At 73.2% G+C, this 57,024-nt stretch carries 59 protein-coding genes (1 of these 59 only partly in view); 13 read left to right on the forward strand and 46 right to left on the reverse strand.

Going from position 1 to position 57,024, the window contains the following annotated elements; genetic code table 11:
• The first annotated feature begins 44 nt into the window (after positions 1-44).
• The 6 genes from ettA (at position 45) to Q8R60_18665 (ending at position 6,313) form a co-directional block, all read left to right on the forward strand.
• Positions 45-1,727, forward strand: coding sequence for an energy-dependent translational throttle protein EttA (gene ettA, locus Q8R60_18640; GenBank protein ID MDP3714487.1), 1,683 nt, complete (start codon positions 45-47; stop codon positions 1,725-1,727).
• A gap of 4 nt (positions 1,728-1,731) precedes the next feature.
• Positions 1,732-2,064, forward strand: a complete 333-nt coding sequence (locus tag Q8R60_18645; GenBank protein ID MDP3714488.1) for a VanZ family protein — start codon at positions 1,732-1,734, stop codon at positions 2,062-2,064.
• Positions 2,065-2,299: 235 nt separating this feature from the next.
• Positions 2,300-2,743 (forward strand): flagellar assembly protein FliW, encoded by a 444-nt coding sequence (locus Q8R60_18650; GenBank protein MDP3714489.1) that lies wholly within the window; start codon positions 2,300-2,302, stop codon positions 2,741-2,743.
• 24 nt (positions 2,744-2,767) lie between these two features.
• Positions 2,768-3,040, forward strand: a complete 273-nt coding sequence (csrA, locus tag Q8R60_18655; GenBank protein ID MDP3714490.1) for a carbon storage regulator CsrA — start codon at positions 2,768-2,770, stop codon at positions 3,038-3,040.
• Positions 3,041-3,120: 80 nt separating this feature from the next.
• Entirely contained in the window at positions 3,121-3,987 is an 867-nt protein-coding gene (locus tag Q8R60_18660) for a sigma-70 family RNA polymerase sigma factor (protein MDP3714491.1), read from the forward strand.
• Between the two features lie 82 nt (positions 3,988-4,069).
• Positions 4,070-6,313, forward strand: coding sequence for an EAL domain-containing protein (locus Q8R60_18665; protein ID MDP3714492.1), 2,244 nt, complete (start codon positions 4,070-4,072; stop codon positions 6,311-6,313).
• A gap of 3 nt (positions 6,314-6,316) precedes the next feature.
• Here the strand turns inward: Q8R60_18665 and Q8R60_18670 are convergent, their stop codons facing one another.
• The 34 genes from Q8R60_18670 to Q8R60_18835 all read right to left on the reverse strand — a co-directional run bounded on the left by Q8R60_18670 (position 6,317) and on the right by Q8R60_18835 (position 35,345).
• A complete protein-coding gene (locus Q8R60_18670) occupies positions 6,317-6,529 on the reverse strand; it encodes a hypothetical protein (GenBank protein ID MDP3714493.1) in 213 nt (70 codons plus the stop codon).
• Positions 6,526-7,398 carry a hypothetical protein gene (locus tag Q8R60_18675; protein ID MDP3714494.1) on the reverse strand — a complete coding sequence of 291 codons (873 nt, stop codon included), beginning with the start codon at positions 7,396-7,398 and terminating at the stop codon, positions 6,526-6,528. Before Q8R60_18675 ends, Q8R60_18670 begins: the two co-directional genes overlap by 4 nt.
• Positions 7,385-9,439, reverse strand: coding sequence for a flagellar biosynthesis protein FlhA (locus tag Q8R60_18680; GenBank protein ID MDP3714495.1), 2,055 nt, complete (start codon positions 9,437-9,439; stop codon positions 7,385-7,387). The genes Q8R60_18675 and Q8R60_18680 overlap by 14 nt, the downstream gene beginning before the upstream one ends.
• Positions 9,436-10,518 (reverse strand): EscU/YscU/HrcU family type III secretion system export apparatus switch protein, encoded by a 1,083-nt coding sequence (locus tag Q8R60_18685; protein ID MDP3714496.1) that lies wholly within the window; start codon positions 10,516-10,518, stop codon positions 9,436-9,438. The genes Q8R60_18680 and Q8R60_18685 overlap by 4 nt, the downstream gene beginning before the upstream one ends.
• Positions 10,515-11,294: a flagellar biosynthetic protein FliR gene (locus Q8R60_18690; protein MDP3714497.1), complete on the reverse strand. Its 780-nt coding sequence runs from the start codon at positions 11,292-11,294 to the stop codon at positions 10,515-10,517. The genes Q8R60_18685 and Q8R60_18690 overlap by 4 nt, the downstream gene beginning before the upstream one ends.
• Entirely contained in the window at positions 11,294-11,563 is a 270-nt protein-coding gene (locus Q8R60_18695; GenBank protein MDP3714498.1) for a flagellar biosynthetic protein FliQ, read from the reverse strand. The genes Q8R60_18690 and Q8R60_18695 overlap by 1 nt, the downstream gene beginning before the upstream one ends.
• Positions 11,560-12,447 (reverse strand): flagellar type III secretion system pore protein FliP, encoded by an 888-nt coding sequence (fliP, locus tag Q8R60_18700; GenBank protein ID MDP3714499.1) that lies wholly within the window; start codon positions 12,445-12,447, stop codon positions 11,560-11,562. The genes Q8R60_18695 and fliP overlap by 4 nt, the downstream gene beginning before the upstream one ends.
• Positions 12,387-13,025, reverse strand: coding sequence for a flagellar biosynthetic protein FliO (locus Q8R60_18705; GenBank protein ID MDP3714500.1), 639 nt, complete (start codon positions 13,023-13,025; stop codon positions 12,387-12,389). Before Q8R60_18705 ends, fliP begins: the two co-directional genes overlap by 61 nt.
• Before the next feature lie 3 nt (positions 13,026-13,028).
• The gene (gene fliN / locus Q8R60_18710; GenBank protein MDP3714501.1) at positions 13,029-13,529 is read right to left on the reverse strand and encodes a flagellar motor switch protein FliN; all 501 of its coding nucleotides are present in this window, start codon (positions 13,527-13,529) and stop codon (positions 13,029-13,031) included.
• Between the two features lies 1 nt (position 13,530).
• A complete protein-coding gene (locus tag Q8R60_18715; protein MDP3714502.1) occupies positions 13,531-14,379 on the reverse strand; it encodes a FliM/FliN family flagellar motor switch protein in 849 nt (282 codons plus the stop codon).
• A gap of 127 nt (positions 14,380-14,506) precedes the next feature.
• Positions 14,507-15,403: an OmpA family protein gene (locus Q8R60_18720; GenBank protein ID MDP3714503.1), complete on the reverse strand. Its 897-nt coding sequence runs from the start codon at positions 15,401-15,403 to the stop codon at positions 14,507-14,509.
• Between the two features lies 1 nt (position 15,404).
• Positions 15,405-16,190 (reverse strand): MotA/TolQ/ExbB proton channel family protein, encoded by a 786-nt coding sequence (locus tag Q8R60_18725; protein ID MDP3714504.1) that lies wholly within the window; start codon positions 16,188-16,190, stop codon positions 15,405-15,407.
• 2 nt (positions 16,191-16,192) lie between these two features.
• Positions 16,193-16,495, reverse strand: a complete 303-nt coding sequence (locus Q8R60_18730; protein ID MDP3714505.1) for a flagellar FlbD family protein — start codon at positions 16,493-16,495, stop codon at positions 16,193-16,195.
• A 105-nt stretch (positions 16,496-16,600) separates the two neighbouring features.
• Positions 16,601-17,458, reverse strand: coding sequence for a flagellar hook-basal body complex protein (locus Q8R60_18735; GenBank protein ID MDP3714506.1), 858 nt, complete (start codon positions 17,456-17,458; stop codon positions 16,601-16,603).
• Between the two features lie 100 nt (positions 17,459-17,558).
• Positions 17,559-17,969, reverse strand: coding sequence for a flagellar hook capping FlgD N-terminal domain-containing protein (locus Q8R60_18740; protein ID MDP3714507.1), 411 nt, complete (start codon positions 17,967-17,969; stop codon positions 17,559-17,561).
• Between the two features lie 10 nt (positions 17,970-17,979).
• Positions 17,980-19,539, reverse strand: a complete 1,560-nt coding sequence (locus tag Q8R60_18745; protein ID MDP3714508.1) for a hypothetical protein — start codon at positions 19,537-19,539, stop codon at positions 17,980-17,982.
• Complete coding sequence (locus tag Q8R60_18750; protein ID MDP3714509.1) at positions 19,536-20,612, reverse strand: NlpC/P60 family protein; 1,077 nt, start codon at positions 20,610-20,612, stop codon at positions 19,536-19,538. The genes Q8R60_18745 and Q8R60_18750 overlap by 4 nt, the downstream gene beginning before the upstream one ends.
• Positions 20,609-21,013, reverse strand: a complete 405-nt coding sequence (locus Q8R60_18755; protein MDP3714510.1) for a flagellar FliJ family protein — start codon at positions 21,011-21,013, stop codon at positions 20,609-20,611. Before Q8R60_18755 ends, Q8R60_18750 begins: the two co-directional genes overlap by 4 nt.
• Positions 21,010-22,296 (reverse strand): FliI/YscN family ATPase, encoded by a 1,287-nt coding sequence (locus Q8R60_18760; GenBank protein ID MDP3714511.1) that lies wholly within the window; start codon positions 22,294-22,296, stop codon positions 21,010-21,012. The genes Q8R60_18755 and Q8R60_18760 overlap by 4 nt, the downstream gene beginning before the upstream one ends.
• The gene (locus Q8R60_18765) at positions 22,293-22,880 is read right to left on the reverse strand and encodes a FliH/SctL family protein (protein MDP3714512.1); all 588 of its coding nucleotides are present in this window, start codon (positions 22,878-22,880) and stop codon (positions 22,293-22,295) included. The genes Q8R60_18760 and Q8R60_18765 overlap by 4 nt, the downstream gene beginning before the upstream one ends.
• Positions 22,877-23,875, reverse strand: a complete 999-nt coding sequence (locus Q8R60_18770; GenBank protein ID MDP3714513.1) for a FliG C-terminal domain-containing protein — start codon at positions 23,873-23,875, stop codon at positions 22,877-22,879. The genes Q8R60_18765 and Q8R60_18770 overlap by 4 nt, the downstream gene beginning before the upstream one ends.
• Entirely contained in the window at positions 23,872-25,419 is a 1,548-nt protein-coding gene (fliF, locus tag Q8R60_18775) for a flagellar basal-body MS-ring/collar protein FliF (GenBank protein MDP3714514.1), read from the reverse strand. The genes Q8R60_18770 and fliF overlap by 4 nt, the downstream gene beginning before the upstream one ends.
• Entirely contained in the window at positions 25,419-25,700 is a 282-nt protein-coding gene (gene fliE / locus Q8R60_18780) for a flagellar hook-basal body complex protein FliE (GenBank protein ID MDP3714515.1), read from the reverse strand. The genes fliF and fliE overlap by 1 nt, the downstream gene beginning before the upstream one ends.
• Entirely contained in the window at positions 25,697-26,095 is a 399-nt protein-coding gene (flgC, locus tag Q8R60_18785) for a flagellar basal body rod protein FlgC (protein MDP3714516.1), read from the reverse strand. Before flgC ends, fliE begins: the two co-directional genes overlap by 4 nt.
• A complete protein-coding gene (locus Q8R60_18790) occupies positions 26,092-26,430 on the reverse strand; it encodes a hypothetical protein (protein ID MDP3714517.1) in 339 nt (112 codons plus the stop codon). The genes flgC and Q8R60_18790 overlap by 4 nt, the downstream gene beginning before the upstream one ends.
• Before the next feature lie 171 nt (positions 26,431-26,601).
• The gene (locus tag Q8R60_18795; protein MDP3714518.1) at positions 26,602-26,883 is read right to left on the reverse strand and encodes a hypothetical protein; all 282 of its coding nucleotides are present in this window, start codon (positions 26,881-26,883) and stop codon (positions 26,602-26,604) included.
• The gene (fliS, locus tag Q8R60_18800) at positions 26,841-27,230 is read right to left on the reverse strand and encodes a flagellar export chaperone FliS (protein MDP3714519.1); all 390 of its coding nucleotides are present in this window, start codon (positions 27,228-27,230) and stop codon (positions 26,841-26,843) included. Before fliS ends, Q8R60_18795 begins: the two co-directional genes overlap by 43 nt.
• Positions 27,231-27,310: 80 nt before the next feature.
• Complete coding sequence (fliD, locus tag Q8R60_18805; GenBank protein ID MDP3714520.1) at positions 27,311-29,128, reverse strand: flagellar filament capping protein FliD; 1,818 nt, start codon at positions 29,126-29,128, stop codon at positions 27,311-27,313.
• 112 nt (positions 29,129-29,240) lie between these two features.
• Complete coding sequence (locus Q8R60_18810; protein MDP3714521.1) at positions 29,241-30,050, reverse strand: flagellin; 810 nt, start codon at positions 30,048-30,050, stop codon at positions 29,241-29,243.
• Positions 30,051-30,201: 151 nt separating this feature from the next.
• Complete coding sequence (locus Q8R60_18815) at positions 30,202-30,999, reverse strand: flagellin (GenBank protein MDP3714522.1); 798 nt, start codon at positions 30,997-30,999, stop codon at positions 30,202-30,204.
• A gap of 60 nt (positions 31,000-31,059) precedes the next feature.
• Positions 31,060-32,607 carry a glycosyltransferase gene (locus tag Q8R60_18820; GenBank protein ID MDP3714523.1) on the reverse strand — a complete coding sequence of 516 codons (1,548 nt, stop codon included), beginning with the start codon at positions 32,605-32,607 and terminating at the stop codon, positions 31,060-31,062.
• Complete coding sequence (gene flgL / locus Q8R60_18825; protein ID MDP3714524.1) at positions 32,604-33,491, reverse strand: flagellar hook-associated protein FlgL; 888 nt, start codon at positions 33,489-33,491, stop codon at positions 32,604-32,606. The genes Q8R60_18820 and flgL overlap by 4 nt, the downstream gene beginning before the upstream one ends.
• Positions 33,492-33,494: 3 nt before the next feature.
• The gene (gene flgK / locus Q8R60_18830) at positions 33,495-34,841 is read right to left on the reverse strand and encodes a flagellar hook-associated protein FlgK (GenBank protein MDP3714525.1); all 1,347 of its coding nucleotides are present in this window, start codon (positions 34,839-34,841) and stop codon (positions 33,495-33,497) included.
• Complete coding sequence (locus Q8R60_18835; GenBank protein MDP3714526.1) at positions 34,842-35,345, reverse strand: hypothetical protein; 504 nt, start codon at positions 35,343-35,345, stop codon at positions 34,842-34,844.
• Between the two features lie 293 nt (positions 35,346-35,638).
• Here Q8R60_18835 and Q8R60_18840 point away from each other — a divergent pair, with 293 nt between their 5' ends.
• The 3 genes from Q8R60_18840 to Q8R60_18850 are packed head-to-tail and all read left to right on the forward strand — an operon-like array spanning position 35,639 to position 36,959.
• On the forward strand, positions 35,639-36,103 hold the full coding sequence (locus tag Q8R60_18840) for a chemotaxis protein CheX (protein ID MDP3714527.1): 465 nt from the start codon (positions 35,639-35,641) through the stop codon (positions 36,101-36,103).
• A gap of 2 nt (positions 36,104-36,105) precedes the next feature.
• Complete coding sequence (locus Q8R60_18845; GenBank protein MDP3714528.1) at positions 36,106-36,471, forward strand: response regulator; 366 nt, start codon at positions 36,106-36,108, stop codon at positions 36,469-36,471.
• Positions 36,468-36,959, forward strand: coding sequence for a hypothetical protein (locus Q8R60_18850; GenBank protein ID MDP3714529.1), 492 nt, complete (start codon positions 36,468-36,470; stop codon positions 36,957-36,959). The genes Q8R60_18845 and Q8R60_18850 overlap by 4 nt, the downstream gene beginning before the upstream one ends.
• Positions 36,960-36,964: 5 nt before the next feature.
• Here Q8R60_18850 and Q8R60_18855 read toward each other — a convergent pair whose 3' ends face one another.
• The 5 genes from Q8R60_18855 to Q8R60_18875 are packed head-to-tail and all read right to left on the reverse strand — an operon-like array spanning position 36,965 to position 42,219.
• Positions 36,965-37,354 carry a globin gene (locus Q8R60_18855; protein ID MDP3714530.1) on the reverse strand — a complete coding sequence of 130 codons (390 nt, stop codon included), beginning with the start codon at positions 37,352-37,354 and terminating at the stop codon, positions 36,965-36,967.
• Positions 37,351-38,859, reverse strand: a complete 1,509-nt coding sequence (locus tag Q8R60_18860; GenBank protein ID MDP3714531.1) for an SDR family oxidoreductase — start codon at positions 38,857-38,859, stop codon at positions 37,351-37,353. Before Q8R60_18860 ends, Q8R60_18855 begins: the two co-directional genes overlap by 4 nt.
• Before the next feature lie 4 nt (positions 38,860-38,863).
• Positions 38,864-39,775, reverse strand: a complete 912-nt coding sequence (locus Q8R60_18865; GenBank protein MDP3714532.1) for a mechanosensitive ion channel family protein — start codon at positions 39,773-39,775, stop codon at positions 38,864-38,866.
• Between the two features lies 1 nt (position 39,776).
• Entirely contained in the window at positions 39,777-41,792 is a 2,016-nt protein-coding gene (locus Q8R60_18870; GenBank protein MDP3714533.1) for a prolyl oligopeptidase family serine peptidase, read from the reverse strand.
• A 4-nt stretch (positions 41,793-41,796) separates the two neighbouring features.
• On the reverse strand, positions 41,797-42,219 hold the full coding sequence (locus Q8R60_18875; GenBank protein MDP3714534.1) for a hypothetical protein: 423 nt from the start codon (positions 42,217-42,219) through the stop codon (positions 41,797-41,799).
• A gap of 78 nt (positions 42,220-42,297) precedes the next feature.
• Here Q8R60_18875 and Q8R60_18880 point away from each other — a divergent pair, with 78 nt between their 5' ends.
• From Q8R60_18880 to Q8R60_18895, 4 genes are read left to right on the forward strand one after another with little or no spacing between them, the layout of a single operon-like run.
• A complete protein-coding gene (locus Q8R60_18880) occupies positions 42,298-42,816 on the forward strand; it encodes an HNH endonuclease (protein MDP3714535.1) in 519 nt (172 codons plus the stop codon).
• A gap of 17 nt (positions 42,817-42,833) precedes the next feature.
• Positions 42,834-44,834, forward strand: coding sequence for a 4-alpha-glucanotransferase (malQ, locus tag Q8R60_18885; GenBank protein MDP3714536.1), 2,001 nt, complete (start codon positions 42,834-42,836; stop codon positions 44,832-44,834).
• A gap of 27 nt (positions 44,835-44,861) precedes the next feature.
• On the forward strand, positions 44,862-45,200 hold the full coding sequence (locus Q8R60_18890; protein MDP3714537.1) for a hypothetical protein: 339 nt from the start codon (positions 44,862-44,864) through the stop codon (positions 45,198-45,200).
• Positions 45,187-45,669: a DUF5130 family protein gene (locus tag Q8R60_18895; GenBank protein ID MDP3714538.1), complete on the forward strand. Its 483-nt coding sequence runs from the start codon at positions 45,187-45,189 to the stop codon at positions 45,667-45,669. Before Q8R60_18890 ends, Q8R60_18895 begins: the two co-directional genes overlap by 14 nt.
• A 77-nt stretch (positions 45,670-45,746) precedes the next feature.
• On the opposite strand, the gene Q8R60_18900 is transcribed toward Q8R60_18895, so the two are convergent.
• The 7 genes from Q8R60_18900 to Q8R60_18930 form a co-directional block, all read right to left on the reverse strand.
• Complete coding sequence (locus Q8R60_18900; protein ID MDP3714539.1) at positions 45,747-46,766, reverse strand: type IV toxin-antitoxin system AbiEi family antitoxin domain-containing protein; 1,020 nt, start codon at positions 46,764-46,766, stop codon at positions 45,747-45,749.
• A 146-nt stretch (positions 46,767-46,912) separates the two neighbouring features.
• Positions 46,913-49,465 (reverse strand): aminopeptidase N, encoded by a 2,553-nt coding sequence (pepN, locus tag Q8R60_18905; GenBank protein MDP3714540.1) that lies wholly within the window; start codon positions 49,463-49,465, stop codon positions 46,913-46,915.
• Positions 49,466-49,750: 285 nt separating this feature from the next.
• Positions 49,751-50,803 carry a chemotaxis response regulator protein-glutamate methylesterase gene (locus Q8R60_18910; GenBank protein MDP3714541.1) on the reverse strand — a complete coding sequence of 351 codons (1,053 nt, stop codon included), beginning with the start codon at positions 50,801-50,803 and terminating at the stop codon, positions 49,751-49,753.
• Positions 50,800-51,981, reverse strand: coding sequence for a hypothetical protein (locus tag Q8R60_18915; protein ID MDP3714542.1), 1,182 nt, complete (start codon positions 51,979-51,981; stop codon positions 50,800-50,802). Before Q8R60_18915 ends, Q8R60_18910 begins: the two co-directional genes overlap by 4 nt.
• Before the next feature lie 3 nt (positions 51,982-51,984).
• Entirely contained in the window at positions 51,985-54,975 is a 2,991-nt protein-coding gene (locus tag Q8R60_18920; GenBank protein ID MDP3714543.1) for a methyl-accepting chemotaxis protein, read from the reverse strand.
• Between the two features lie 80 nt (positions 54,976-55,055).
• Complete coding sequence (locus tag Q8R60_18925; protein MDP3714544.1) at positions 55,056-55,505, reverse strand: chemotaxis protein CheW; 450 nt, start codon at positions 55,503-55,505, stop codon at positions 55,056-55,058.
• A 1-nt stretch (position 55,506) separates the two neighbouring features.
• Positions 55,507-57,024, reverse strand: partial view of a chemotaxis protein CheA gene (locus tag Q8R60_18930; protein ID MDP3714545.1) — the 3' portion only. 825 nt of this gene lie beyond the right edge of the window; only the last 1,518 of its 2,343 coding nucleotides appear in the window; the start codon falls outside the window, past its right edge; it ends in the stop codon at positions 55,507-55,509.

Consider the following 57,024-nt stretch of genomic DNA (forward strand, 5'->3'; position numbering starts at 1 on the left):
GCGCGGCCGACCCGGCCGCGCGACGCGCTACTAGGCTCGACGGCATGGCGCAGTTCATCTACTCGATGCAGAAGGTCCGCAAGGCCGTCGGCGACAAGGTCATCCTCGACGACGTCACGTTGTCGTTCTACCCCGGCGCGAAGATCGGCGTGGTCGGCCCCAACGGCGCCGGCAAGTCGACCGTGCTGAAGATGATGGCCGGGATGGACCAGCCGTCCAACGGCGAGGCCCGGCTCACCCCCGGCTACTCCGTCGGCATGCTGCTGCAGGAGCCGCCGCTCGACGAGTCCAAGACCGTCAAGGAGAACGTCGAGGACGGCGTCCGCGAGGTGATGGACGTCCTCGCGAAGTACAACGAGCTCAACGAGAAGATGGGCGAGCCCGACGCCGACTTCGACGCGATCATGGCCGAGCAGGCCCCGCTGATGGACGTCATCGAGGCCAAGAACGGCTGGGAGATCGACTCCCTCATCGACCAGGCCATGGACGCGCTGCGCTGCCCCCCGCCGGACGAGAAGGTCACCCACCTCTCCGGGGGTGAGCGCCGCCGGGTCGCGCTGTGCAAGCTGCTGCTCGAGGCGCCCGACCTGCTGCTGCTCGACGAGCCCACCAACCACCTCGACGCCGAGTCCGTCGAGTGGCTCGAGAAGCACCTGGCCAACTACGCAGGTGCCGTCCTGGCCGTGACCCACGACCGCTACTTCCTCGACAACGTGGCCGAGTGGATCCTCGAGCTCGACCGCGGCCGCGCCTACCCCTACGAGGGCAACTACTCGACCTACCTCGAGAAGAAGCAGGAGCGCCTCGCCGTCCAGGGCAAGAAGGACGCCAAGCTGCAGCGCCGGCTCAAGGACGAGCTCGAGTGGGTCCGCCAGAACGCCAAGGGCCGCCAGACCAAGAGCAAGAGCCGCCTCGCCCGCTACGAGGAGATGGCCGCGGAGGCGGAGAAGACCCGCAAGCTGGACTTCGAGGAGATCCAGATCCCGGCCGGTCCGCGCCTCGGCAGCGTCGTCATCGAGGCCAAGGACCTGCAGAAGGGCTTCGACGACCGGGTCCTCATCGACGGCCTGTCCTTCACCATGCCGCGCGGCGGCATCGTCGGGATCATCGGGCCCAACGGCGTCGGCAAGACCACGCTGTTCAAGACGATCGTCGGCCTCGAGCAGCCCGACTCCGGCGAGGTCCGCGTCGGGGAGACCGTGAAGATCTCCTACGTCGACCAGAACCGCATGGGCCTCGACCCCGTGAAGACGGTCTGGGAGACCGTCTCGGAGGGCCTCGACTACATCCAGGTCGGCCAGCAGGAGATGCCCAGCCGCGCCTACATCGGGGCCTTCGGCTTCAAGGGCCCGGACCAGCAGAAGCCCACCGGGGTGCTGTCGGGCGGTGAGCGCAACCGCCTCAACCTGGCGCTCACGCTGAAGCAGGGCGGCAACGTGCTGCTGCTCGACGAGCCGACGAACGACCTCGACGTGGAGACCCTCGGGTCGCTGGAGAACGCCCTGCTGGAGTTCCCCGGCTGTGCCGTCGTGATCTCCCACGACCGGTGGTTCCTCGACCGGGTCGCGACCCACATCCTCGCCTGGGAGGGCGACGAGGCCGACCCCGCGAAGTGGTACTGGTTCGAGGGCAACTTCGAGTCCTACGAGAAGAACAAGATCGAGCGGCTCGGCCAGGACGCGGCGCGACCGCACCGGGTCACGCACCGCAAGCTCCGCCGCGACTAGCGGGGTGGACCGCCGCACCGCCGCGCTCGCCGCCGCGGTCCTGCTCTCGCTCTACGTGCTCTTCGCCCCCGACCCCGGGGGAGCGCCGCGCTTCACCGGCGCGGACAAGGTCGTCCACGTCGTGCTGTTCGCCCTGCTCGCAGCGACCGCCCGCTGGCGGTGCGGCGGGCGCCTGCCGGTGTGGCTCGCGGTCGCGGCGTACGCCGTGGTCTCCGAGCTGGTGCAGGGGCTGCTGCTGGTAGGGCGGTCCGGCGACCCCCTCGACGTCGTCGCCGACCTGCTCGGAGCGGGACTCGGCTGGTGGTCCGTTCGGGTGCCTCGAGGTCCAGAGCACTAGTCATCTCGGGCCTTGCGCGTCGGAGCGCTCGCCTGCCCTGCGGCCGGGCGATCCGGGGCGTGACCGCCAAGTCGGGCACATCGGCAGCGGTGGGCGCCGACTGGTCACCCAGACGGGTGAGCCTTTCCGTCGTGCACGAGATGGCACCGACGTGCCATGTGGAACGACGGCTGGTCCGACGAGATGTGAGGTGTCGCACCGCCGCCAGGCGCGGCTCTCGAGACCGGAGGACAGGTTGACTCACGCGACCCAGGCCGCCCCCGCGGGCGCAGCCGCCGTCGACGTCCCCGAGCTCGTCTTCGCGAGCGGGCTCCCGGGGTTCCCCGGCGAGCGGCGCTTCGCCCTCGTGCGGTGGGGGGCCTTCGAGGGCCCCTACTCGCTGATGGTCGACCTCGATGACCCGCAGGTGCGCTTCCTCGTGATGCCGCCCTACGTCTTCTTCCCCGACTACGTCGTGGACCTCGACGACGCCATCGCCGCGAAGGTCCACCTCGAGCGGCCGGAGGACTGCCTGCTGCTCGTCATCGTCACCCTCGGCGCACGACCGGAGGACGCCACGGCGAACCTGCTCGGTCCGATCGTCGTCAACCTGCAGACCCGCGAGGGCGTGCAGGCGGTCCTGGCCGAGTCCGGCCACAGCACCCGCGCCCCGCTCGCCGCCAGCACCAGTGCTGCCTGATCCCCCTCCACGGAAGGAACCGTCGTGCTCGTCCTCACCCGCCGCAAGAACCAGAGCATCGTCATCGGCGACGACATCGTCGTGACCGTGCTGGAGGTCAAGGGCGACCAGATCCGCCTCGGGATCACCGCCCCCCGCGACGTCCAGGTCTACCGCGAGGAGCTGCTCGCGGCCCTCACCGATGCCAACCGCTCTGCGGTGCTCACCGAGGGCGCGGCCCCCATGGCCCCGCCCGCGCCACCGGCCGCCGGCTCCCCGTCGGGCCTGTCCTTCGGACGGCGCCGCCGCGCCGCCTGACCCGCTCCACCACCCCCTCCTCCCCCCGCCGCGCCCCGCCCCCGCGTGTCTCTGCCATGCCCTGTTCGTGGAGGTCCACCGTGCTCAGTGCCGAAGCCCGTGCTCTCGTCGAGTCCCACCTGCCGCTCGTCCGCCACGTCCTCGCCGGTGTCGCCGCCCACTACCCGCGCCACGCGGACCGCGAGGAGCTGGCGCAGGCCGCCACGCTCGGGCTGGTCGAGGCGGCGCACCGCTTCGACGGCTCGCGGGGCGTCCCCTTCGATCGCTGGGCGTCGCTGCGGATCCGCGGCGCGATCGTCGACGCGGTCCGCGCCCTGGACTTCGCGCCACGCACGCTGCGCAGCGCGGCCCGTGACGTCGAGGTCGCGCGCACCGACCTCGAGGCCAAGCTCGGCCGCACCCCGACGCTCTCCGAGACCGCCGAGCACGTGGGCGTCTCCGTCGCTGAGCTCTCCCACCTGCAGGGCCGGGTGCACCGGTCGCTCGTGCTGTCGCTCGACGCGCCCTGCGGGGAGGAGGACGGGGACCCACTGACTCTCGCCTCCGGTCTCGTGGACGACACGATGCTGGAGCCGGTGGCGGTCCTCGAGGAGCGCGAGCGGGCCACCTACGTCCGTGACGCCCTCGCCTGCCTGCCCGACCGGCTGCGTGACGTCGTCGTCGGCTACTTCCTCGAGGGCGAGACCTCTGCCGACCTCGCCGCCCGGTTGGGCGTCACCGAGTCCCGGGTCTCCCAGATGCGCACGGAGGCCCTCGGGCTCATGCGCTCCGGCATCGAGGCGCAGTACGCGGAGCAGACGGTCGAGCCGCCGCTCCAGGACGGTCGGGCCGCCTACCGGGCCGCGGCCTACGCGGCCTCGCTCGCCTCGCGCTCGTCGTACGCGGCTCGGCTGTCACGCGTGCCGGCGCCGCGCCAGGCGGCCGACTCACTGGAGCAGGCCGTCTGACGGCGAGGCGGTCTGGCTCGAAAGGACGGTCTTTACGGGTTCGCGCCCTGCGGATCCGCCCGTCGAGGTAGGAAGCCGTGTGGTGTCGAGGTCCGAGCACGAGGACGCGGTCGCGGTGCTGCTCGACCTCCAGCGCCGCACCCGCGGTGGGGTCGAGCTGCAGCAGGTCTTCGACGCGGTCGTCCAAGCCGTCACGGAGAGCCTGGGGTTCGGCGCCGCAGTCCTGAGCGTGCGGGAGGTCGACGGCTTCCGCGTGGTCGCGGCCTCCGGACCTCCGGACGTCGAGGCCACCCTGCTCGGCACGCTCAGGACCGAGGAGGAGTGGGACGCGGTCCTCGCCCAGACCCGCCCGCGCGGACTTCTGCGGATGGTCCATGAGGAGGAGCGCACCGTCCTCGATGAGCTCGCCGACGTGTGGGTGCCGGTCTTCGAGCCGCTGGACCACCCGGACGCCTGGCGCCCCCTCGACGCGTTGTTCGCGCTGCTCCGCGACAGCCGCGGACGGCTGCTCGGGGTCCTCTCGGTCGACCTGCCCGCAGACGGGCTGCGCCCTACGTCGGCCCGCTGTGACCTCATCGAGCTCTTCGCCGTGCACACCGCCGCGGCGGTCGAGCACGCTCGGCTGACCCACCGGCTGACCAGTCGCGAGGCGGCCTTCCGCAGCGTCGTGCGCGACACCCCCGTCGGCATGGCGCTGTTCGACGACGATGCCCGCTTCTGCGAGGTCAACGCGGCCTTCTGCGACTTCGTCGGGCTGCGGCCGGCCCAGCTGCTCGGCCGCCGCATCGCGCCGCTCATCCACCCCGCCGATGCCGCCCGCAACGCGGTGCTGTCGGCGCGCGTGCGCGCGGGTGAGCGGGCCGACCGTGTGGAGCTGCGCCACGTCCGGTCCGACGGGGCGACCGTCTGGGGCCGGGTCAGCCTCGCCAGGCTCACCGAGCCGGACGGCACCCACCGGGTCCTCGCCCATGTGGAGGACGTCACCGAGCGGCGGGCCGCCGAGGAGGCGCTGCGCTTCCGTGCCGAGCACGACGAGCTCACCGGTCTCCCGGGTCGCGCGGTCCTGCTGCGCGGGCTCGTCGCCGCACTGGAGGGCGCGGGCACGGTGGCGGTGCTGTTCGCCGACGTGGACCACTTCAAGCTGGTCAACGACTCGCTGGGTCATGCCGCGGGGGACCAGCTGCTCGTGCACGTCGCACGGCAGCTGGTCGAGACCGCCGGGGATCAGCACCTCGTCGGTCGTCTCAGCGGAGACGAGTTCGTGCTCGTGCTCCAGGGGCTGTCGGGGATCTGTGACGCCATCGGCATCGCCGACCGGCTCCGCTCGGCCGTCAAGGCCCCTGTCGTCGTCCACGGGCGCACCCTGACCCCGTCGGTCTCGATCGGCATCGCCGTGGGCCTGCCCGGCAGCGAGGCATCGACCCTGCTCGCCCATGCCGACGCCGCTCTCTACCGCGCCAAGGAGCGCGGTCGCGGGGGATGGGCGGTGTACGACGACCAGCTGCGCGCCGAGGCGAGCGCCCAGCTGGCGCTGCGCTCCGAGCTGTCGGGAGCCCTTGCCCGGCAGGAGTTCCGGCTGCACTACCAGCCCATCGTGGCGCTGGGCACCGGCGAGGTGCTCGGCCACGAGGCGCTGCTGCGCTGGGAGCACCCGCACCGGGGCGTGCTGTCGCCGGCTGCCTTCCTCGCGGCGCTCGAGGACAGCGATGCCGAGGACGGTGTCGCGCACTGGGTCCTGGAGCGGGCCTGCGCCGACGCGGCCGGGTGGCACGCGGTCGGTGGGGTGCATCCCTTCGTCTCGCTGAACGTCCCGGCGAGCCAGCTCAGCCGACCTGACTTCGGGCACCTCATCACCAGTGCACTGCGCCGTCACGGTCTCGACCCCCAGCGGCTGTGGATCGAGATCACCGAGGACCGACTCGTCGCCGACGACCACCAGGTCCGCGGCCTGCAGCTGCTGAGGGCGGAGGGCGTGCACGTCGGGATCGACGACTTCGGCACGGGCTACGCCGGGCTGGCCTACCTGCAGCGGCTGCCCGCCGACGTCGTGAAGATCGACAAGGTCTTCGTCCAGAGCATCACCGACGACCTGGTCACGGCCACGATCGTGCGCAGCGTCGTGGAGCTGTCCAGGGTGCTCGGTCTCACCGTCGTGGGCGAGGGCATCGAGACCGCCGAGCAGGCACGGGCTCTGGCCGATCTCGGTGTGCACCTCGGTCAGGGCTTCCTGTTCGGTCGCGCCCGCTCGCTCTCGGCCGCTCCCGACGCGGTGCCGCAACCGCGCTCGGAGGTCGCGGCCGGCGCGCTCGACCTGCGGCCGGCCTAGTAGCTAGGGGTCGGTGCGGCGCTGGCCGACGAGCAGCGCCGCCAGCGGCAGCACCAGCCGCTCGACGGCCACCAGGGCGAGCACGGCAGCCCCGAGCCGCAGCGCGGCGTCACCGACACCCAGCGTCCCGCGGACCAGGCCCAGCGACACCACGACGACGGCCAGCAGGCCGAGCGCGGCGAGCCAGGGCGAGCGCAGTCGCAGCGGCCCGATCACGACAGCACCGCCGCGCGGATGGCCAGTGCCAGCTCCAGCGCGGTGGCCGCGACCGTGCGGCCGCCGTGGGTCAGGCTGCCGGGTGTGGTGCCGCGCACGCCTGCGTCAAGCAGGGCGAGGGCACCTGCGGTCCCGTGGCCGTCCATCACCGCGGGATGCTCGGCATCGGCGCTCGCGGGCTCCGGCACCGTCGCGGAGACAGCCGTGGTGACGGCCACGAGCCAGCCCAGGTCGTCGGTGGGGTCGACGGCTGGCAGGGCGTCCACGACGGCGGCGGGGACACCGACCGTCAGCAGGCGGCGGCGGGACCAGCCGCCCGTGACCGGCGGTGGCTCCGCGCCGGTCTGGTGCCCGAGGGCGGGTGCGCTGTGCTCGGCGACGGCGGGTGCGCGGTGCTCGGCGACAGCGGGTTCGGGGTGCGGCGCGCGCTCGGCGAGATCGGGCTCCCGCCGGGGTGCGGCAACAGGGGTCGAGCGGCGCAGGGCGGGTGCGGGGGCTGGGGTCGGAACGGGGGCCGGGACGGTGGCTGGAGCTGGGGGGAGCGGTGCGCCCCCGGCCTCCTCGCTCTCCGCCCGCTCGAGCAGCCCCTCGAGGGCTGCGGTCACCGCTTCGGCCGAAGGGCGCCCGCCCCCGGCAGGCACGGCGAGCACCTCGTAGCGGTCCTTGCCCATGAGGCCGCGGACCCCGGAGCGGACCTTGCGGGCCCGGCGTACCTGCAAGTCGGGTCCGAGCGCTGCCACCGCGGTGGCCATGGCCTCCTCGAGTGACTCGCCGGTGAAGACCTCGACGACCTCCCCGAGCTCGCCCTCGACCACGGGCGTGACCGGGTCGCCGGTCACCGGTCCATCGGTCACATCAGGCTGCGGCACGCTGGGCAAGGTGGATCACCCCCACGGGGTCGACGGTGAGCGAGCGGGACAGCTCGCTGTAGGCGAGCACGGGAAGGTCAGGACGTCCAGCGGCGACCATCCGGCGTACGGCGGGGCGCAGCTGCGCGGCGCACACCACAGCCGGTCGGTGCCCCGACGCCTCCGCGGTGCTGACGGCGTCACCGATGCCCTGGACGAGCTGCTCCATGCGGATCGGGTCGAGGGCGAGCCAGCTGCCGCTGTCGCCTCCCCGGGCCGACTCGAGCAGTGACTGCTCGAGCAGCGGGTCGAGGGTCAGCGCGGCGAGCCTGCCGCCGACCGACGCCCCTGCGGAGATCGTCGGACCGAGCACGCCACGAGCCGCCTCCACGAGGGCCTCGGGGCTGCGGGTCTCGCGGGAGCGGGCCGTGACGGCCTCGAGGATGCGGGTCAGGTCGCGGACCGGGACACCCTCGGCGAGCAGCTCGCGCAGGACCCGCTGCACCTCGGCCAGCGACAGCGACTCGGTGCCGACCTCGGCCGCGACGACCGGCGAGATCGTCTTCACCGCGTCGACGAGGACCTGCACGTCCTGCCGGGTCAGCAGGTCGGCGGCGCAGCTGCGGACCACCTCCGACAGGTGCGTGACGATGACCGAGGCGCGGTCGATGACCGTGGCCCCCTCGGCGGCCAGCACCTGGGCCAGCTCGTCCTGCACCCACGTCGCGGGCAGGCCGAACACCGGGTCGACGGTGGCGCGTCCCGGCAGGCCCCGGGCGTCGTCGCCCAGCACCATGGAGTGCCCGGGCGGCGCCTCGCCGCGGGCGGTCTCGACGCCGTGCACCTTGACGACGTAGGTGGAGGCGGGCAGCCCCATGGCGTCGCGGGTGCGGACCGGCGGCACGACCAGGCCGAGGTCGGTCGCGATCCGCTTGCGCAGGGCCCGCACCCGGTCCATCAGGCTGCCGCCGCGGCTCGGGTCGAGCAGGTCGAGCAGGTCGGGGGCCAGCTCGAGCTCGAGCGGCTCGACCCGGACCTGCTCGAGCACCACCTCGGTCTGCTCGCTCTCCGCCGCCGGCTCGGCGACCGCAGGGTCCTCGGTGGGAGAGGGGTTGCGTGCGGCGAGCAGGAGGAGCAGCCCGGCCAGGGCGAGGAAGGGCAGCTTGGGCATCTGGGGCATCAGGCCGAGGGCTGCGACCGCGACCGCACCGACGCGCAGCGCCAGCGACGACCGCAGCAGCTGCGTGACGAGGTCGGAGCCGAGGCCCCCATCGTGGTCGCTCTGCACCCGGGTGACGACGATGCCGCTGGCCACCGAGATGAGCAGTGCGGGCACCTGCGAGACGAGTCCGTCGCCGACCGAGAGCAGGGCGTAGGTGCCGATCGCCTCGGACAGCGTCATCCCGTGCTGCAGCACCCCGATCGCGAAGCCGCCGAGCAGGTTGACCGTCACGATGACGATCGCCGCGATCGCGTCGCCCTTCACGAACTTCGAGGCACCGTCCATCGAGCCGTAGAAGTCGGCCTCGCGGGAGACGTCGAGGCGCCGTTGCCGGGCCTGCGCGTCGTCGATGAGCCCGGAGTTGAGGTCGGCGTCGATGGCCATCTGCTTGCCGGGCATCGCGTCGAGGGTGAAGCGGGCGGCCACCTCGGCGACGCGACCGGCGCCGTTGGTGATGACGACGAACTGGATGATGACGAGGATCAGGAAGATCACGAGACCGACCACGAGGCTGCCGCCGACGACGACGGAGCCGAAGGCGTGCACGACCTTGCCCGCCTCGCCCTCGGTGAGGATGAGCCTCGTCGTCGAGATGTTGAGCGCGAGCCGCATCAGCGTCGTGACGAGCAGCAGGGCGGGGAAGACGCTGAAGTCCAGCGCGCGCTCGGCGGTGATGGCGGTGAGCAGGATGACGACGGCGACCGCGAGGTTGGTGGCCAGCAGCATGTCGAGCAGCAGCGGCGGCAGCGGCACCACCATCATGATGACGACGCTCACCACGATCAGGGGTACGCCGACGGCCGCTCCCCGACCGCCTCGTGCCTTCGTCGGGCTGGTCATGCGGCCACCTCCGTGCGGGTCGGGTGCCAGGTCGGTCGGGTGCCGCGGCGGCGCGCGGCGTAGACGACGGCGAGGACCTCCGCCACCGCCCGGAACAGCTCGATGGGGATGGTGTCGCCGACCTCCGTGGCCCGGTAGAGCGCGCGGGCCAGCGGCTTGTCGGCCAGCACGGGGACGCCGTGCTCGACGGCGATCGCCTTGATGCGGTCGGCGACCACGCCGGCACCCCGGGCGACGACGACGGGGGCCGCCGAGCCAGGGACGTACTGCAGCGCCACCACGAGGTGGGTCGGGTTGGCCAGCACGACGTCGGCGCGGGGGACGGCCTGCACCATCCGGCTGCGCGCCATCGCCAGCTGGCGGGAGCGCATCGCGCCCTTGGCCTGCGGGTTGCCCTCCTGCTGCTTGTGCTCGTCCTGGATGTCCTGGTGGCTCATGCGGGACTGCTTGTTGAAGCTGTGGCGCTGCCAGGCCGCGTCGGCGAGGCCGACGACGACGGCGAGCAGCGCCATCCGCCAGAGCATCCCGGTCGTCGCGTCGCCGACGATGCTGCGCAGCGACTCCAGGCCGCCGCCCGAGGCGATCAGCTTCGCGTAGCCGTCCTGCCAGGCGCCGTAGGTGACCAGTGCGAGCAGCGCGAGCTTGACGGTGTTGCGCAGCAGCTCGACCAGGGAGTGCTGCGACACCATCCGCTTGGCGGTCTTGGCCGGCGACATGCGGTCCCAGCTCGGCTTGAGCGCGTGCGGGTTGGGTGCTGAGCGGGTGACGAGCGAACCCGAGGCGAGGGCGGCCGCGCCGACCAGTGCGACCGGCAGCGCGATCGCCTTGACGCTGTCGACCAGCAGACCCGCGGTGAGCTCGCGCGCCTGGGCGAGGCTCTCCACGTCGGCGCGACCCAGCAGCAGCGCCATGTGCTCCTCGACGACGCCGGTGAGCGACCCGACGAGCATCGGCATCACGAGCACGAGGGCGACGAGCGAGACACCGGAGGGCAGGTCGACCGAGCGGGCCGCGGAGCCCTTCTTGCGCAGGTCCTGCTTCTTCTTGGGGGTGGCCTTCTCGGTCTTCTCACCGCTCACACCAGCACCTCGGAGGGCAGCCGCAGCGCGGGCTCGATGAGCGCCGCCGCGTGACCGGGCAGGAGGGCGAGGGTGGCGCCGCCCGCGGTGAGGGCGATGAGGGTCTTGACGGGCAGGGCGACCGACAGCGTGTTGGCCTGTGGCACGAAGCGCGCAGCGAGCGCCAGGGCGACGTCGGTGAGGAAGAGCACGCCGAGCAGGGGGGCGGCCACCATCAGCGCGGCCCCCACGACCGTGGTCGCGGCGTGCCCCACCACCCCGGCGCTCGCCTCCGACAGCGCCGGCAGCTCGTCGAGGGGCATCACCCGGAACGACGCGACGAAGCCGCCGATGATGACGCGGTAGCCCTCGGTGGCGAACAGCACGGCACCGAAGCAGAGCGAGAACAGCCGGGAGAACGCCGCCGCGGGCTGGCCGGTCAGGGGGTCGACGAGCGAGGAGAACGAGAAGCCACCGGCGAGGTCGATCAGGGTGCCGGCGACCTCGAAGGCGCTGAAGAGCAGCCCGGTGAGGAAGCCGAGCAGCAGGCCGATCCCGGCCTGGGCGAGGACCAGGGTGGCGAAGCCGGGGAGGTCGGTCGGGATCGTGCCGACGGGGACGAGCGGGGTGAGGAACAGCGCCAGCGCGACACCGACTGCCAGCCGACCCGGTGAGGCGACGCCGCGCGCCGAGATGACAGGGGCGGTGACGACCCAGGCGGTGGTCCTGGTCAGGACGAGCAGGAACGCCGACAGCGTGGCCGTGCCCGGCAGCAGGGCGCTGAGCTCCTCGGGCACTAGCCCACCAGCTCCGGGATCCGTGACCACAGCTCGGCGGTGAAGTCGACCGTGATGCGCAGCATCCAGCCGCCGGTCACGGCAAGCACCGCGCCACCGATGGCGAGCTTGGGCACCATCGACAGCGTCTGGTCCTGCACCTGGAAGACCGCCTGCAGGAGGCTCACCACGACGCCGATGACGAGGGCCACGATGAGCAGCGGGCCGGAGAGCTTGGCGGCCAGCAGCAGCGCCTGGCCGGCGATGTTGACGATGTCGGACTCGGTCATCCGAAGCTCCTGACCAGCGACGAGGTGATGAGGTACCAGCCGTCGACCGCCACGAACAGCAGCAGCTTGAAGGGCAGCGAGATGAGCGACGGCGGCAGCATCGCCATGCCCATCGCCGACAGCGCGGCGCTGATGACGAGGTCGAGCACGATGAACGGCACGAAGATGACGAAGCCGATGAGGAACGCCGCCCGCAGCTCGCCGATGACGTACGCCGGGATGAGCGTCGTCGTGGCGACGTCCTCGGGGGTCGCGGGCCGCTCCGCGCGGGACAGCTCGACGAACATCTCGAGGTCCTTCTCGCGGACCTGCTCCAGCATGAACTCGCGGAACGGCTCCATGCCGCGCTCGAACGCCACCGACTGCGAGATCGTCCCGTCGAGGTAGGGCTGCAGCGCGTTGTCGTTGGCCTCCGACAGCACCGGCCCCATCACGAAAAAGGTGAGGAACAGCGCCAGCCCGATGAGCACCTGGTTGGGCGGGACGCCCTGGGTGCCGAGGGCGGAGCGGGTGAAGCCCAGCACGATGACGATGCGGGTGAACGCCGTGATCATGATCAGCAGGCCGGGTAGCAGGGACAGCGAGCCGAGCAGCAGGACGAGGGTGACCGGGTTGGTCGTCCCGCCGTCGCCCACATCGCGCAGGTCCGGCACACCGGGGGTGCCCGTCGTACCCGGCCTGGGGGTCGCCGTGGCACCGGGGACGGCGGGGGCGACGGGCGCCACGGGCGCCACGGTCGCGACCGGGCGGACCGGCTCGATGGACACGGCCGACGCGGCGGTCGCACCCGTGACGAGCAGCCCGGCGACGAGCGCGACCAGGGTCAGCGCACGGCGGACGCCCTCTCCGCAGCGCGGAAGGCGGGCGCGCACGCGCGTGACCACGGGTGCTCCTCGTCGAGCAGGGCGTCCGTGCGCGCGGTGCGGGGCCGCGGGAGGTCGGGCGTCGCGGTTCCGTCCGCGACGGGGACGGCGGGGGCCGTCCGGGGGGGCACTGCCAGGGGTACGACGGGGGTGGGTCGGCCGGTCGCATGGGCGAGCGCGGCCGTGACGGCCGCCTTCGACAGCTCGGTGGCGTCGAGGACCCGGCCACCGCGCGAGGCCCAGAGGTTCTTGAGGAAGGCCGGCAGCGTCGGTGGTGCCGGTGGCGTGGCTGGGGAGGCGGGGGTCGCACCGGTGGCGGGCGCTGTGGCTGCGACGGGGAGCGTCACCGGCTCGACCCGCTCGCCGGTCTGGTCCTGCAGCAGGGTGACCGTGTGCTCGGTGACTCCGAGGACGTACTCGCGTCCGTCCAGTCGCACGACGGTGAGAGCGGCGCCCTTGGCCAGCCGGGCCGAGGCCACGACCTGCATCGCGCCGGCCCGCTTCGCCCCCACGCCCCCGGTGCGCTTGAGCACGACCAGGACGACGGCGAGCAGCCCGAAGACGAGCAGCACACGCGCGAGCGCACCGACGACGTCCACCGGCTAGCGCTCCACGACGGCGGTGACGCGGACACCGAACTGGCCGTCGATGACGACCACCTCGCCGCGGGCGACGAGGCAGCCGTTGACGAGGACGTCGACGGGAGCGTCGGCCGCGCGGTCGAGCTCGAGCACGGCACCCGGTCCGAGTGAGAGCAGGTCGCGCAGCGGCAGCTTCACGCGGCCCAGCTCGACGGCGAGCTCGACCTGCACCTCGGCCAGCAGGCGGAGGTCACGGGCGTCACCGGTGGAGGGCAGGCCTTCCCCGAGGTCGGGGAGGTCGGGTCGCTCGAGGTCGGGCAGGTCCGTCGCGGTCGGCCCCATGACCGGGCCGCTGCGCGGTGCCGGGATGCCCGCGACCACGGCGGTGGTCGCCGTGACGGGGTCGCTCGCGGTCGTGACGTCGGTGACGGGCTCGTCGAGCGTGGCCGTCACGGTCGCAGCCTGCGGCAGCGACTCGGGGACGCCGGCGAAGGCGTCGGCGAAGTCGTCGGGCAGCGACATGTCAGCGTCCTCCGGAGGTGTGGGTGGTGGCGGTGAGGACCGAGCCGACCTGGACGGCCCGGCGGCGGCCACGCCGGCCGAGGGCCGCGGTGAGGACGGTGAGGTCACCGGCGCTGCAGGCGAGCACGCCGACCAGTGCCCCCTCGGCGCCGGGCTCGAGCCGAAGGACGTCGCCGGGCACGAGGTCCTCGACCTGGTCGGCGGAGACGCGCGTGGTCGGCAGGCGCAGGCTGACGTCGACGGGGACGTCGGCGAGGGCGGCGTGCGCTACGGGGGTCGGTGCGGCGGGGTGCGGTGCCGCGTCGCTCGGCAGCAGCGACTTTGCCGGCAGGCAGACCGTGACGACCAGCGCGGCACCGGTCGGGAGCACGACGTCGAGGGGCAGGGCAAGCACCTCGCCGGTGCCGGGCGGCAGCTCCTCGTCGGAGACCGCACCGGCTTCGAAGGTCGTCACGCCACGGTCGGCGAGGGCCTCGGCCAGCGGGCGGAGGGCGGGCACGAGGTGCTGCAGCAGCAGCGCCTGCTCCAGCGCCGTCGTGGCTCGGGACTCCGGCTCGCCGGGACCACCCATGAGCAGGTCGGCGAGGGCCACGGCCGCCTCGACCGGGACGAGCAGCAGACCCGGGTCGGGCAGGCCGCAGAGCAGGGGCGCCCAGACCGCGCCGGGGCTCGCGACCTCCACGAGAGCCGCCCGACGGGGTGCCGTGCAGGTGATGACGACCGAGCGGCCGGTGGCGAGCCCGAGGACCAGGCCCACCCGCGGCGCGGCGTCCGCGATCGCCGCGACGAGGCGGTGCGCGCCCGACGGCATCGGGAGCGGGTCCCGGAAGTCGAACAGTGAGGCGGCCACGCTGATCCATCGTCGTCCCAGGGCCGATCCCCAGGGCCCGATAGGACCATCTGCACGACCACCCGCACGGGCCATGCGCTCGTGGTCCCTGCGTGCGCTCCCGCGCGGGCCGCTGTCGGCATACGGCTCAGTGGCCTCCGTCCCCCTCCTCGCCGGGTTCAGGGGTCGGGGCAGGGGTGGGTGACGCGGATGAGGTCGCGGACGTCGGGGACGTTGCCGCCTTCACGGCCTTCGGTGTCGTGGTCGGGGCCGCGACGACGATCTCCACGCGTCGGTTCGCCGACCAGGCCGCCTCGGTCGCGCCCTTGCGGCGCGGCCGCGTGTCGGCGTAGCCCGCGGCGGACAGTCGGTTGCTGGGGACCTTCTGGGCGTCGTGCAGGAAGCGCAGGACGATGGTGGCGCGGGCGGTCGAGAGCTCCCAGTTGGAGGGGAACTGCGCGCTGCTGATGGGCCGGCTGTCGGTGTGGCCCTCGACGACGAGGTTGTTGCCGATCCCTCGGAAGACCTTGCCCAGCTGCCCGAGCAGCTGGTCGCCCTTCGGGTTGAGCTGCGCCTCGCCGCTCTCGAAGAGCACCCCGCTGGTGACGTACAGGACGAGTCCGCGCGGATCAGCGGCGACGTCGACCTTGTCGGCGAGACCCACGGCCGTGACCCGCTCGTTGATCTGCTTGCGGAGCTCGTCGAACTTCTCCCGGTCGATGACGGGAGGTGGCTCCTCGGGGCCACCAGGGTTCGGCACCCAGGCCGACGCCTCCGGGATCGGGTCGCCGTCCTCGGGAGCGAGCGGCTCGTCGGAGACGTCGCCCTCGGTCGGCACGCCCTCGCCGGGGAGCTGGGGCAGCACCGTCCCGGTGCCCTGCGCGAAGGCCTCCTTGAAGGTCTGGAACTTCTTCAGGTCCAGGCTCGAGATCGCGAACATCATCAGGAACGTGACCATGAGCAGCGTCATCATGTCGGCCAGGGCGATGAGCCAGGCCTCGCTCGGGTGCTCCTCGTGGTCCTCGTGCCGATGGGGGCGCCTCACCTCAGGCCGCCTTCTTCTCTTCCATTCCGGCCCGGACCTTCGGGGCGAGGTGGCTCTTCAGCTTCTCGCCGACCGCACGCGGGCTGACGCCGGCCTGGATGGCGAGGATGCCCTCGACGAGCATGTAGCGGTGCGCGACCTCGATGCTCGAGGCCCGCTTCATCTTGTTGGCGATCGGCATGAAGAAGCAGTTGGCGATGCCGATGCCCCACAGCGTCGCGATGAAGGCGGCGGCGATGGCGTGCCCCATCTTCCCCGGGTCCTCCATGTGGCTCAGTGCCAGCGTGAGACCGAGGACGCAGCCGACGATGCCGATCGCGGGTGCGTAGGTGCCGCAGTCCATGTGGAACTTCGCGGCGACCTTGTGGCGCTCCTTCATCGCGGCGATGTCGGCCTCGAGGACAGCGGCGACCTCGTCGGAGTCGGTTCCGTCGATGACCAGCTCCAGCCCCCGCTTCATGAAGGGGTCTTCCACCTGCTTGGCCTTCTCCTCGAGTGCGAGCAGGCCGTCGCGACGGGCGATGTCGGCGAACTCCATCATCTCGGTGACCGCGGCCGCGGAGTCGACCTTCTTGCCCGGCAGCAGCATCTTCAGGGTGGCCTTGGTGCCGGGCCCGATGTCGCTCATCCGGTTGCTCGCGATGCCGACGCCGACGGTGCCGCCGATGATGATGATGATGGCCGCAGGGTTGCTGAAGGCGACCATCGGGCTGCCGCCCTCGAGGATGAAGGCGGCACCGATCGCGATGACGGCGAACAGGATGCCGGCAGGGGTCGCGACCTCCATCGCTACCGCCCCCCGACGGAGTCGATGCCCTCGGGGCGCAGCACCAGCAGCTGCGCGACGCCGTCCGACGTCGCGCTGGGGCTGTGGTCGGGGTCGTGGTGCTCCGCGACGAGCTGCTCGGCGACGGCGAGCACCGAGGCGCGGTAGGTCGTCACGGCGTTCACGACGTCCTCGGCCCGCTCCGCGACCACGTAGGTCTTGCCGTCGACGAGGGTGACGACTGTGTCGTGGTGCGACTCGACCGTCGCCACGAGATCGGCGTTGAGGTACATCTCGCTGCCGTTGAGGCGCGTCAGCCTGATCATGGCGCGGCCCTCCTCCTGAGGGGAGAGCGGACCCGGGGGCCCGCGCGCCGGCGTCCTGCCCGCGCCCCTGCCCATCGGCGGCGGGGGGGCGGTGTTGAGGAGGGGCTACCGCTTGAGGTTCACCAGCTCCTGTAGCAGCTCGTCGCTGGCGCTGATGATCCGGCTGTTCGCCTGGAAGCCGCGCTGGGCGATCATGAGGTTGGTGAACTCCTGTGCCAGGTCGACGTTGCTCATCTCGAGGGCACCCGTGGCGAGCGAGCCGCGGTCACCGCTGCCGGCGGCCCCGACCTGCGCCGGCCCGGCGGCGGGGCCGAGCAGTAGATGACCGTCGCCGTTCTTGGTGAGACCGGCCGGGTTGCTGAACGACGCCAGGGCGATCTGGCCCACCGAGCGGGGCGTGCCGTCGGAGTAGACCGCCGTGAGGACGCCGTCGGAACCGATCGCGAACGACCGCAGGTCGTAGGTGCCGGTCGCGTCGGTGAAGGAGTCCGGCACCGACAGCCCGACTGGCGCGGCTGTCGTGTCGCCGAGCGTGCCGTCGGGGTTGGCCAGCCAGCCCTGCAGCACCGCACCCGAGGGGTCGACGACGCGACCGGTGTCGTCGAGACCGAAGGAGCCCGCGCGGCTGTACGCGGTCTGCCCCTCCACCGAGACGACGAAGTAGCCGGGCCCCTGGATGGCCAGGTCGGTGGGGCGACCGGTGTTCTGGATGGCGCCCTGGGTGACGACGGTGTCCACCGCGTTGACCTTCACGCCGAGTCCGACCTGCGAGGGGTTGGTCGAGCCGGTGGCGGCGGTGCCCGCCGCGCCGTCGCGCATCATCTGCGACAGCGTGTCCTGGAAGACGACGCGGCTCGACTTGTAGCCGCTCGTGTTGACGTTGGCGATGTTGTCGCCGATGACGTCCATCATCATCTGGTGGGAGCGCATGCCGGAGACTCCGGCGAACATCGAGCGCATCATGGGACGGTCCTCCTGGTGGGGGTGGGAGGCCGTCCTGGCCGGGAGCGCTCCCCGTCCTGGGGAGGCGGTGCTGCAGGGACTTTCGTGGTCGTGCGCGGGTCTAGGCCTGGGTGACCCGGGTGACGGAGTCGGGGTCGACCTCGGTGCCGTCGGCGAGCACGAGGTGGCTGCCGGTGGTGTCGTGGACGACGCTGCGGACGACGCCGGTCACGCTGCCGGCGGTGTCGTCGAGACCGGTGACGGTGCGCCCGACGAGGCCCTCGGCGGCGATCCGGTGCTGCCACGCGGACTGCTCCTGCTGGGCGGTGACGAGCTGCTCGAGCTTCTCGACCTGGGCGAAGACGGCCATCTGGCTCATGTACTGCTGGCCGTCGGCAGGAGCCATGGGGTTCTGGTACTTCAGCTGCGCAACGAGCAGCTTCATGAACGCGTCCTTGTCGAGCGCGTCGGACGCGCTGCCGGTCTCGCGGGGGCCGGTGGTGGCACCGACGGCGCTGATGGGTGTGGTCACGTGAGGACTCCTAGAGCCAGGTCCCGGGACGGGACGGCGCGTCGTCCGTGACTCGCACGGCCCCATCGGCAGTGGTGATCCGGCCGGGAGTCGCCCGATCGGGTGCCGGTCGCGTCTCGTCCCGCTGCTCGCCGCCGTTGCTGTGGCCGTTGCTGTGTCCCTGGCCGGGTTGCGCGTCGCCGTGCGTCACGTCGAAGGCAGCGAGCTCCAGGCCCTGGCCGGAGAGCAGAGCGCGTACGTCGTGAGCGGCGGCCGTGAGCGCGCCGACCGCAGCGGCGTCGGCGGTCCGCAGGCTGACGTCGACGTGACCGCCGGCCCGGCCAGGTCGCACGGTGAGCCGCACCAGCACGGCAGCGCCGTCGACCCCGTCGAGACGCACGACGAGGCTGGCCCGACCACCGCCCTGCAGCTGCAGGCCGCGGGCGAGCTCGGCCATCGCCGGGCGCACCGACCCGAGGTCGGGCGACGGTAGGGCTGGCTGGGCGGGCGTGGCCGCGACGGTGGGGCCGGCCAGCGGCGGGGGGACGGCCGGCGTTGACGGCGTGGCCGGGGTAGCCGGGGCGGCGGACTCCGCGGGCGTCGCGGGGGTCGCGGGGGTCGCTGGGGTCGCTGGGGTCGCGGGGGTCGCGGGGGTGCTGTCCGCGGACCCGGTGGGCCGGAACGGGTCGGTGGACAGCGCCGGGTCGGACCGGCTCGCCCCGAGTGCTGGCTCGACCGCGCTGTCCACCGTGCCTCGGGCTGGCGATCCCCCGGGGCTGGTCGTAGCCGGTGTTGCGTTGGCCGGCGCCGTGGTCGCCGGTGCTGCGTCGGCGGGCGCGGGTGCGTGGGTGACCGTCGTGGCGAGCGCGACTGTGGGGGCAGTAGTGGGGAGGGCGACGGCGATCGGGGCGGCAGGAGCCGGGAGGGTCGGGGCTGGCGTACCCGCGGCGGGGACGGGTGCCTGCTGGGGGTCGGCCGCGTCTGCAGCCGGGTTCGCGGCAGGGATCGCGGGAGGGATCGCGGCCGGGATCGCCGGGGACGGTGCGGCCGCGGCCGCCGCATCAGTGCTCGGGATCGGGGCGCTGCTCGTGGGGACCGTGGCAGCAGTGGGGGCGACAGTGGGAGCGACGGTGGGAGCGACGGTGTTGCCGGACGGGTCCTCGACGGGGGTCGGCGTGAGTGCGACGACCGGCGTCGGTGCTGTCCCCAGAGCGATGTCGTCGAGCGCGATGTCGTCGAGCGCGGTGTCGCCCATGGCGGCGCCCTCCGGCGCGGGGTCGTCCGGTGTGTCCGCGGCGGTGACAAGGTCGGTGCCCACGGGGGAGGTCGGATCCTCACCGGTCGGGACGCGCTGGCCGGGTGGAACGGCGTCCTCGGTCGGTGGGGTGTGGCGGGCGTGCCCGGTGCGGCGACCGTGCTGGAGGCCCTGCGTGGAGGGGCCGGCGGGTGCGGGGTCGGCGCCGGGAGGTGCGAACGGCGCGGTCGCCTCGTCGAGCAGGTGCCCGAACCCGTTCGGTGACGGGCTGGGACGGCCCGCCCGCCCGGCGGCGCCGGTCGTGCCCGGGGCGGGGGGTGTGGCGGTGACGGTCATGCGGCGCCTCCGAGGGAGCGGTAGCGGTCGAGCACGGTCGTGACGTAGCGGCGGGTCTCGTCGTACGGCGGGATCCCACCGTGCTTGCGGACCGCGGTCGGGCCGGCGTTGTAGGCCGCGAGCGCGAGCTCGACCGAGCCGCCGAACGCGGACAGCTGCTGGGCGAGGTAGCGGCCGCCGCCACGCAGCGCCTGCGCGGGGTCGAGGGGGTCGACGCCGAGTCCCTGGGCGGTGCGGGGCATGAGCTGCATGAGGCCCTGCGCACCCGCGGAGGAGCGGGCCGAGGGGTTGAAGCCGGACTCCGACCAGGCGACAGCCGACAGCAGCCGCGGGTCGACGCCGGTCTCGGTGGCGGCGGTCGCGATGTCGTCGGCGAAGCGGCGGCCGCTCGCGGGCAGCCCTGCGGCCCACGAGGCGCCTGCGGTCGGGGAGCCGGCGCGGGAGGCTGCCGGCACGGCTGCGTCGTCGGGCAGGACCCGGCGGATCGTCGTCGCCTTGGACAGGTCGACGGGCGCGACCTTGACGACGTCCCCGGTCTTCGGCGCGACGATCCAGGTGCCGGCCCCGGCATAGATGCCGATGTGGTCGACCTTGCCGCGCTCGAAGAAGACCAGGTCGCCCGGCCGGGCCTCGGCAGCGCTGACCTCGCGCCCGGCGCGGGCCTGGTCGTTGGACACCCGGGGGAGGTCGACACCGAGCTGGGCGTAGGTCCACTGCACGAGCCCGGAGCAGTCGAAGCCGCCGGGGGACTCGCCACCCCAGACGTAGGGCGTGCCGAGGTGCTGCGAGGCGAGCGCGACGGCTCGTTCGCCGGTCGCCGCGGCGCTCGCCCGCGGGTGGGACCAGCGCGTCGTCGGTCCGGCCGCACCGGACGGACCGGTGGGCGTGGCGGTCGGCGTGGCGGTCGGCGTGGCGGACCGCAGCTCGCTCGCGAAGGACGGGGCGGATCCGGTCGTCGTCGTACCCGTGATCGCGGTGCCGAGGGTCCCGCCTGCCTGGGTCGGAGCGCCCGCGAGGGAGCGCAGTCGCGCCTCGATCGCCTGGGTGCGGGCCTGCACCTCGGACAGGCTCATGGTCGCCGCCCCGCGGACATGTCGTCGGCGAGCCGCTGGGCGGCGCGCTCGCGGGCCGCGTCGTCCTCCGCGCGCTGGCGGGCGTGCAGCTCCTCGAGCAGCCGCTGGCGGCGGCGCAGCTCGGTCCACCGGGCGAGGGCTTCGTCGCGGGCGGCCGCGGCGTCGGTCACCGCGCGGTCGGTGGCGAGCACGGATGCGGCGCGGGCGGCGACGACCGTCCCGCTCGCGAGCAGGTCGGCGACGGACCCACCGGTCAGCGTCGTGGCCTCGAGCCGGGCGCGCGCGTCGGTGTGCTCCCGCTCGGCCTCCCGCACCGCTGCCTGTGCGGCTCCGACCGCCCCGCGGGCCACGGTCTGCTGCAGCGCCGCGACGCGCAGGACGGTGGTGAGGCGGCGGCTCACGACAGCACCTGCGAGAGTTGCTCCCAGGAGCGCTCCGAGTCGGCGACCTCGTCCACCGGCTGGCGCAGGAACGACGTGAGCAGCTCCTTGCGGGCCAGGGCCTCGTCGACCAGCGGGTCGCTGCCATGGGCGTAGGCGCCGATCTCCACGAGGTCCTTGGCCGACGCCGCGGCGGCGAGCAGTCGGCGCATCCGGGCGGCGAGCTCGAGTCGTGGCTTGGGGGTCACCTTGGAGGCGAGCCGGGAGACCGACTCGAGGACGTCGACGGTGGGGAAGTGGCCCTCGGCGGCGAGCCGCCGGGACAGCACGACGTGGCCGTCGAGGATGGAGCGGGCGTGGTCGGCGACGGGGTCGTTCATGTCGTCGCCCTCGACGAGCACGGTGTAGAGAGCAGTGATGGTGCCGCGCTCGGCGGGACCGGCGCGCTCGAGCAGCTTCGGCAGCTCGGCGAAGACCGAGGGCGGGTAGCCGCGGGTCGCGGGCGGCTCGCCGGCGGCCAGGCCGATCTCGCGCCGGGCCATCGCGAAGCGGGTCAGGGAGTCGACGAGCAGCAGCACATCGGCGCCCTCGTCGCGGTAGTGCTCGGCGATCCGCGTCGCGGTGTAGGCGGCGCGCAGCCGCATGAGAGGCGGCTCGTCGGACGTTGCGACGACGCAGGTGACCCGGTCGCGGCCGTGCGCCCCGAGGTCGTCCTCGAGGAACTCGCGGACCTCGCGGCCACGCTCCCCGACCAGGCCGACGACCACGACGTCGGCCTTCGTGCCGCGCGCCATCATCCCGAGCAGCGTGGACTTGCCGACGCCCGAGCCGGCGAAGATGCCGACCCGCTGGCCGCGGCCGCAGGGGGTCATCGTGTCGAGGCACCGGACCCCGAGGGGGAGCGGCTCGGTGATGCGCTGGCGCTTGAGCGGGTGGGGCACGGCACCGTCGAGCCCGGTGAGCCGGCCGGTGAGGGCAGGCCCGCCGTCGATGGGTCGGCCGAGGGCGTCGAGCACCCGGCCGGCGAGGTCGGGACCGACCCGCATCCGCAGCCCCGCGCCGGTCGGCTCGACGGGGGCGCCGGGGGAGACGCCCTCCAGGTCGCCGTAGGGGGCAAGCAGCAGCGCGTCCTCGCGGACCGCGACGACCTGGGCGGGCACGCGGCGCTCCCCGACCGAGATCGCGACGACGTCGCCGAGGGCACCGCGCAGCCCGCGGCACTCGGCCTCCAGCCCGACGACGCGCGAGACCCGGCCGGTGGGGCGAAGCGGCAGCACGTGGGACAGCTGGTCGGTGATGCTCACTGGACCCCCCGGGCCGGGTCGACCCCAAGGGTCTCGGCCGCGATGCGCAGGGCAGCGGCCACGGACACGTCGACGCTGCCGGCCTCGGTGTCGAACGACGCGTCACCGGGTGCGAGCGCGTCGTCGACGACGACCTCGACGCCGGCCCGGCCGGCGGCCCAGCCGCGGACCGCCTGAGCGTCGGCGCGCGAGACCAGGATCCGGGTGGTGGGGCTGGGCAGCAGCGCCTGCGAGGCCTCTCCGAGCCGGGCAAGAAGGCTGCGGCTCGAGCCGGGCAGCTCGTGGCGCAGCACCCACTCGGTGAGATCGAGGGCGGAGGCGAGCACGGCGCGGCTGGAGGCGTCGACCTCCTCGGCGTGCAGTCGGGAGGCCTGCGTGGCGAGCAGCTCCAGCGCCGCGGCGGCACGCAGCGTGGCGCCGGCGCCCTCCTCGAGCGCCGCAGCGCGGCCGGCGTCGAAGCCGGTGGCGAACGCCGATGCCAGCGCGTCCTGCCGCAGCTGCTCGGCGGCGAGCGCGGCGGCGCGCAGCTGGTCGCCCGAGGTGCGCTCGGCCACGACGTCGCGGGCCTTCAGGAACTGCGTCACTCGTCGTCCCCCGGGCGCACGAGCACGATGGCGCCCTCCTCCTCGAGGCGGCGCGCGGTCGCGACGATCGCGCCGCGGGCCTCGGTGACCTCGGAGGAGCGCACCCCGCGCAGCAGCTCCATCTCCTCGACGAGCGTCTCTCGCGCGCGCTCGGACAGGTTGGCGAGCACCCGGCCGCGGGTGTGCTCGGGCGACGTGGAGAGCGCGACGGCGAGCTCGCGGGTGTCGACGCCGCGCAGCAGGACCTGCATGGCGCGCGCCTCGAGCGCGCAGACGTCGTCGAAGGTGAACAGCGCCTCGCGGGTGCGCTCGGCCAGCTCGGGGGAGGCCTCGGACAGCGCCTGCAGGAGGTCACGCGAGGCGTCTCGACCGGCCTTCGCGAGCACGCCCGCGAGCAGCTCGGGGCCCTCCAGCCGCCTGACGTCGGAGCGCAGCACGTCGGCGACCCGGGCGCGCAGCCCCGCCTCGACCTGCCGGACGCTGTCGGGGTGGACCGCGCCGAGAGCAGCGATCCGCGCGGCCACCCGGGGGCGCGCGTCGTCGGGGAGCCGGACCAGCAGCTGGGCGGCTGTCCGCGGGTCGAGGTGGGCGAGCGCGAGGGCGACCGCACCGGCCGGCTCCGTCGACAGCGCCGTGGCGGCCGCGTCGGGGTCGGCCTCGGACAGCCAGGCGAAGGGCGCCGGCACGTCGAGCTCGGCCGCGGCCAGCGCACCGCGCTCGGGGCCCAGAGCCCGCACGAGCAGGTCCTGCGCGAAGCGCTTGCCGGGGGCGGGCAGGAGGTCGATGCCGTCGAGCCCGCGGACCAGCTCGGACAGCGTGCTGCGGACCTCGTCCGGGCTGACCGGTCCGAGCCGGGCGACCTCGGCGGCCAGCAGCTTGACCTCGTCCTCGTCGAGGCCGCGCAGGACCGCCGCGCCCCGCTCGGGCCCGAGGGCGACGAGCGCGACGGCCGCCTTGCGGCGCCCCGTGGGGGTGCCGGTCTGCAGTGCCGTCACCGCTCACCCGTCCCCGCGTTGGCCAGCCACCCGCGCAGCAGGCCGGTCACCTCGTCGGTGCTGTCGTCGAGCCGGGTCATGAGGTCGCCGTCCGACCTCGGTGCCGGCACCGCGCCGATCGGAAGCGCCGCGGGCGTCCCGGCGGGCAGGCCGCGGGCTCCGCTGCGTGCTCCCTCGATGGCCGCGGTGAGCTGGTCGGCGGGGACCTCGCTGGTGGCAGCCCGCTTGACGGTGCGGAGCAGTCCGCCCGCGACGAGCAGCAGGAGCAGCGCACCGAGCGCCGGTCCGGCGTACGCCTGGGCCTGGTCGGTGATCGAGGCGCCCGCAGCGGCGGCCTCTGTCGTCGCCTCCTCGGGGAGCAGGAACGACGGCGTCGTGACGGCGATGGTGTCGCCCCGGGACGGGTCGAGGCCGACGGCGGCCGACACCAGCGACGTGATCTCTGCGACGGACGGGGCGTTCTTGGCGTTGCGGTCGACGGCGACCGCGACGCTGAGCCGCTTCACACCGCCTGGGGCCACGAGCTCGTGGGTGACGGTGCGCGAGACGCCGTTGACGGTCGACGTCTGCGACTTGGCGTAGCCGCTGTCGCCGCTCGCCGAGGGTGACGGCGTGGGCTGGCCCACCGCACCGGCGGCGATCGCTCCCGGCGCGGTCGTGTAGGTCTCGGAGGTGGTGTCGGACGAGAGCACGGCCGTGCCGTCCTTGTCGAAGGTCTCGCGGTCGATCGTGGTGTCGGAGCGGTCGATGTCGGCGCTGACGCGGACGACCGCGCGGCCCGGACCGACGAGCGTGGCGAACATCGAGTCGACCCGCGCGGCGAGGGCGTCCTCGTAGGCCTGCCGCTCCTGGAGGGCGCGGTCGCCACCGCTGCCGCCGTCGGCCGTGAGCAGTGAGCCGGTCGAGTCGGTGACGCTGACGTCACCGGGGGCGAGACCCGGGACCGCGGAGGCGACCAGGTGGGTGATGGCGTCGACGGTGTCCTCGGGCAGCGTCGAGCCGCTGTCGACGAGGACTGACGCACGGGCCGCCTCGGCGTCCTCGGTGAACAGCCGCTTCTCCGGCAGGGCGAGGTGGACCTGGGCGCTGCGCACGCCGTCGATCTCGGTGAGCGACGACGCCAGTGTCGCCTCGAGGCCGCGCTGGTAGGCGACCTGCTGCTGGAACGACGACGACGTGAGGCCCTTCTCGTCGAAGGCTGCCCAGCCGCCCTGGGTCTTGCCGGCGGGCAGGCCCGCGGCCGCCACATCGAGGCGCTGCTGCTGCACGGCGTCCTTCGGGACCAGCACGGTGCTCCCGCCGCCGGTCAGCTGGTAGGGCACCCCGGCCGCCTCGAGGTGGTCGGTGACCGCCGCGGCGTCCTCGGCCTCGAGGCCGGCGAGGAGCACGGAGTACGTCGGGGCGCTGGCCCACCGCACGAAGGCGCTCCCACCCACGACGGCGACCACACCGAGCAGCCCGATGATGACGAGCTGCGAGGGCGAGAAGCCCTTGAGGACACCGAGGGCTCGGGTGCGCAGGGCGTTGACGTCGACAGCGGGCATCAGACCTGCATCCTCATGATCTCCTGGTAGGCCTCGACGGCGCGGTTGCGCAGCGCGACGGTGAGCTCGACGCCGAGCTGGGCCTTGGCGGCGGCGGCGGTGAACTGGTGGACGTCCTGCAGCTCGCCGGTGGCGACGCCGGCGGCCAGGCCGTCGGCCTTGTTGGTGAGCTTGCTGACCGACTGCAGGCTCTCGGCGAAGCCGCCGCCGGTCGCGGCGGCAGGCCCACTGCTGATCGTCGGCGGGACGAAGGGGGTTGCGCCGACCGGCCCGATGCTCACGACTGCGTCCCGATGCGCAGGGCGGTGCGGTAGGCGTCGCGCGCCTGGGTCATCACCGAGAGGTTCGCCTGGTAGAGCCGGCTCGCCATGAGCAGGTGCGTCATCTCCTGCGACAGGTCGACCTTGGGGCGGGTCACGTAGCCCTCCGCGTCGGCGAGCGGGTTGTCGGGGTCGAAGACGACGTCGGGTGCGCCACCGGCGACCTCGATGCCAGTGACGTCGACGCCGGCCTGGCCGGTGCGCGCCTGCGCGACGACGAGGCGCGCACGGAACGGCTCCTCGCCCGCGGGGCGCACCGTGTCGACGTTGGCGACGTTGTCGGAGACCGCCTCCATCCAGGTGCGGCCGAGGGTGACCCCGCTGGCCGCGGCGTCGAGGGCGCCGAACATGCTCATCGGATCGCCGCCCGCAGGATGGCGTGGCGGTAGTTGGCGGCCTGCACGAGCGCCTCGTACTGCAGCCCGGAGCGCATCAGCGACGTCGCCTCGGACTCGAGCTCGACGGTGTTGCCGTCCTCGCGGGCCTGGCCTCCGCCGTCGACGACCTCGAAGGAGGCCTCACGCGGACGGCCTGCCGCGAGCGCCGCGGACAGGCTGCTCTCGAACTCGACGCGCTGGGCGCGGTAGCCGGGAGTCATCGCGTTGGCGATGTTCTGCGACGTCACGCGCTGGCGCAGCGCGACGCCGTCGAGGGCGCGCTCGAGCGCTCCCGAGACTCTGTCGTCGAACATGCGGCTCACCTCGCATGAGGTGCGCAGGGTCCCTGCCGTGGGTGCGCGGTGCCGTCCGTGTTGCTCGACCATCGGTCCCTGTGACCGTGTGATGACGGACCGTCAGGGTCATCTCCCGAGACCACCCGTACGGGCCATCACGACATGGCCCGCCCCGTCCCCGTCGAGGAGTCAGGCGGAGTAGGCGCGCTCGCGCTCGAGCTGGGTTCGCTGGGCGGCGACGGCGCGCTCCGCCTCGTCCATGCGGGCCACGACGGCGAGGGCGCGCAGTCGCAGCCGAGGGGGTACGCCGCCCTCCGGTCCGCCGGTCGGGACGGGGAGGGTGGAGGCGCCCGTGCGCGCGCCGGCGACGACTGCGGCGGCCCAGGCGTCGAGGGCGTCGAGGTGATCGTCCCAGCCGTCGCCGTGCATCAGGACGCCCGCGCGGTGAGGGTGCAGCAGGACGCCCGCCACGCCTCCTGCAGCGGGGCCAGGACCTCCAGCGCGTCGGCGATGCCGGTGCCGCCCCGCGCCGTCGAGGCATCGAGCAGCCGGGTCCAGCACCAGGTGTAGAGCGCGTCGAGGTGGCTCGCGAGGTCGCCCGCGTCGTGGTTGAGGGTGCTGCGCAGCTCCAGCACGATGTCCTGGGCCTTCTGGATGCGGGGGAGCGCGGCGAGGTGCTGCTGCTCGCCCTGCAGTCGCTGGGCGGAGCGCAGCGCACCGACGGCAGCGTCGTACAGCATGGCGGTGAGCTCCGCGGGGCTCGCGGTCATGACGCGGTCGACCAGGTAGCGCTCGGAGGCTGCTGCGGCGATGTCCATGGAGGGTCCTTCCTCGGCGGCGAACCGTCCGTGGTCCGCAGGTGCCCATCGGCGGGGTGCCGACGGGGTCGTTCGCCCGATCAGGCGAGACCGCCGATCTGCGCGTTGAGCCGGGCCGACTGGCTGCGCAGGGCGTTCATCATCACGTCGAGCTGGGAGAACTGGCGGCGGTAGCGGGCCTCCGTGGTCCGGAGGCGCGAGTCCATCGCGTCCATCTGCTTCTGGCGGCTGCCGGCCTCGGTGCCCGCGGCGTTGCGGGCCGTCACGACGAACCCTTCGCCCGTCCCGTCCCGCTTCGCGGCGTCGGCAACCGACTTCGCAAAGCCCGAGAGCAGGGCGGCGACACCGTCGGGGTCGTCGGCGACCGCCTTGGACAGCACCGTGTCGTCGAGGGTGAAGGTGCCCTGGCGGGTGACCGTGATGCCGATCTGGCTGAGTGCCTTCTTGTCCGTGGCCGAAGTCGCGGTCGAGGCCAGCACGAACAGCCCCGACGTCAGGCTCCGCGCGCTCGAGTCGCTCGCGAGCGGCCCGCCCTTCGCGCCGCCGGTGCCCTGCTTGGTCTGGGTGCTGACGCCGTTGATGAGGGAGTTGGCTGCGTCGACGAGCGCCTTCGTGCGGCTCACCAGACCGGGGACGTCGCGGGTCACCGCGACAGTGGTCTCGGCGGTGCCCCCGACGGGCGCCGCCTTGACGAGGTTGAGGGTCACACCGGGGACGAGGTCGGTGACGGTGTTGCTGCTGCGACGGACCGTGAGCCCACCCATCTCGAGCACCGCGTCCGATGCCGCACGGACCGTGGACAGGCCGCTCTCGAGCGCGGCGATGCCGCTGCTGGTGATGGTGAGCGCACCTGCACTGCCGGTCGCCGCCGCCGTGAGGACGAGCCGCGACGGGGCGGCGCTGCCGTCGCGCAGGTCCACCACGCTCGCCGACACCGGCGACCCGGCGACGGCGAGCTCGGCGGCGAGCTGCTGCGCGGTGGTCGTGGCGTCGGTGCGCACGACCACGGCGGTGGCCGTACCGGCGCGCAGCGAGGTCCCGAGCGAGAGGGTGAGGCCGCCGGTCGAGTAGGAGCCGCTGCCGTCGAGCGCGGTCAGCACCTGCTCGGTGCCACCGTCCACGGTCAGCTTGCCGTCGGTCCCCGTGGCCGTCGCTCCGTCGAGGCCGAGGGCGGCGGCCGCAGACCCGCTGACCGCGAGCGTCACGGCGGAGCCCTCGGCGCGGGTAGATACCGCGAGCCGCCCGGACACGACCGCCACGGTGACGTCCGGACCGAGCGCGGCACCGAGGTCGGTGGCGAGCGCGTCGACGCTGGCGTAGGACGCCTGCAGCGTCGCCGAGCGGGTGGAGCCGTCGGCCAACGTGATCATCAGCTCGCCACCGGAGTCCAGCGGGGGAGCGGTCGTGCCGGTGGCGGTCGCGGCCGCGGAGGACTGGGTCACGACCACGGCGTGGCGCCCGGTCGTCGCGGTCCCGTCGGCGGTCAGGCCGGTGAGACCGATCCCCGACGTCCCCGCGCTCACCAGGGCGCTACCGGCACCGACGAGGCTGGTGGCTCCTGGCAGGGCGGAGGAGGAGAGCTGCTGAGCGGCCGCGAGCGAGCGCACGATGAGCCCGACGCTGCCGAGCTGCGCGCCCGCTGCCGCGGTCGCGGTGATGCTGGTGCTGTCGCTCGAGGACGCGACGGAGCCGGCCACCTTGGTCGGCGTCGACAGCGCGTCGGCGGCGGTGCGCAGTGAGGAGAGCCGGCCGGCGAGGTCGGCCCAGGCGGTCTGGCGCGACAGCGCCGACAGGCGCAGCGTGTTGTAGCGGCTCTGGTTGGAGCGCTCGGCCGACATGAGCTGGTTGACGATCGACTCGGTGTCGAGGCCCGAGCCCAGCCCTCCGATGGACGCCACCGGTCCTCACCTCCCCTGCTGTCGGTGCTGCTGCCCGCCTGCCGCGGCGGCGACCGGGGTCCGGATCGCCGCCGCGGCAGGAGTGGGCGGTGGTGCTGTCTGGTGCTGGCTACTAGCCGCGCAGGAGGCTGAGGACGCCCTGCGAGGACTGGTTGGCCTGGGCGAGCATCGCGGTACCGGCCTGGCTGAGGATCTGGTTGCGGGAGAAGGTGGTCATCTCCTGCGCCACGTCGGTGTCGCGCACGCGGCTCTCCGACGCCGAGAGGTTCTCGATCGTCACGCCGAGGTTGGCGATGGTGTGCTCCAGGCGGTTCTGGGTCGCACCGATCTTGCCTCGGGCCGCGCTCACCGCGTCGATCTGCGTGTCGACGTCGGCGATGTTCGTGATGCCCGTGGTGCCGGCACCGAGAGCCGTGGCGACGGCCCCCAGGTCGAGGGTGATCGCGAGGCTGACGGTGTCGCTGTCGTCGGCACCGACCTGGAACGCGCCGCTGTAGGAGCCGTCGAGCAGGGTCAGCCCGTTGAACTTGGTGCTGGTCCCCACCCGGGTGATCTCCGAGGCGAGCTCCTTGTACTCGTCGTCCAGAGCGGTTCCCGAGGCGGTGCTGTTGCCACCGCTGTTGGCCTTCTGGACGGCGAGGTCGCGCATGCGCTGCAGGACGGCGTGGACCTCGTTGAGGGCGCCTTCTGCGGTCTGCGCGACCGAGACGCCGTCCTGGGAGTTGCGGACGGCGACCTTGTGACCGTTGACCTGCGAGCGCAGCTTCTCGCTGTTGACGAGACCGGCCGCGTCGTCGGCTGCCCGGTTGATGCGGTACCCGGAGGACAGCTTCTCCAGGCTCTTGCCCATCTGCCCCTCGGTGACGCTGAGGTTGCGGTAGGCGTTCATCGCCGCGATGTTGGTGTTCACGCGAAGCGACATGGTGGTGCTCCCATCCGTAGAGGTGTCTGACCGCCCCGCATCCGTGCCGGGCACGGTCCCTATCGGGGGTCCTCGCGGGAGTGGAGTCACCTGACCGGGTGACGCGCGAACGGCCGGCCCGCTCAGGGGACCGGCCGTTCGTCGTACGCGGCTAGCGCAGGAGCGACAGGACGCCCTGCGACGAGCTGTTGGCCTGGGCCAGCATGGCGGTGCCCGCCTGGGACAGGATCTGGCTGCGGCTGAACGCCGTCATCTCCTGCGCGACGTCGGTGTCGCGCACCCGGCTCTCCGACGCCGAGAGGTTCTCGACGGCGACGCCCAGGTTGGCGATGGTGTGCTCGATGCGGTTCTGGGTCGCACCGATCTTCCCGCGGGCGGCGGAGACGGCGTCGATCTGGGTGTCGACGGTGGCGATGGTGCCGGCCGTGGTGCCCAGGGCGGTCTCCACCGCGCCGAGGTCGAGCGTGACGGCGAGGCTGATCGTGTCGCTGTCGTCGGCCCCGACCTGGAAGGTGCCGGAGTAGGCGCCGTCCAGCAGGGTCTGGCCGTTGAACTTCGTGCTGGTGCCGATCCGGCCGACCTCCGCGGCGAGCTCGGCGTACTCGTCGTCGAGAGCGGTGTTGGCCGCCGTCGAGTTGCCGCCCGCGTTGGACTTCTGGACGGCCAGGTCGCGCATGCGCTGCAGGACCGAGTGGACCTCGTTGAGCGCGCCCTCAGCCGTCTGCGCGACCGAGACGCCGTCCTGGGCGTTGCGGCTCGCGACCTTCAGGCCGTTGACCTGCGAGCGCAGCTTCTCGCTGTTGACGAGGCCGGCGGCGTCGTCTGCTGCGCGGTTGATGCGGAACCCCGAGGACAGCTTCTCGAGGCTCTTGCCCATCTGCCCCTCGGTGACCGTGAGGTTCCGATAGGCGTTCATCGCTGCGGTGTTGGTGTTCACCCTCAGAGACATGGTGCTTCTCCCGTCCGTGTTGGTCGTGCCGCCGTGGCATCCGTGCCGCGGCTACAACACTCATCGGGTCGGGAGTGGCTCGTCCCCCTTACCCGACAGGGTGGTCCCCAGGGCCTGGGCGAGGTCGCGGTCCAGCTCGTCGACGTCAGCGACACGGGCGAGGTGTCGTCGCGCTGCCTCGAGGCGGCCGAGCGCCGCGAGGCAGCGCGCCCGGCCGCGGGCGCCGTCGTCGCCGTCGACGGTCCGCCAGACGGCCAGTGCCCGTCGCGGCGCGCTCGTCTCCAGGTCCCCGGCCAGCTGCACGACGACGTCGCGGGGCCTCGAGGCGGCCAGCAGCGCGATCTCGCAGTCGGCCCGTACCGCGTCGGCGGACGCGCTGCCTTCCTGGCTCGGCAGCCCCTGCGGCAGACGGTCCGGCAGCGGCGCGTCGAGCACCTCGAGCGCGCCGTCGTGGTCACCACCGGCGTGCAGGGCTGCAGCCAGCGCGGTCCGGCTGGGGCTGTCGCCGGGCGCGAGCGCCAGGGCCAGCCGGGCGTGCCGCTCCGCCGTCTCCGCGTCGTCGGCGTGCACGGCCACCTGGGCGAGCGCCCGGTGGCACAGCGTGCGCACCACCCGCTCGGCGTCGGGCAGCTGGGCCAGGCAGGAGAGGTACGCCGCGACCGCGTCCGTGCGCCTGGCCTGCCCGTGCAGCGCCCGCGCCAGCTCGAAGGCGCTGCGCCAGCCCGGCTCGTCGCGGGCCTGCAGCTGCGCGAGCCTGGCGTTGCGCGCCGCGGTCCCCTTGGCGCGCAGGACCTCCGGCAGGTGACCGCTGTGCTCCAGGAGCAGCCCCGGCAGCGCCCGCAGGTCTGCAGGGGGGCCCACCGGCTCCAGGTGCTCGTGGACCCGGCCGACCCAGCGCAGCCGACTGCGCCGGAACACCGTGGTGCGGCGCTGGACGGTCCGGCCGTCGGCACCGAGGTGGTGGACCTGCGAGACCAGGCCGTCACCGGTGCCGAGGGCAGACCGCAGGGCGGGGACGTCCACCGCGGCGACCACCTCGTCGGCGTCGATGTGGAGCACCCAGTCGCTGCGCGCGTGCTCGAGCGCTGCGTTGCGGGCGGCCGCGAAGTCGTCGGTCCAGGGGATGTGCACGACCCGGGCGCCCATCGCGACCGCGATGGCGACCGTGCCGTCGAGCGAGCCGGTGTCGGCGACGACGACCTCGTCGACGACGTCGCGCAGGGACGCCAGGCACAGAGGAAGCCGCTCCTGCTCGTCGCGCACGATGAGGACGGCGCTGAGCTCGGGCGCGGCGACGGGGAGCGGCGGCGCGGTCGCCAGTGCACGCCACGCGGCGGCGGTGGTGGCCAGCAGGAGCGCGTCGGCCCTGGCCGCGCGGGTCGCCGCGTCGACGGGTTGCAGGTCGACGGGTCGCTCGTCGTCCGCGACGACCGCGACCGCCGTGTCCGGGCCGACTGCCGCCGCCACCGCCGGTCCGACAGCGCCGGCCGAGACGGTCACCAGTTCTGCGTCGGCGTCCGCGGGCCAGGTCGTCTGCAGGTGCTCGACCGCGGCCGCGACCTGGTCGGGCCGGGTGACGACGAGGACGACCGTCGCCGGTGGCGTCACCTCAGGAACGACGCGAGTGACGGCAGGTTGGCCCGGCTCGCTGCGCCGAGCGCGGCCTCGTAGCCCGACTGCGCGGAGTTGAGCGTCAGCACGGCGGCGGCCAGGTCGACGTCCTCGAGCTCGCTGCGGCGGGCGGCGAGGTCCTCACCGGCGACCGCCCCGGCGCTGTCGGCAGCCGAGACCCGGTTGGCCGTCGCGCCCACCTGCGCAAGTGCCCGCAGCACCCGGTCCTGACCGCGGTCCACCGCGACCGAGCTCGCCCTGGTCGCCGTGGCGTCCCCGGCCCGCACCGCGGCCGACAGCGACGTCAGCGTCGCGAAGGCGTCCTCGCCGGCGCTGAAGCCGAGCAGGTCCGCTCCGTCGACGTTGATCTGGAGGGTGATGGTCGGGCTGACCTGGCGCTGCACGACCCCGCCGTCGCCGGCGTAGCTGACGGTCCCGTCGGGCGCGGTGGCGAGCGCGGCCTGGCCGAAACCCGCGAACAGCGGTCGGCCCAGGTGACGGGTCGACGCGAGGTCCTTGAGCTCGCTGCGCAGCTGGTCGATCTCGGCGGCGATCGCCTCGCGGCCGTCGGCGGAGAGCCCGCCGTTGACCGCGGAGGTCGCCAGCGAGCGGACCCTGGTCATGAGGGTCGACATCGACTGCAGGGCTCCGTCGGCGGTGTCGAGCCAGCCCCGCGCGTCGGTCGCGACCCGGCGGAAGGACTGCCAGTCGGCCTCCTGCGCGCGGTAGCGCCCGGCAGCCGTCGCCGACGGCGCGTCTTCGGACCAGCTGTTGATGCGCTTGCCTGAGGACAGCTGTCGGGACACGTCCTGGACGCGGCCGAGCGCGCCGCCGAGGCCCTGGACCGTCTGCAGGTAGGCGCTGCTAGAGCTGACGCGCACGGGTTACCTCCCCATCCGGTTGATGAGCGTGTCGAGCATCTCGTCGACGATCGCGATGACCTTCGCCGCGGCCTCGTAGCTGTGCTGGTACCGGACGAGGTCGACCATCTCCTCGTCGACGTTGACGCCGTTGAGGCTGGCGCGGGTCTGCGCCGCGCTGCCGAGCCCGAGCTCGGCGGCCCGTGCGGATCGGGCGGCGTCGCTGGCGGCCTGGCCGACGCGGCCGGCGAAGGCCCGCGCCGCGTCGCCCACGGTCGCACCCCCCACGGCTGCGGTGGTGCGCAGCCGCGCCATCGCGATCGCGCCGTTGCCGTCCGCCGCTGCTCCCGTGGCCGACGCGGCGACCTCGTCTCCCGTCAGCCCGGCCCGCAGGTCGAGGTCGCCCGCGCTCGTCGCGCTGAAGAAGTCGCCGCCGGCGGCACCGTTGCGGTCGAAGCCCTGCTGGTGGATGGCGTTGACCGCGTCACGCAGGCCGAGTGCCAGGGCGTCGAGCTGGCTCCGGTACGACGGGAGGTCCACCTTGACGACGCTCAGGTAGCCGCCGACCTCACCGCGCGGCGACAGCGGTGCGCCGGTCGCGGTCGTGAGGGTCGGTCCGGCGCCCATCGCCAGCCCCTCGCTGGTGCCGCGCGACACCAGACGGGTGTCACCGAGCCAGACCTCGACGGTCTGGTCGTCGCCCGGCACGACGCGTGTCCCGAGCAGCTGGCTCAACCGGTCGAGGGCGTTGTCGCGCTGGTCGTAGAGGTCGTTGGGGTTCTGGCCCGAGCTGGTCGCGTCGGCGATCGTCTGGTTGAGGGTCGCGACCAGGCCGAGCAGCCCGTCGGCCTCCTGGGTCTGGTCGTCGATGCGCTGGGTGACCTCGCCGACGACGGCGTCTAGCTCCTCCGCGCTGCTGCGGAGGCCCGCGGCGAGGTCGGCGCCCGCCGCGAGCACGCTGGCGCGGGTGGCCGGGTCCTGCGGCGTCAGAGACAGCTGGTCCCACGCGGCGAAGAAGCGCGACAGCGCCTCCGGGGTGCCCTCGGCGTAGGGCCCCAGCACGCTCTCTGCGCGGTCCAGGGCACTGCTCCGTGCGGTCGCCGCGCCCGTGATGGAGGCCTCGCTGCGGAAGGCCACGTCGGCGAGCCGGTCGCGCAGCCGCTCCACCGACAAGACGGTGACGCCGGTGCCGCGCTGACCGTCACCGCGCATTCCCGCCGTACCCGGTGTGGGGGTCGACGTGCTGACCTCCAGCCGCTGCCGGGTGAAGCCGGCGGTGCCGCTGTTGGCGACGTTGTGCGCGGCGACCTCGACGGCGCGCTGCGCCGCCTGAAGCGCCGACGCGCCGATGCCCAGGCTCGAGAACGACATCTAGAGGCTCTGCTCCACGCGCGGGGCCGGGTCGCCGGTCGACCAGCCCCGGCCGTAGGCGGTCGGGACCGCCTCCTGCTCGCTGTCGCCCCGGCCGTCGAGGCGCTGGAGCGTGTCGGCGAGGCTGCGCGAGCCGGCCTCGGCGAGGCGTCGGGTCGCGATGAGCAGCTCGGTGATCTCCTCGGCGCCGCGGCGCAGCCCGGTCTGGGCATCGGCCAGCACGGTGCGCCACGGCTCGGGGGCGTCGGCGACGAGGTCTGACAGCGACGGCTCCGCGCCGTGATCGGCGCTCAGACCGCGGGCCGCAGCGACCGACTGCACCGCGACGGCCCGTTCGACCTCGAGGACCCGCACCGCGCGCACGGCGCGCTCGACCTCCTCGCTGGCCCAGGGGAGGAAGCGCGTCTCCCCGGCGAGCAGCAGCTGGCGCAGCTCGACCAGCTTGAACACGACCAGCTCCACGAGCAGCCGCTCACGGGTCAGCAATGCCGCCAGCGCGTCCATGGGCCACCTCCTCGGGACACCCATCGGCGGACGCCGCCGGATGTGAGCCGTGCAGTGCAGAGTCGCCCGTCCGGGCGCTTCAGGTGGCCCGCTACCCGGTCGGGGCGGTCCTTCCGGGCCATGCCCGGCTGGCCCGGTCGGGCGCTCAGCGCACCGCGTCCGCGTCCGATGGGCACCGCGACGCCGGGACCGTGCCGAGACCACCTTGACCATCGACGCCGCGTGAGAGCGCGTCGTGCTCGACCGCGCCACGGCCTACCGGCCGCGGTGAGACAGACAGAGAGGCACCCGTCATGACCGTCACAGCAGACGACACCCCGGTCGTCACCGCGGAGCAGATGACCGATATCGCGCAGGACGTGTGGGGATCCTTCCTCGACATGCAGCTCGAGCCGGCGGCCGACCAGTGGCCCTTCTCCGGCCGCACTCTCAGCGGGTGCGTCACGGTCTCGGGCGAGTGGCAGGGCTCGGTCTTCCTCGAGTGCCCTGCCGACCACGCCCAGGCAGCGGCGGAAGCGATGTTCGCCGCCGATGCAGGGTCGCTGTCGGACGACGAGATCGGCGATGCGCTCGGTGAGCTCACCAACATGGTGGGCGGCAACGTCAAGAGCCTCCTGCCGGCGCCGTCGAAGCTCTCGATCCCGAGCGTCGCCGCCGGCGAGTCCATCAGGCTCCGCGTGCCCGGCGCCGTCCTCGTCGACCGGGTCGTGCTCGTCTGCTCCGCCGGACCCGTCTCCATCAGCGTCTGGAAGGTGTGACCGTGAAGATCCTCATCGTCGACGACAGCAAGGCCATGCGGATGATCGTGACCCGCACCCTGCGGCAGGCCGGCTTCGGCGAGCACGACTACGTCGAGGCCTGCGACGGGGCCGAGGGGCTCGCCGCAGTGGCGAGCGAAGCGCCGGACCTTGTCCTGTCGGACTGGAACATGCCGGAGGTGTCGGGCATCGAGTTCCTCCAGCGGCTGCGCGCCGCAGGCAGCGACGTGCGCTTCGGCTTCGTCACCTCGGAGTCGACCGACGCGATGCGCGAGCTCGCCGTGGCGTCCGGGGCGCTGTTCCTCATCGCCAAGCCGTTCACGGCCGACACCTTCGCCGACGCCCTCGGTGCGGTCCTCGCGGCATGAGCACGGGCGCGCCCGTCGCCGTCCTCCCGACCGACGCAGACGTGCGCGGACTGCTGGCCGGTCTGCTCGACAAGGCGGTCGTCGTCACGACCGCGCCGGGTCCGCTGCTGCGCGGCAGGGACGTCCGCGTCGTCGGCTCCTACGTCGCGGACGACGGGGCGCTGCGGGCGGTCGCCCTGTGCGACCTCTCGCTCGGTGCCTGCCTCGGCGCGGCGCTCGCGCTGGTGCCCGTGCCCCGCTGCGAGGAGGCCATCGCCTCCGGTGACGTCCCACCCGACCTGGGGGAGAACACCCGCGAGGTGCTCAACGTCGCCGCGTCGCTGTTCAACACCGGCGAGGCCCACCTCAAGCTGGGGCAGACCTGGGTGGCGCCGGAGCCGGTGGGGGACGACGTCGTCGCGCTGCTGCGCACCTCCCTGCACCGCGTGGACCTCACGGTCACGGTGCCGGGGTACGGCGAGGGCGTGCTGGCGCTGCTGCTGTCCTGACCGCGCTAGGGCGCCAGGTCCTGGGGCGCATTGAGCAGCGAGTGCGCGGCCCGCTCGAGGTGCTGCCAGACGGCCTCGTGGGCCTGTGGCTCGAGGCCCTCGGCGTCGACGGCTGCGCGCATGTGGGTCAGCCAGTGGTCGCGCTCGCGCTCGCCGATGACCCACGTGGCGTGGCGCATCCGGAGCCTCGGGTGGCCTCGCTGCTCGGAGTAGGTCCCCGGACCGCCCCAGTACTGCACGAGGAACATCCGCAGCCGGTCGCGCGCCGGCCCCAGGTCCTGCTCGGGGTAGAGCGGCCGCAGGACGGGGTCGAGAGCGACGGCGTCGTAGAAGCGGTCGACGACGCGGCGGAAGACCGGCTCCCCGCCGACCCTGTCGAAAAGGCTCTCGCTCACGCCGCCAGTCTTGCAGCCGCGCCGCGCTCCGCGGCACGCCGGACGTTGCGGACCATCCCTCCGAAGACGACGCCGTGGAACGGCGCGACCGACCACCAGTAGGCGTGACCGGCCAGTCCGCGCGGTGCGAACAGCGCCCGCTGGGAGTAGCGGGTGCGACCGTCGGGGTCGACGTCGACGCGCAGCTCGAGCCAGGCCCGGCCCGGCAGCCGCATCTCGGCGCGCAGTCGCAGCAGCCGACCGTCGGTGACCTCCTCGACCCGCCAGAAGTCGATGGTCTCGCCGACCCGGACGTCGTGCGGGTCGCGGCGACCGCGCCGCAGACCGACGCCGCCGACCAGCCGGTCGAGTAGCCCGCGGGCCGCCCAGGCGGCCGACCAGGAGTACCACCCGTTGTCGCCCCCGATGCCCTCGACGACCCGCCACAGGTCACCGGGGGTGGCGTCGACGGCGGTGTCGCGGTTGTCCTCGTAGAGCGAGGCGCCGGACCAGTCGGGGTCGGTCGGCAGCGGGTCCGACGGAGCCCCGGGCCACACTGCGGCGGACCACCGGGTCTCCACGGCGGCGTCGCGGACCCGCTGCAGGGCGAGGCGGACCGCCTCGTCGAAGCCCACCAGGCCCTCGGGCGGGTCCGGGACCCAGCGGGCGATGTCGTGCTCCTGGCAGACGACCTCGTTGACCAGCGACCGCACGAGCGGCTTGGCGAGGGCGGCCGGTACGGGGGTGACGACGTTGACCCAGTGCGCCGACAACGACGGGCTCAGCAGGGGGACCGGCACGATGACGCGGCGGTGCAGCCCGGCGGCAGCGGCGTAGCGCTGCATCATCTCGACGTAGGTCAGCACGTCGGGGCCGCCGATGTCGAAGCGCCGCGAGACCTCCGGCGGCAGCGTCGCGCAGCGGACCAGGTAGCGCAGCACGTCGCGCACCGCGATCGGCTGGATCCGGTTGCGCACCCAGCGCGGTGTGATCATCGCCGGCAGTCGCTCCGTGAGGTGGCGCAGCATCTCGAACGACGCCGACCCGCTGCCGATGATGACCGCTGCCTGCAGCACCGCGGTGGGCACGCCGGAGGCGAGCAGCACCTCGCCGACCTCGTGGCGCGAGGCCAGGTGGGGCGAGAGCTCCTCGTCGGCGGGCGCGGGGCCGCCGAGGTAGACGATGCGTCCCACCCCGGCCTCGCGGGCGGCGGTCGCGAAGGCCTGCGCGGCGAGGCGGTCGCGCTCCTCGAAGTCGGGACCGGTGTCGATCGAGTGCACGAGGTAGTAGGCGACGTCGACACCGGCGAGGGCCGGCCCGAGGGACACCGGGTCGAGGGCGTCGGCCTGCACGAGCGACACCCGGTCGGCCCACGGCACGTCACGCAGCCGCCCGGTGTCGCGGCTCATGGCCCGCACGAGGTGGCCCTCGGCGAGCAGCCGTGGGACGAGGCGCCCGCCGATGTAGCCGGTCGCGCCGGTGACGAGCACGGTCAGGGGCTCGGTGACGGGCACGGTGAGGGGCACGCCCTCAGTCTGCAGCGGGCCGCCTGCGGGCGCGCTTCGGGGCGGTGGGCTCGACCGTGCGCACGGCACGGGTCGGCACGCCGATGTCGATGCCGGCCTGCTCGAAGGCGGCCTTGATGCGTTGCCGGAGCTCGCGCGCGACGTCCCAGTTCTCCAGCGGTGGCGTCTTGACGACCAGCCGGATGACGAGGCCGTCGGAGCCCATCGACTCCACCCCCCAGACCTCGGGCTCCTCCAGCACCTTGGCCGACCAGTCGTCGTCCTGCCACAGGTCGTCGGCGACCGCCTTGATGACCTCGCGGACCTGCGCGACGTCGCTCGCCCACGTCACCGGGATGTCGAGCAGCGCGCGCGACCAGCCCTGGCTCATGTTGCCGACCCGCAGGACCTCGCCGTTGCGGACGTGCCACACGGTGCCGTCGACCGAGCGCAGTCGCGTCGTGCGGAGCGACACCGCCTCGACCGTGCCGCTGGCCGGGCCGACGTCGATGACGTCGCCGACGCCGTACTGGTCCTCGAGGATCATGAACATCCCGTTGAGCCAGTCCTTGATGACGTTCTGCGCGCCGAAGCCGACGGCCACGCCGACGATCCCCGCCGAGGCGAGCACCGGTCCGAGGTCGACGCCGAGCTCGGACAGGATCGTGGTCGTGGCGATCGCGAAGACCACGATCGAGGACACGCTGCGCAGCGCGGAGCCGATGGTCCCGGCCCGCTGCGCCCGACGTTCCGACAGGAGCGGGGAGGCCTGCCGCAGCACGCCCGGCACCTGCTGCTCGGTGGCCTGGCGCACCAGCCGGCTGATGGCCCGGTGCACCACGGCGCGCAGGACGAGGGCGAGCACGACCACGAGCAGGATGCGGCCCGCGGTCGCGAGCGCCTCCGAGCCGTCGATGCTGATGTCGACCGCGCGCACGTCAGAGCTCCATTCCGGTGTGATGGGCGAGGAAAGCGAGCACGTCGACCGACAGGCCGATCGTGCGCGAGACCGAGCGGGCGCCGTGACCGACGTCGCCCTCGGTGCGGATCAGCACCGGTGCGTCGGAGGTGGTCGCGTGCTGCAGCGCCGCGCACAGCTTGCGCCCGTGCAGCGGGTCGACCCGGCTGTCGCCGTCGAAGACGGAGAGCAGCACCGCGGGGTAGCGGGTGCCCTCGACCACGCGGTGGTAGGGCGAGTAGGACAGCAGCCAGCCGAGCTCGACGGGGTCGTCGGCGGTGCCGTACTCGTCGTTCCAGGTGCGCCCGAGGCCGAAGCGCTCGTAGCGCACCATGTCGAGCAGCGGCGCGGAGCAGACCACGGCCGTCACCGACGCGGGCCGCTGCGTGAGGTGGGCCCCGACGAGCAGGCCGCCGTTGGAGCCGCCGTAGACCGCGAGTTGCCCGGGCGTCGTGAAGCCCTCCGCCACCAGGTGCTCCGCGGTCGCGGCGAAGTCGTCGAAGACGTTCTGCTTGCGGTCGCGCATCCCGTCGCGGTGCCACTGCTCGCCCTCCTCCGAGCCGCCGCGCAGGTTGGCCTCGACCCAGGTGCCGCCCGCGGCCACCCAGGCGAGCGGCGACGCCGTGCAGCCGGGCGTCAGCGAGACGCCGAAGCCGCCGTAGCCGTAGAGGACCGTCGGGCGCGGCACCCGCGGGCCCGCCGGTGAGAGCACCCGCGCCCGCACGGTCGTCCCGTCGTACGACGTGAGGGCGATCTGCTCGACGACGACCCCGTCGGCGTCGACGCTGCCGGGAGCGTCCTCCCAGAGGGTGAGCGCGCCGGCGCGCGCGTCGAGGCGGTGGACCCGCGGTGGGGTCGTGTCGTCGGTCCATCCGAGCCATACCTCGTGGCCGCCCTCGGGGTGGCCGGACAGGCCGCCGACGCTGCCGAGGCCCGGCAGCGGCAGCGGGGTCCCGTCGACCTCGACCTCCGACAGGGCATGGCGGGTGCGCAGGACGACGAGCCGGCCGTCGTCGAGCAGCTCGACGTCCTCGAGCACCGCCTCGGCGTCCTCCGCGACCAGCGTCGTCCACGCGGTCGGGTCCGTCGGGTCGGCGACGCAGAGCCGGCCGCGCGGGGCGTCGCGGTCGGTGAGCAGGTAGAGCCGGCCGTCGCGGCCGACCCACGGCGAGCAGTGCGCGTCGACGTCGACCTGCACCTCGGCGGGCGGGCCGCCCGCGAGCAGGTCGAACAGCCACACGTCGTCGCGGGGCGCGGTGCCGGCGCTGGCCGTGACGAGCAGCCAGCGGCCGTCCTGCGACACCGAGCAGCCGTAGTAGTTCGTCAGGTCGAGGCCGTCGCCCCAGACCAGCTCGTCGTCGGCGGTGTCGGTGCCGACGACGTGGCGCCAGACCCGCCGGTGGAACTGCTCCTCGCCGGCGGGCACCTCGCCCGGCGGCAGCCGGCGTACGTAGTAGAAGGCGTCGCCGCCCGGCACCCAGGCGACGGGGGAGTAGCGGCAGCGGCTGATCGGGCCGTCGACGACCTCGCCGGTGTCGACGTCGAGCACCCGCAGCAGCGACTCCTCGTCACCGCCGGTGGAGAGCTGGTAGGCGAGCAGCCGGCCCTCCTTCGACGGGGCCCACGCGTCGAGCGTCGTCGCGCCGGTCGGGTCGACCGCCATCGGGTCGAGCAGCGTGCGGGTCACGCCCTCGCCGTCGCGCCAGCGCAGGACCGCGTGCTCCTGGCCCGGGTCGCGCCGGGTCGAGAAGGCCCGTTCGCGACGCCACGCGGGCACGCCGACCGAGCCGGTCGCGAGCAGCGCGGTCAGGCTGTCGCGCAGCCGCTCGCGCCCGGGCAGCGCGTCGAGGTGCTCCCGGACCAGCGCCGCCTGCGCCCCGGCCCAGGCCGTGGTCCGCGGGTCGCGCTCGTCCTCCAACCAGCGGTACGGGTCGGCGACGGCGTGGCCGTGCAGGTCCTCGAGCAGGTCGAGCCGCTCGGCGTCGGGGTAGCGCACCCGGTCACCCTAGGTGCGCCGCTCCCGCCAGCACCCCGCCGGTCCAGAGCAGGGCCCGCAGCCGGTTCGACGACAGCAGCGAGGCGAGCGCCTGCTCGTCGTACCCCTGGCTGAGGACCGCGTGGCAGGGCAGCGACCAGGTGACCGTGACGACGACGGGGGCGAGGCCGAGGACGGCCGCGAGCAGCACGAGCGGGCCGGGCGCGGTGAGCAGCAGCGCGGCCAGCGCCAGGCCCTGCAGGGCCCACGGGAGGGCGATCACGAGGGTCAGCGCGCGGCTGTGGGCGCTGTGGTGGTCGGGCCACGCCGACGTCGGACCGATGGTCGCGAAAGCCGGGTAGAGCGCGAGCTGCACCAGCCAGCCGACCCCGCAGAGGTACGCCGTCGCCGCGAGGTGGGCGATACCGGCGGCGGTCTCGACGGTCACGTCGGACAGCCTGCGCCCTGCAAGCCAGTGGCGCATCCGGGCGCGTTCGGGGACAGTGGGCGGCAGGGAGGACGTCCGATGGCCGAGGCGCTGGTGCTCAACGCGACCTACGAGCCGCTGTGCGTGGTGCCCGCCAGGCGCGCCGTCGTGCTCGTCCTCACCGCCAAGGCGGTGTCGGTGTCGGACCGGGACGAGGTGATGCACAGCGCCCGCACCCGGCTCGAGGTGCCGGCTGTCGTGCGGCTCACCCGCTTCGTCAAGGTGCCCTACCGCGCGACCGTGCCGCTCACCCGCAAGGCGGTCTTCGCCCGCGACGGCGGGCGCTGCGTCTACTGCGGGGCGGCCGCGACGTCGCTGGACCACGTCGTGCCGCGCAGCCGTGGTGGTGCGCACGCGTGGGACAACGTCGTCTCGGCCTGCGGTCGGTGCAACCACGTCAAGGCCGATCGCGGCATCGCCGAGCTGGGCTGGCACCTGCGCCGCCTGCCGACCGTCCCGTCGGGGGTCGCGTGGCGCATCGTCGGCGCCCGCTCTGTGGACCCGAGCTGGGCGCCCTACCTGGGTCTCGAGGACGAGGTGCTGGAAGAGCCCGCCTGACGGGTACGGTCCGCCGGGTGACCCTGCACGAGCTCGCCGCCGCCCACGGGGTGGCCACCTCCTACGACGACTGGCAGGGCCGGCCGGTCACCGTCTCCGACCACGCGATCGGGGCGGCGCTCGCGGCTCTCGGGGTGGACTGCACCGACCCGGCTGTGGCGCTGCAGGCCGCGCGGGACCGTCCGTGGGCCCGGCTGCTGCCGCCCTTTGTGCTGTCGGTCGAGGGCCGCGGTGTCGCCGACTTGCGGGCCCGCGGCCGGGTCGCGCTCGAGGTGGTCACCGAGGACGGCCGGGTGCTGGCGCTGCCGGTGCCGCCTCCCGTCGAGGAGCGCGACGGGGTGACGCGCCACGAGGTCCGCCTCGCAGGGCTGCCGCTGGGCTGGCACGTCCTGCGGGCCCGCGACACCGGCCGGGTCGCCGAGGCGGTGCTGCTCGTCGCGCCGGAGCGGATCCCCACGCCCGAGGGTCGGCACTGGGGCTGGCAGGTGCAGCTCTACGCGCTGCGCAGCGCCGGGTCGTGGGCCGTCGGCGACTACCGCGACCTGCGCACCGTCGTCGCGCGCTCCGCCGCCGACGGGGCCGGCGCCCTGCTAGCGAACCCGCTGCACCTCGAGGGCCCACTCGTCCCGGTCACGCCCTCGCCGTACTCCCCGTCGTCGCGCCGCTTCCGCTCGGCGGTCGCGCTGCGCATCGAGGACACCGAGGAGTACGCCGCTGCCGCTGCCGACGTGCGCGCGGCCGTCGACGCCCTGCGGCCGGCGACCGACCCGGAGCGGGTCGACCGCGACGCCGCCTGGTCGGCCAAGCTCGTGGCGCTCGAGCTGCTCTGGCCGACGCACCGGGCCGACGCGCTCGCTGACTTCCGGGCGACGATGGGCCCGCCGCTGGAGGACGTCGCGGTCTTCGCCGCGCTGGCCGAGGTGCACGGGCTGCCCTGGCAGTCCTGGCCTGCCGCGCTGCACCGGCCCGCGGCCGTCGACCGCGAGCCGCTCGCCGAGCGGATCGCCTTCTGGTGCTGGGTGCAGCTGCTCGTCGACGAGCAGGTCGCGGCGGTGGCGGTCGCGTCCGCACCGATGGCGGTCGGCGTCCTGCACGACCTCGCGGTCGGCGTCGACGGCGGCGGCGCCGACGGGTGGGCGCTGCAGGACGTCCTCGCCCTCGGGACCTCGGTGGGCGCACCCCCGGACATGCTGGCCCGGCAGGGGCAGGACTGGGGGCTGCCCCCGTGGCGGCCCGACCGGCTCGAGGAAGCGGGCTACCTGCCGTATCGCGACGTCGTACGCGCTTGCCTGCGCCACGCCGGGGGGCTGCGCATCGACCACGTCATGGGGTTGTCACGGCTGTGGTGGGTGCCGGCGGGGTCGCCCGCGACCGACGGGACCTACGTGCGCTACGACGTCGACGCGATGCTGGCCGTGCTCGCGCTGGAGGCGACCCGGGCCGGTGCGGTCGTCGTGGGGGAGGACCTCGGCACGGTCGAGGCCTCCGTGCGCGCGGCCCTCGACCGGACGGGCGTGCTGGGCAGTGCGGTGCTGTGGTTCGAGGGCGACGCGGACCCGGCCGACTGGCGCTCGCAGGTGCTCGCCACCGTGACCACCCACGACCTGCCGACCGCGGCCGGCTTCCTGTCGCTGGACCAGGTGCGGCTGCGCGAGGCCGCCGGGGTGCTGACCCGACCGGTCTCCGACGAGCTCGCGGAGGCGGTCGCGGAGCGCGACCGGCTGCTCGCGCTGCTGTCGCGGACCGGCCTGCTCGAGGCCGCCGACGGCGACCCGGTGGTCGCGATGCACCTCGCGCTGGTCCGCTCGCCGGCGCGGCTCGTGCTCGCTGCGCTCGGCGACGCGGTGGGCGACCTGCGGCCGCCCAACCTGCCCGGCACCATCGACGAGCACCCCAACTGGCGGCTCCCCGTGGCCGACGCGACCGGTCGCGCGCTCGGGCTCGAGGAGCTGCTCGACCACCCCGGTGTGCGGCGGCTCACGGCCCTGCTCGCGGACGGCATGGGACGGGTTCGGTAGCGTGTCGCCCGACCGAGAGGAGGGCCCGTGAGCCGCACCGCCCGCACGTCCGCGCTGTCGGGTCTCGCGCTGTCCGTGCTGCTCGCCGGCCCCGCGCTGGCCACGGACTCCGAGATCGTGACGCCCGTCCCCGAGGTCGGCATCAAGGGCGCCCTCGTGCTCTACGTCGTCGTGCCGCTGGTGATCCTGCTGGCCATCTCGGCGGTCGTCTGGCTGCCCAACGTCGTGCGGAGCACGCGCTACCGCCCGAACCGCGGCTGGTCCGCGGCGCCGCTGTGGTTCCACGGCCCGGCCGACCCGGACGCCGCTGTCGCATCCGCCCAGCCGGGCGACGTCGTGAGGGGTGGGGCTCGTGGCAGCTGGTAGCGCAGGGCAGTCGGGTCTCAGCCCCAAGGAGCAGGAGCGCATCGAGCGCGCGGTGCTGACGTGCCGGGACCAGCACGGCCTCGACGTGTCCGTCCTCGTCGGTGACCTGCGCGTCGAGCAGGGCGCCGCGGCGTTCCGCGCCGGTGCCGAGCAGGCTCACGCGGCCCTCGGTGACCGCGCGGCGGGTGCCGTGCTGCTCGTGGTCGCGCCCGGTCAGCGCCGGGTCGAGGTCGTCACCGGCCCGCAGGCCCGCCGCCGCGTTCCGGACCGGGTTGCCGCGCTGGCCGTCATGTCGATGACGAGCGCCTTCGCAGGCGGTGACCTCGCCGGCGGCATCGTCGACGGGATCCGCCAGATGGCCGACGCTGCCGGTCGCCGCGAGGCGCTGACGGCCGTGGGCGACACCCGTGACCCGCTCGGTCGCCGTGAGCTCACCGCCAGCGGCTCGGACCGCCCCGCGCTGCACTGACGAGATGATCACCATCGCTTCGATGGTGATCGTGTCGCGTCTCGTCCCGGCGTGTCGTGCCGCGACGATCAGACACCTCACGCCGCGCGGCGCGTCCCACGCGGCCTGAGCTCGACGCCCGCCGCTAGCCGCCTGGAAGCGGCAGTCGCGGCCTTGGCCCGCCACCGGGCGTAGAGCTCCCCGGGGCGCGACCACGACTCGTCCCAGTCGTAGCGCAGCACCGCCAGCCCGCACTGCTCGAAGTCCTCCTGGCGCCGCTTCTCCGTGAGCAGCGGTCGCGGCGCCCAGGGGCGTTCGTACTTGACCGCGCCGTCGGCCTCTGCAACGAGGAGCAGGCCGCGCCAGGCCATGTCGGCGACGCCCAGGAGCTGGCCCCACCGCAGGACCTCCACCTGCAGCTCCGGCTCCGGTGCCTCGCGCTCGACCAGCGCCCTGCGGCCGATCGACTCGAGTGCGCTCTGGGCCCCCTCGCGCGCCAGGACTACCGCCGCACGGCCGGTGGCGCCGCCGGGCCAGTGCCAGCAATGCCTCGCGACAGCATCCAGCTCCTCCGGCGACGCGCCCGCCCACAGCGCCGCGTCGGCCGCCACGACACCAGCGAGCAGGCCGTCGCGGCGTGCGAGGTCGACCGCGGTACGTGCGGGTGTGGTGGCACCCACGCCCGCGACGGTGGTCCGGTGCGGCTCCGGCAGTTGTACGACGTACAAGCCCTTGCGCTCCGAGCGCTCGTCGTCGCGATGCCTCTGCCGGCTGATGACCGGTCTCGGCGAGAGGCTGCCGAGGTGGTGCATGCGGTGCAGGCGCGCCGCCCATTCGTGACTGACGACCGGGTCGAATCCGAGCGCGAGCACCTCGGCCGCGCAGCGGAGGTGGTGCATGGCCCAGTCGTCACCGGCTCGCTCCCACACCTCCTCGGCGAAGGCGTAGACGCCACGCCTCAGGCGGTACCAGTCGCCTCGCCGGAGGGTCGTGGCAGCGACGCCGAGGGGGATGCCGAGGGCGAGGGCCTGCCCCCAGGTGAAGACGCCCTGCTGCCGGGCGGCGAGCAGGCGGAGAGCGGCGACGGCGTCACCAATGTTGTCCGAGGCGGTGTCCATGCCGAGATCCTGGGCGCCGTCAGACCTCGTGCGGCCGTTGTCCACAGGCCGAAACGGCAAGGGTGGTCAGTGATCGTCTCGCGACGACACGCCGTGGCGTCTCGCGCGACGACCCCCTGAGCCCGAGGCTTCGATGGTGATCATCTCTACGCCCTGTCGCGGGCCCTCGCGCGCAGCGCCCGCACCACGCCGTCGCGGCCCTCGAGCAGCAGTCGGCGCAGCGCCGGCTGCGGGTCCTCGGCCTGCAGGTAGGCGTCGGTGCGCTCGACGACCGACGGCGACACCAGCAGCGTCGGGTAGAGGCCGTTGACGATGCTCTGCGCCATCTCGGCGGTGCGGGTCGCCCAGACCTCGGAGAGTGCGGCGAAGTAGCGGTCGACCCACGGCTCGAGCAGCGACAGGTCCTCGACCTGGTTGAAGCCGCCGATGAGGGCGGCCTGCACGGCGTTGGGCACCGAGGGGTCCTCGACCGCGAGCTGCCACGCCTCGGCCTTGGCCTCCGGGGTCGGGCGCGCGGCACGGGCCGCGGCGGCGTGGCGCTGTCCGGCGGCGGTGGGGTCGCGCTCGACCTCGGCCTCGATCTCGGACAGCCCCGCTTCGCCGAGGACGACCAGGCGGACCAGCAGGTGCCAGCGCAGCTCGGCGTCGACGGCCAGGCCGTCGACGGAGGCGGCACCCGAGAGCAGGTCGCGCAGCAGCGCCACCTGCGACGGGGTGCGGGCCAGCGAGCCGAGGGCGCGGGTCCAGGCCAGCTGCAGGTCGGAGCCGGGGGCGGCAGCGAGCAGCGCCGCATGGGCGCGCTCGGCGAGCAGGGCCTTGCCGGTCGGCGCCCAGGCCGGGTCGGCGAACAGCGCGAGAGCCGACTGGGCCTGGCGCAGCAGCGACTGGACCACGCCGATGTCGGTCTCGCGGTCGATGCCGGCGAGCACGAGCGCGAGGTAGTCGCGCGCGGGCATCTCGGCGTCGCGGGTCATGTCCCATGCCGCGGCCCAGCACAGCGCGCGCGGCAGCGAGTCGGTGAAGGCGCCGACGTGGCCGACGACGGTCGCGAGCGAGCGCTCGTCGAGCCGGATCTTGGCGAAGGTGAGGTCGTCGTCGTTGACCAGCACGAGGTCGGGCTGCGGGCGCCCGACCAGCGCGGGCACCTCGGTCTTGGCGCCCACGACATCGAGCTCCTCGCGGTGGACCCGCACGAGCGCGCCGTCGACGAGGTCGTAGAACCCGACGGCGACGCGGTGCGAGCGCAGTGTCGGGTGCTCGGCCGGCGCCTCCTGCAGGACGGAGAACGACGTGAATGCCCCGTCCCCGCCGACCTCGAAGGCGGCCCGCAGGGTGTTGACGCCGGCGGTCTCGAGCCAGTCCGAGGAGAACGACGACAGGTCGCGACCGGAGGACTCCTCCAGGGCGGTGAGCAGGTCCGCGAGCACCGTGTTGCCGTACTCGTGACGCGGGAAGTAGGCGCGCAGCCCGGCGAGGAAGGCGTCCTGGCCGACCCAGGCGACGAGCTGCTTGAGGACCGACGCCCCCTTGGCGTAGGTGATCCCGTCGAAGTTGACCTTCACGGCCTCGATGTCGCGGATGTCCGCGGCGACCGGGTGCGTGGAGGGCAGCTGGTCCTGCCGGTAGGCCCAGGTCTTCTCGGTGTTGGCGAAGGTCGTCCACGCGTTGGTCCAGCGGGTCGCCTCGGCCTGGCAGAGCACCGACGCGTAGGTCGCGAAGGACTCATTGAGCCACAGGTCGTCCCACCAGCGCATCGTCACGAGGTCGCCGAACCACATGTGGGCCATCTCGTGCAGGACGGTCTCGGCGCGCCGCTCGTAGGCCGCGTCGGTGACCTTCGACCGGAAGACGTAGTCTTCGAGGAAGGTGACGGCGCCGGCGTTCTCCATCGCGCCCGCGTTGAACTCCGGCACGAACAGCTGGTCGTACTTGCCGAAGGGGTAGCGGTAGTCGAAGACGCGGTGGAAGAAGTCGAAGCCCTGCTTGGTGACCGCGAAGAGCTCGTCGGCGTCGAGGTGCTGGGCGAGCGAGGCGCGGCAGTAGATGCCGAGCGGGATGCCGTCGTGGGAGTCCTCGACGCAGAAGTAGGGGCCGGCGACGAGCGCCGTGATGTAGGTCGACATCGGCGGCGTCTCGGCGAACTCCCACCGGCCGTGCTCGCCCTCCGCCGGACGCGACGTCACGGCGCCGTTGGACACGACGACCCAGTCGCGGGGGGCGTCGACGACGAAGCGGAAGACGGCCTTGAGGTCGGGCTGGTCGAAGCAGGCATACATCCGGTGCGCGTCGTAGGTCTCGAACTGCGAGTAGAGGTAGACCGAGCCGTCGACGGGGTCGACGAAGCGGTGCAGGCCCTCGCCGCTGCGGGTGTAGGCGCAGTCGGCGTCCACGACGAGCTCGTGGTCACCGGCGCTCACGTCGAGGGCCAGCCGGTCGCCGTCGAAGGCCGACGCGTCCAGGGCGACCCCGTCGAGGGAGGCCGACCGCACGGCAGGCGCCGTCAGCTCGACGAAGGTCGACAGCGCCGACGACGCCGAGAAGCGGATCGTCGACGTCGAGCGGAAGCGCTCCTCGCCCGGCTTCTCGCCAGAGCCCCCACTCGACCGGTCGGTCAGGTCGAGGAGGACGTCGTACGACGTGACAGCGATCGCCGAGGCGCGCGTCCTCGCCTCGTCGCGGTGCAGGTTGTTGCCGGTCACAGAGCCGAGCCCTCCGTCGATCTTCCCCCGCGTACCCATGGTGCGCGAGCGATCCTACGGGTGGAGGACTCTTCACATGACGGCGAGCGCACGCACGACGGTGGACGTCTGGTTCGACCCGCTCTGCCCCTGGGCGTGGATGACCAGCCGGCGGGTGCGGCCGAGGTCGGCGACGAGAACGGCCCTTTCCACCTCGGCCTCGCGCACGGACGTGGTGGGCCGCTCGACCTCCTCGCTCGCCCAGAACAGCCCGCATCGGCGTTCCCGGCAGGGTCGCGAGTCCCTCTATCGGCAGACGAGCCCGGCCCCCGTGCGCCGGGTGATCTCTGCCGCGATGTGTTCCAGGGACAGGACTGCGTCCGCCAGACCGGCCTCGACGACGAAGCGGGGCATGCCGTAGACGACGCACGACTCGGCGTCCTGGGCGATGACCTGACCACCGGCCGCGACGACCGCCTGCGTCCCCTTGTGGCCGTCGGAGCCCATGCCGGTCATCACCACCGACAGCACGCGCGCGCCGTACGCAGCGACCACGCTGCGGAACAGAGGGTCGGCGGCGGGGCGGCAACTGTTCTCCGGGGGTTCTTCGTTAATGGCCGTGACCACGTGGGCGCCGACCTTCTTGACGACGAGGTGCTTGCCGCCTGGTGCCACCCAGACCTGCCCGGGAGCCAGCACCTCACCGCCCTGGGCCTCGGCGACGGTGAGCGGGCACAGGCTGTCCAGGCGCTTGGCGAGCATCCCGGTGAACGCGGGTGGCATGTGCTGCACGATCAGCACGGGTACAGGGAGGTCGGCAGGCAGGCCGGGCAGCATGTCCGCCAGCGCGTTGGGGCCGCCGGTCGAGACGCCGATCACGACCACGTCGACCGGTCCCAGGGCGGTTCTACGGGCCCGCGGGGTGGCGACCGGCGCTCGCGGACCTGCGAGTGCCTTGGCGCCCAGGGCTCGGAGCTTGGGCAGTAGCTCGGCACGCAGCAGCTGCAGGCTCTCCTCGCGGCTGGCCGCAGAGGGCTTCTGCACGTAGTCGCTGGCCCCCCGGGTGAGCGCCTCGATGGTGGCGCTGGCTCCCCGGGAGGTGAGGGTGCTGAACATGACGACCGGGATCTTGCTCCGCCGCTTGCGGAGCTCCAGCAACGTCGTCAGGCCGTCCATCACGGGCATCTCGACGTCAAGGACTATCAGGTCGGGTGCGATCTCGGTCAGCTTGTCCAGGGCCACTTGCCCGTTCTGGGCAAACCCCGCGAGCTCGAAGTCCTTCTCGCCACGAAGTGCCTCCGCGACCATGAGGCGCACGACGACGGAGTCGTCGACGGTCATCACCCGCAGCGGCCTCACGAGGTCTCCGCCCCGCTGCGCGGCTGAAGGGCGCGCAGCTGCTCGACGTGCGGGTGGAGCAGTGCCTTCATCGACCGGGCGAGCAGGCGCTCGACGTCGGAGACGTCCAGCGGGGCGCCGTGCAGGGTCGCCGCGGCGTCGGCTGCCCAGGCACCGACCCGCGCGTGCAGCGCCTTGATGGCGGACTCCAGTGGCGCCCGCTCCTGGTCCATCAGCCAGGCATCGACCTGACCTGCGACGAGCTCCTCCACCTCCGGTACGGCGGCCAGCCGCCGCTGGGTGGCGGCGTCCGCCGCGGAAGTGAGGGCCTCCAGTGACACGACGGTGGCGCCGGAGGCAGCAACGTCGGGACCGACCTGCGGCGGGAACCCCGCGTCGACGACCAGGACGGGCGTGGCGCGGTCGGGGAGCGCGGTGACGACGGCCTGTGGTGCGCCGGTGGCGACGACCACCGCGTCAGCGGTCGCGAGCGCCGAGGTGACGTCCGCCCAGGGCGTCCAGGCCACCTGCAGGTCGCCGGCCACCTCACGGCAGGTGGCGTCGGTGCGGTTGGCCAGCGACAGTCGGCTGTAGCCCGCCTTGCGCAGCGCGCGGACGGCGAGCCGGCCCGCGCCCCCGGATCCCAGCACCAGGACAGTGCCACCGCGGGGGACACCGCAGCTGCTGATGGCCTCAGCCACGGCGGGCCCGATCCCGGGGGTGCCGACCGCGATGCTCGTCGTCGCTCGTGCCTGCCGACCGGTGCGCAGGGCCAGCGCCGTTGCCTGGCCCAGAGTCCTCCCGAGCGTGCCAGTGCGCTCCGAGGCTGTCACCGACGCGCGCAACTGGCCGAGCACCTGGGTGTCGCCCAGGAGCAAGGAGTCCAGACCGCACGCGACCCGGAGCAGATGCCTGAGCGCCTCGGCATCCTCGTGGTGGTACCAACCGTCGGCGTGCATCCAGGTCGGCGCCACCGGGCAGGTGGAGGCGACCACGGCGGTCCACCGGGCGACGGCGTCCTCGCCGGCAAGGTAGAACTCCGTCCGGTTGCAGGTGGCCAGCGCGAGCACCTCGAGGTCGGGTGCCTGCCGCGCTGCCGCCGCCAGGAGCTCCCCGACCTGCTGGGGAGTCACGGTGGCGGCAGCGCGGGCCTGGGCGCTGGCCGTGCGGTGGCTGATGCCGAGCACGTGCAGGGACATGGGCTAGACCGTGAACCTGTCCACGAGGTGCTGCAGGTCCGCAGCCATCTGGCTGAGCTCGCCTGCCGCGCGCTGCGTCTCCTCTGCGCCCTTGGCCGTGCCCTGCGCGGCCGTGGCCACGCCGGTGATGTTCGCGGCGATCTCGCTGGACCCATGCGCCGCCTCGCTGACGTTGCGGGCGATCTCGTTGGTCGTGGCGGTCTGCTCCTCGACGGCGCTGGCGATCGACGACTGGATATCGTTGATCTGGCCGATGATGCTGGAGATCTGCTCGATCGCCTCGACGGCTCCACGGGTGTCGCCCTGGATCGCCTCGATCTTCTGCGAGATGTCCTCGGTCGCCTTGGCGGTCTCCTTGGCCAGCTCCTTGACCTCGTTGGCAACGACGGCGAAGCCCTTGCCCGCCTCACCGGCACGGGCGGCCTCGATGGTCGCGTTGAGCGCCAGCAGGTTGGTCTGCTGCGCGATGCTCGTGATGACCTTGATGACCTTGCCGATCTCGGCCGAGCTCTCGCCGAGCTTGGCAACCGTGGTGTTGGCCGTGCCGGCGACGTCGACGGCCTGACCGGCCACGCGGGCGGCGTCGGCAGCGTTCTTGGCGATCTCGGAGATCGACGCGGACATCTCCTCCGAGCCACCGGCGACGGTCTGCACGTTGACGTTGACCTGCTCGGCGGCCGCGGACACGACCCCCGCCTGGGTGGCGGTCTCCTCCGCGGCGCCGCCCATCTGCTGGCTCACGCCGTTGAGCTGCTCCGACGCCGAGGACAGCGACTGGGCGTTGAGGCCGATCGCGCTGATCGATCCGCGCAGCTCGGTGAAGAAGGTCTGCAGCGCGGTGCCCATCTGGCCGATCGCATCGGTGCCCGACACCGTGACGTCCTGGGTCAGGTCGCCGCCGGCCGCGGCGGTCACGACTGCGAGGATCGAGTCGACCTTGGCCTGCAGCACTGCTTGCGCGTCCTTCTCCGCGTCGGACTTGTGGATCCGCTCGAGGGCGGACGAGACCATCTGGCCGATGTTGCGCAGCGCGTCGAGACGTCCTGTGCTCGGCTCGAGGGTCTCGGTGGCGAAGAAGTCCATGGTGCCGACGACCTCGCCCTGCAGCAGGATCGGGAAGCACACTCCCGACTTCACGCCGACGCGCTGGGCGACAGGAGCGCGCACGCAGTCAGTCATCTCGCCGATGTCCTTGGTGAAGAACAGGTCGCGCGACTTCCAGGCGCGTCCTGACAGGCCGACGCCCTCCTTGAAGGTGGCGGCGAGCGTGACCGCGTGGAACTCCGGGCCCGCGTCGCCCGACTCGTTCTGGAACTTCAGGGCCTGGTCGGCCTGGTCTACTGCCCAGTAGGAGCCGTAGGCCCAGCCGAACGCCGCCCGGACCGTGTCGAGCGCGACCTTGGTCGCCCCCTCGAAGGTGGTGGCGGTGGCGAGCGCCGCCAGTACCTGGCTGAGGGCGGCGCTGTCGGCAGCCGCCTCCTCGGCGGCCTTTGCCGTGCGGAGCTGCTCGGTGATGACCTCCCAGGTGGCCATCGCGCCGATGTAGTTGCCGTCCTTGTCGGTGATCGGCGAGACGAGTAGGTCAAGGGTCTCCGGGCCCACCTCGATGTTCGCGCGACGGGGCAGGTTCTTGTCGTCGGCGAGGATCCCGCGCTGGTAGGCGGGGCTCTTGTGGAAGATGTCGAGGCTGCTGCCGACGATCGCGTCGGCGTCGATCGGCAGGTGGCCCTGGAGGGTCTTGAGGGTCTTGAGCGAGGCCGGGTTCATGTAGCGGATGACGAAGTCGCGGTCCGCAAACATCATGTTGGTAGGGCTGTTCTCCATCATCGAGGAGACGCGGGCCATCTCGTTCTCGAGGTGAAGCTTCTGGGTGATGACCTCCCAGGTGGCCATCGCGCCGATGTAGTTGCCGTCCTTGTCGCTGATCGGCGAGACCAGCAGGTCGAGGACTTCAGGGCCGACCTGGATGTTGGCGCGGCGCGGCAGGTTCTTGTCGTCGCTCAGGATGCCGCGCTGGTAGGCGGGGGTCTTGTGGAAGATGTCGAGGCTGCTGCCGACGATCTCGTCGACCGGGACCGGCAGGTGCTCCTGCAGGGTGCGGAGGGTCTCGAGCGAGGTCGGGTTCATGTAGCGGATCACGAAGTCGCGGTCCGCGAACATCATGTTGGTGGGGCTGTTCTCCATCATCGAGGAGACGCGGGCCATCTCGCTCTCGAGGCGGAGCTTGTCGGTGATGACCTCCCAGGTGGCCATCGCGCCGATGTGGTTGCCGACCTTGTCGTAGATCGGGGAGACGAGCAGGTCCAGGATCTCGGGGCCGACCTGGATGTTCGCGCGGCGCGGGAGCTTCTTGTCGTGCGACAGCAGGTCGCGCTGGTACGACGGGGTCTTGTGGAAGATGTCCAGGCTGCTGCCGACGATCTCGTCGACCGCAACGGGCAGGTGCTCCTGCAGAGTGCGCAGGGTCTCGAGCGACGCCGGGTTCATGTAGCGGATGACGAAGTCGCGGTCGGCGAACATGACGTTCGTCGGGGCGTTCTCGAGCATGGACTCGTAGCGCGCGGCGTCGCCGGCCTCGAACAAGGAGCCGTTGATCTCGTCGATGGTGGTCACGGTTCCTCCGGTGCTGCTGACGATGGACGGGGCGAGGGGGGCGACAACGGCGACGACGGCGCCGATGGTCGGCTCGTCGATCCCCAGCTCCTGGAGCGTGTCGACGAGGTGACCGGCGGTCCGGTCGAAGTGGTCCTGTGTGATGGATAGGTCGGCGTGCACCGCGGACATGGAGCGCCCGCGGTAGGGCTTCGGGCCGCCGAGGGCAGCGGCCAGGAACGTGACCTGCCTCTCCTGCAATCGGCCGAGGTCGACTCCTGTGAAGTACGGCGCAAGCTCGGGGTCGGCCAGCACCTTCTCGTAGAAGCGCTCCACGGCCAGGATGAGGGCGTCGTCGCCGCCGAGCAGGTCGAAGAGCGTGGTGGTGGTGCTGGTGGTCATGAGCTGCTCCTGGCTGGTGCGGGCAGGGGGGATGAGAAGGGGGAGGGGTGGCTGCTCCTCCGACGGGACCGGTCCACGGGTCACGTGTCTGCGCGGCGTGGTGAGGGCACGTCGATGGTCTTGGCGGGGTCAAGCACCAGCAGCAAGTGGCCCTCGAGCTTGTAGACCCCCTCGATGAGGTCCCGAGCCGGGCCGCCGAGGTTCTCCGGGGCGTTCTCGAAGGTCCGGTCGTCCACCTCGACGACGTCGCCGATCTGGTCCACGAGCAGGCTCACCGCGCCGTCGTCGGTGCGGACGACGACGTTCATCGGGTCGACGCCGTCCTCGCGGTCGGGCAGGTCCAGCCGCCGGCGCAGGTCGATCGCGGTCACGATCTGACCCCGCAGGTTGATCAGGCCACGGATGACGGGGGAGGCCAGCGGGACACGGACCATGTCCTGGTAGAGCAACACCTCCTGGACCTCGCGGACCCAGATGCCGAAGTACAGATCACCGGCGTAGAAGGTGCAGTACTGCCGCTCGTCGCTCATCTCAGGCTCCGATCGCGAGGGGAGCGGGGACGGCGTCGCCGACCACGGCGGCCACGTCGAGCAGGTCGGTCACCCGGCCCTGGAGGATGGCGGAGCCGAGCATCCCGCGACGGGAGCCGACCCGTTCGATGACCAGGTGCTCCTCGACGATGTCGACGATCTCGTCCACGACCAGCCCGACGTTGCGACCGTCGACGCTGTGGACGACCACCTGCAGGACTTCGTGCTCCTCGACGCTCCGCGGCACGCCCAAGGCGTCGCAGACGTGCACGAGCGGCATGATCTGGCCCCGGTACTGGACGACGTCACGTCCGCCGCTCCGCTCGACCGAGCTCGCGGGGACCTCCTCGAGGCGGGCGACCAGGGAGAGGGGCACAGCGACCCGGGTGTCGAGCCCGAGCCGCAGCACCACCAGAGCCTGGGCGGCCTCGTCGCCGGCGGCAGCCGACGCAGCGCTGCTGAGCGCGGCGCGCTCGCGGTTCTCGGAGACGACCTTCGCCTGCTGGGCAAGGCCGAGGACGTCCAGGATGAGGGCCAGCCGGCCGTCGCCCATGATGGTTGCGCCGGCGAAGGTCGCGATGCCCTTGAGCTGGCGACCGAGCGGCTTGACGACGATCTCCTCGGTGTCGCTGACGCCCTCGACCACGAGCCCGAACTGCCGGTCGTCCGCCTGAAGCACGACGATGTTCATCACGTCACCGGCCTCCTCGCGGTCGCCGAGCCCCAGCTCGTGGCGGAGGTCGACGAGCGGCAGCAGGTTGCCGCGCAGCCGGTAGACGGGCGTGTCGTGGATCATCTCCACAGCGGTGCGCGCCTGCTCACCCTCGAGGCGGACCAGCTCCAGCAGGTTGACCTGCGGGATCGCGTAGCGGTCGCCGCCGGTCACGACGATCAGCGCCGGGATGATCGCGAGGGTCAGGGGGATGCGGATGCGGAGCGTGGTGCCCTGCCCCGGCCGAGGCTGCAGGTCGACGGTTCCACCGATCTTCTCGATGCTGGTCTTGACCACGTCCATGCCCACACCGCGGCCGGACACGTTGGTGACTGCGGCGGCCGTGCTGAAGCCGGGCAGGAAGATCAGGTTGGCGATCTCGCGGTCGCTCATGCGGGCGGCCTGGTCGACGCTCAGCAGGTTGCGCTCGACGGCACGGCTGCGCACGCGCTCGAGGTTGATGCCCGCGCCGTCGTCGGTGATCTCGATGTTGACCTGGCCACCCTCGTGGAAGGCCCGCAGCAGCAGTGTCCCCTCGGCTGGCTTGCCGGCGGCGACGCGCGCCTCGGGGGACTCGATGCCGTGGTCCACCGAGTTGCGCACGATGTGAGTGAGCGGGTCCTTGATCGCTTCGATGATGGTCTTGTCGAGCTCGGTCTCCTCGCCCTCCATCTCGATGCGGACCTGCTTGCCCAGCTGGTGGGACAGGTCGCGGACGACGCGGGGGAACTTGCTCCACACGGTGCCGACCGGCTGCATGCGCGTCTTCATGACGCCCTCCTGCAGCTCGCTGGTGACCAGGTTCAG

It is taken from the genome of Mycobacteriales bacterium, assembly GCA_030697205.1.
GTDB lineage: Bacteria > Actinomycetota > Actinomycetes > Mycobacteriales > SCTD01 > JAUYQP01.

What these genes read in the sequence shown, in the direction of transcription:
- Q8R60_18730 (MDP3714505.1), bottom strand. Translation starts at nt 16,495, where the DNA reads ATGATCAGGCTGACGCGCCTCAACGGCAGCGAGATGTACCTCAACGCC.
- Q8R60_18735 (MDP3714506.1), bottom strand. Translation starts at nt 17,458, where the DNA reads ATGATGCGCTCGATGTTCGCCGGAGTCTCCGGCATGCGCTCCCACCAG.
- Q8R60_18810 (MDP3714521.1), bottom strand. Translation starts at nt 30,050, where the DNA reads ATGTCGCTTCGCGTGAACACCAACATCGCGGCGATGAACGCCTACCGC.
- Q8R60_18745 (MDP3714508.1), bottom strand. Translation starts at nt 19,539, where the DNA reads ATGACCGTCACCGCCACACCCCCCGCCCCGGGCACGACCGGCGCCGCC.
- fliS (MDP3714519.1), bottom strand. Translation starts at nt 27,230, where the DNA reads ATGGACATCGCCGCAGCAGCCTCCGAGCGCTACCTGGTCGACCGCGTC.
- Q8R60_18840 (MDP3714527.1), top strand. Translation starts at nt 35,639, where the DNA reads ATGACCGTCACAGCAGACGACACCCCGGTCGTCACCGCGGAGCAGATG.
- Q8R60_18790 (MDP3714517.1), bottom strand. Translation starts at nt 26,430, where the DNA reads ATGTTCGACGACAGAGTCTCGGGAGCGCTCGAGCGCGCCCTCGACGGC.
- ettA (MDP3714487.1), top strand. Translation starts at nt 45, where the DNA reads ATGGCGCAGTTCATCTACTCGATGCAGAAGGTCCGCAAGGCCGTCGGC.
- flgK (MDP3714525.1), bottom strand. Translation starts at nt 34,841, where the DNA reads ATGTCGTTCTCGAGCCTGGGCATCGGCGCGTCGGCGCTTCAGGCGGCG.
- Q8R60_18915 (MDP3714542.1), bottom strand. Translation starts at nt 51,981, where the DNA reads ATGTCCCTGCACGTGCTCGGCATCAGCCACCGCACGGCCAGCGCCCAG.
- Q8R60_18680 (MDP3714495.1), bottom strand. Translation starts at nt 9,439, where the DNA reads ATGACCAGCCCGACGAAGGCACGAGGCGGTCGGGGAGCGGCCGTCGGC.
- Q8R60_18750 (MDP3714509.1), bottom strand. Translation starts at nt 20,612, where the DNA reads ATGAGCCTGTCCGAGGTGCAGGCCCGCACCCAGGCGATCGAGGCGCGA.
- Q8R60_18835 (MDP3714526.1), bottom strand. Translation starts at nt 35,345, where the DNA reads ATGGACGCGCTGGCGGCATTGCTGACCCGTGAGCGGCTGCTCGTGGAG.
- Q8R60_18850 (MDP3714529.1), top strand. Translation starts at nt 36,468, where the DNA reads ATGAGCACGGGCGCGCCCGTCGCCGTCCTCCCGACCGACGCAGACGTG.
- flgC (MDP3714516.1), bottom strand. Translation starts at nt 26,095, where the DNA reads ATGAGCATGTTCGGCGCCCTCGACGCCGCGGCCAGCGGGGTCACCCTC.
- Q8R60_18900 (MDP3714539.1), bottom strand. Translation starts at nt 46,766, where the DNA reads ATGGACACCGCCTCGGACAACATTGGTGACGCCGTCGCCGCTCTCCGC.
- Q8R60_18695 (MDP3714498.1), bottom strand. Translation starts at nt 11,563, where the DNA reads ATGACCGAGTCCGACATCGTCAACATCGCCGGCCAGGCGCTGCTGCTG.
- fliF (MDP3714514.1), bottom strand. Translation starts at nt 25,419, where the DNA reads ATGCCCGCTGTCGACGTCAACGCCCTGCGCACCCGAGCCCTCGGTGTC.
- Q8R60_18925 (MDP3714544.1), bottom strand. Translation starts at nt 55,505, where the DNA reads ATGAGCGACGAGCGGCAGTACTGCACCTTCTACGCCGGTGATCTGTAC.
- Q8R60_18725 (MDP3714504.1), bottom strand. Translation starts at nt 16,190, where the DNA reads ATGGAGGTCGCGACCCCTGCCGGCATCCTGTTCGCCGTCATCGCGATC.
- Q8R60_18880 (MDP3714535.1), top strand. Translation starts at nt 42,298, where the DNA reads ATGGCCGAGGCGCTGGTGCTCAACGCGACCTACGAGCCGCTGTGCGTG.
- fliN (MDP3714501.1), bottom strand. Translation starts at nt 13,529, where the DNA reads ATGTCGCTGCCCGACGACTTCGCCGACGCCTTCGCCGGCGTCCCCGAG.
- Q8R60_18920 (MDP3714543.1), bottom strand. Translation starts at nt 54,975, where the DNA reads ATGACCACCAGCACCACCACCACGCTCTTCGACCTGCTCGGCGGCGAC.
- Q8R60_18815 (MDP3714522.1), bottom strand. Translation starts at nt 30,999, where the DNA reads ATGTCTCTGAGGGTGAACACCAACACCGCAGCGATGAACGCCTATCGG.